The following is a 57,671-nucleotide window of genomic DNA, read 5'->3' as shown; positions in this document are numbered from 1 at the left end:
ACTTCGCTGCCAAAGCGAAGCGAGTCGTGGTCATCTTCTGTTCGGGAGCCTGCAGCCAACTGGATACCTTTGACTATAAGCCTGCTCTGATTGAACGTCACGGACAGGCAATGCCGGGAAGCGACAAACTCATTACGTTCCAGGGAGAGCAGGGCAATCTCACCAAAAGTCCCTGGACTTTCCGGCCTCGCGGCGAGTCAGGCAAAATGATTTCGGACTTGGTTCCACATATCGGAGCAATGGCAGATGACATCTGCTTTCTGCACTCGATTCAGGGAAAGACCAACACCCATGGACCGGGTGAGAACTATATGTCCACCGGCTTTACACTCGATGGCTTTCCTTCCATGGGGGCCTGGTGTTCCTACGCTCTGGGCACGGAAAACGAAAATCTCCCAGCCTATGCGGCAATTCCAGATCCGCGAGGAACCCCGCAATCATCCGTCAACAACTGGGGACCAGGCTTCCTGCCGGCAGCGTTTCAGGGAACAGATTTCAACGCCGCTCACCCCATCCGCAATCTCGCGCGACCATCGTCCATTGACCAGACGACCGACCAGGCGACGATGAGTTTTCTGAAACGCATGAATGAACGCCATCTGGAGCGTTTCCCAGCGGATTCCGAACTGGCGGCTCGCATCAGCAGCTATGAACTGGCTGCCAAAATGCAGCTCAGTATCCCCGAAGTCAGCAACATCGCCGGCGAATCCGAATCGACATTGCGGTATTACGGCGCCGACGATTCGCAAAACCCGTTAAAAGCTGCTTTCGCTCGCAACTGTATTCTGGCACGCAGGCTGCTGGAAAAGGGCGTTCGGTTTGTGCAGCTGTTCAACGGTGCCTACCAAACCGGCGGTGAAGGTGTGAGTAACTGGGACGGACACAAAGCGTTACAACAACAATACAGTATTCACGGGCCTGTTCTGGACCAGCCAACGGCCGCATTGTTAGGTGACCTGAAACAACGAGGGTTGCTCAAAGATACTCTGGTCGTGTGGTGTACAGAATTTGGTCGGATGCCAACCTTCCAGAAAGGCGCGAGTGGCCGCGACCACAACCCCGATGGATTTACATGCTGGCTGGCCGGTGCAGGAGTTAAAGCACCATTCAGCTGGGGAGCCACCGACGAATTCGGCCATAAAGCCGTTCAGGACATTGTGACGGTACACGACTTCCACGCCACGATCCTGCATCTGCTGGGACTCGACCATGAACGTCTAACCTTCTATTACAACGGACTTGAACGAAGGCTCACCGATGTCGAAGGACATGTCGTCCGGGATATCCTCTCGTGATTGAGTCCAGGGTGCGGCGAAACACTTGAGAACAGCGTTCGGCGAAGCCAACCGCAGCAGGATTCACAAGAATCCCCGCGCGACCCGCAGATCCTGAGGCTCCCGCTTCCCGGTATGAAACGACGGTTGACAACAGCGAGCCGTGCCTCGTCCACGACTGAGATTCTCTAAAACAACTGCTTGCTCATTCTTTATGATTTGCCGATAATGATTTGATCAGCGGACAAAACTCCGAAGACCTGAGTGTCAGTGTCTCGGCTGAGCCGTTCTCCTGCAGCTGCATTCAATTGTACGCCAACGCCAACTTAAACGCCGACGGAATGAATTCGCTCTTAAGTAGCCGATTTCATGCGTCATTGCGTTCCCGCATCAATCCTCAAAGTGCGTTGCTCGCTGCCTGCATACTCTTCACCATCGGATTTGCCTGCTTCACGTCGGCAACAATTCGCGGTGGCGAAAGCTCCGACGTCCCTGCTACCGAAAAACTTGAGCAGCCGGACGCCGGCGGCATAGCTTCACGAATCAACGAACGTATCTCTTCGGGTCAGCTGCCACGTGAATGGAGCAGGACAGAAGCGCATTCGGCTGACTTCTGCGGACCTCGTCACCATGTTGACAGAACCGTGGCACGCCCCACTCATCGCTGGGGATACGGCCCGCACGGAGCTCCGGTTTCTGCCGCCCCAACACTGTTTATGCTCGGTGTTCTGCTGCGGCCCTGATTCTTTCTGCCCGGGAACAACATCGTTATTGGTCCCAGGGATCAGATCCCTGCCGGGACCATCGCGTAGTCAAATTGATTCCGGACTTTCCTGCGCGCGGTGAAACCCCTCTCCAAATCCGGCGGGCCGCATTCCATCGTGAATGATTTCCGAAACGGCCCTAACAAGTCTGTGCACCCAACCCTGAAAACCGTTGCAGGATTCCAGACTTGAAGCAGAGCGAATCCGGCAAGAGTTGGTTCTCCGGCAGTCGCGACTTCGTCGTTCGTAAAACGTAATCCAAATGAAAATTGCCACATGGTTTTGAAAGTGCAGTCATGAGCTCATCAAAGAAAACTCAAAAACTTTCCCCTGCAGAGTTTCTACAATTGGTTGTCACAGTTGCAGAATCGGGCAGATACGAAGAGGCCTTACGAATCGCCGCAGACGCGGTGGAACAAAGCCCTGACCTCAGGAACGTGCGCGGCGTCTGCCTGATGCGGATGGGGCGAGCCAGGGAAGCCGTCCAACTCTATCGATCCTACATCCTGGCTCCCAATTGTACCTGGATGAGAACCGATCTTCCGGTGATTCACCGAACGAACTTTGCCACTGCTCTGATGCTTGCCGGGCTGACATTGGGTGGGCGGGATTCGCTTTCAGAAATTCGCGAAGTGGACCATCCATCGGTCGTACGCTTGAAACAGTCGCTGGCTGAATGGCAACGCAAGCTGGCCTGGTGGCAGCGAATTTGGTTCCGGATGGGGATCGCGCCTGAGATTCCGGTCGAGATTCGGTTCATCCCCGGAGATCTGGTGGATGTTGCCACCAGCATTTCGCCTGTCGATGGATCATCCAGACTCCCAGGACCTCCAACCGGTGCGGTGACACTTCGGCAGACTATCTAACGTAGACAGAACGCTGATCATCTGGCCCGAGATTTGTTTTCATTATCGCAATTCCTGGAGTTACTCTGGATGTGGACCGTCTTCATCATCGTTACTGGTTTGGTGGCTCTTGTTGCGGGTGCCGAGCTACTTGTGCGTGGCGCGTCTCATATTGCCGCGTTTTGGGGCGTCTCGCCATTAATCGTCGGATTAACGGTGGTCGCGTTTGGAACAAGCGCGCCCGAAATGGCAGTATCTGTTGCGGCCACACTGGAAGGACGAGCCGACATTGCCGTCGGTAACGTGGTTGGCAGCAACGTGTTCAATGTCCTGTTGATCCTCGGATTATCGGCAGTCGTCATCCCGCTGAAAGTGAACCAGAAGCTGGTACGTTTTGACGTGCCTCTCATGATTGCAGCCTCAATATCTATGAGCCTGATGGGACAGGACGGGACAATCAGTCGAATGGAAGGGGGGCTGCTGTTTTCGGGACTGTTCGCTTACACGGCCTGGTGTATTCTGGTGGGCAATCGCGAATCAGCAGACATCTGCGAAGAATATGGTGAAGCGTTCGGTGAAAAGACCGCCACCAGTTCCAAAGCCGGAACAAAGCGCGGGGGCAACTTGTTCTGTCAATTTCTGTGGATCATTGGAGGCCTGGTATTGCTGGTATTCGGAGCGCGTTGGCTTGTTGACGGCGCCACAACTGTGGCTCGGGGATTAGGAGTCAGCGAACTGGTCATCGGACTTACCATCGTCGCGGGTGGGACATCGCTTCCGGAACTCGCCACTTCCATCATCGCAGCCATCAGGGGCGAGCGCGATATCGCGGTTGGAAACGTTGTCGGCAGCAACCTCTTCAATATTCTGGGGGTTCTGGGACTCGCCGCGCTGACAGGACCGAACGGTGTCCCTGTCGCAGGACAGGCTCTTTCGTTTGATATTCCTGTGATGGTTATCGTCGCAGCAGCGTGCCTGCCAATCTTCTTTACGGGGCATCAAATCTCCCGTTTGGAGGGCAGCTTGTTCCTGGGATACTACTTCGCTTACACGTCCGCATTGATTCTGATGGCAACCAGCAGTAGCCTTCTGCCTCAGTTCGAGCAAGCCATTCTGTTAATCGTGATCCCAATGACTATCGTCATAGTCATGATCGAAAAATATCGGTCGGTGGGATAGTGACAACAAAACGCTGCGAAGAATGGGCTGTGCTGAACGACGGTATTGCACGGATCGACTCGATGTTGCAGATCATTTGCGTAACAACGGGTGCTTTGGCTTGTCCACTCAGACAGGCGTGATCGAATTCCGAACAGGGGTACGACAAGGTTTATTTCTTCAGCGACGTCACGGACCCACCATCAGACCCGTTTGAATTCAACAGGGGACAATCGTGTCAAAAGTCCTGGTATTGTATCACTCGAATACTCAGAACACTCAGTTGATGGCCTCACTGGTTGCTGACGGTGCCCGTCAGCTGACTGGTACGGATGTTCGCTTGAAGAGCATTTCTGAAGCCGATCACACAGATCTGGACTGGTGCGATGGTCTGGCGCTGGGATCGCCTACCAACTACGGCACTGTCAGCTGGCAGATGAAGCAGTGGTGGGACGAGCAACCCATTGAGAACTGGGGCCGGCGTGACGGAAAGATCGGTTGCGTGTTCTCCTCGGCCGGAGCGTGGGGGGGCGGGCAGGAATGGACCTGTCTCACATTGATGTCCATTCTGATCAACTATGGCTTTCTGGTGTTTGGACTTACGGACTACACCGGAATGAAATTCTCAGCTCACTATGGAGCGGTCTGCGCAGGGCCACCTGTGAAAGATGCCGAACAGGAAGCTTGTCGTCGACTGGGACGCCGCCTGGCCGAATGGACCGCACGTATGATCGACGGACGTCACGACGCTCACCCGCTCCAACAGTCCTACGAACGTTTTCAGGACCTCGGAAAGTAGTGGGGGACGGTGACTCAGGATTTCAGAGCCCTTATCCTCGATCAAACCCCAACTTTCGAATTCCGCCTTCGTTTGGACGAATCGTACGATACAGGTTCGACCTGTTCGAAGTCGAAGGGGGCAATCACCGGCCTTCTGGTTCTTCGCAGGAAGTTACGAATTCAGGGCGGGCAAATCGCTGTTTCTGTGCCGGAACGGGGGAAAACACGACGTTTGTCACAGACATCCCGTTCTCAGAAATTCCTGAGATTTCATGGAAAACTGCTGCAAAGTCTGTGGTCGATAGCCACGGCGGAGCGATAGAATTGGGGCGGTTGTGAGATTGAGTCTCACTTTCGCCTTCCCTGAAAGCTCCGGGACCCATTCTTTCACAGAGTGTTGTCTCCCCTCCGCTTTCCTAAATGGTGGATGTCTTGTGGAAACGCTTCGCCTCACCGAACTACAGCCTGGTCAATCCGGAATCGTTACCGGAATGTGCAACTCCTGTCGGCTCGCGACCCGCCTGATGGAATTGGGCGTTGTTCCCGGAGCCACGATTGAGGTACTGCGAAAGGCACCATTCGGCGACCCGATTCAATATCGCATTTGCGGGACCGTGATTTCCATGCGTTCGGTCGAGGCCGCATGTGTCAAGATCTGCCAGGAATCAACATCCGGCATCCAAGCCGCGGTCGTCTCTGCTGGCTAAAAGTCGGTTGAGTCCCCATTCGCACGAAAGACGTCGCCCGCGATGTCGCTTCCGAAAAAACAACACAGCGCTCCTTTACGCGTTGTTCTGATTGGTAATCCGAACACAGGCAAGAGCACATTGTTCAATGCTCTTGCCGGCATGAATGTGCGAACCGGTAACTACCCGGGCGTCACCGTCGAGCAGAAGTCCGCAAGGGTGCTTTGGCAGGCCCTTCCAATTGACCTGGTGGATTTGCCAGGCACCTACAGTCTGTCGCCCCGGTCCGCCGATGAGATGGTTCCGGTCAATGTTCTGACAGGTTGTGATGGAACCGAACCGCCGGACGTCGTTGTCTGTATCTGTAACGCCGCTGCCCTCGAACGAAACCTGTTCCTGTTCACCCAGGTGCGCGAGATAGGGAAGCCCCTGGTCCTGTGCCTGAACATGTGGGACACTGCTGAGCAGTCGGGGATCTCGATCGATCTGTCAGAATTGTCTCGCCTGCTGGACGTGCCCGTTGTCACCACATCCGCCATAAAACGCACCGGATTGATTGAGCTTCAGAATGCTGTTGTCAAAGCGCATCGAGATCATCAGTCGATGTCAGCCGCGCCCGCGAATCCGACGGGCAGTCAACCACTGGCAGAGCCCCAAAATGACGGAGCGGCCGACCCCTCCGTTGCTCGGATCCTTCCATTGCCATTCCGGGAGGCCGTCGATCATCTGTCGAACTGGCTCACAGAAGCCGGGTGCCCGGAAGAACAATGCACGCCTTTCCTGATTAGCCGTAGTTTGCTGGATCCGGACGGATCTGTCGAACAGATGCTGTCGCGTACAACGAGTCACGAATATGCAATTCAGGTTGCACAGGTCCGCGATAAACTGGCCGAGCTTAACATTCCAGTCCCGGAAGTCGAGGCGACTCAGCGATACGCGTTCATCAAAGGATTGCTCGCAACCACAGTGGTTCCGCCGGCAACGGCAAAGCGATCCATCAGCGATTCAATTGATGCCTGGCTGACCCACCGAATCTTCGGTTTTGCGATTTGCCTTGCTGTAATGTTGTTGGTGTTTTCCACGATTTACTGGTTTTCCCAGCCGCTGAGTGAACTTGTTGAGAATGGTGTTGGCTGGGTCGGTGACAGAATCACAGCGTCGATGTCGCCGGGACTGCTTCGCAGTTTGCTGGTGGATGGAATTGTTGCGGGAGTCGGATCGGTACTGGTCTTCCTTCCTCAAATCAGCTTGTTGTTCTTGTTTATTGCACTGCTCGAAGACTGCGGCTACATGGCGCGCGCGGCATTCATGATGGACCGCCTGATGGCTCTGGTTGGTTTAAGCGGCCGATCGTTTGTTCCGCTGATGTCCTCTTTTGCATGTGCAGTACCAGGCGTTATGGCGACGCGAGTGATTGAAGATCGCCGCGATCGATTTGTCACAATTCTCATCGCACCGTTGATGAGCTGCTCTGCAAGACTGCCGGTTTATTTGCTGATGATTGGCATGTTTGTCCCCGACAAACGTTATCTTGGAGGATGGTTGCCACTTCACGCCGTCGTGCTGCTCGCAATCAGCATGCTGGGGCTGGTGATCGCAATCCCAACCGCATTCCTTCTTCGCAGGACATTTTTCCGGGGCGAACCATCCGCATTTCTCATGGAGCTGCCTGACTACCGAATGCCATCATTTCGGGTGACTGCCCACCGTGTCTTTGACAGTTCTCGGTCGTTTATAGAGAACGCTGGCACGCTGATCTTTGCAACGACCGTCATCATCTGGGCTGTCGGATCGTTCCCGGGCTCTCATGAAGAACGATTCGCACTGATGACGCAAATCGAATCGCTCGAATCAACCATTGAAAGCAATCCGCAGCCGGAACAGGTACGTGAAGAGACGGAATCGCAAATCAGTGAACTGACGGAAAAGCTGAACGCAATCAACGCCAGTCTGCTGGAAAACAGTATTCTGGGCAGAATAGGGCACGCCGTTGAACCAACGGTGCGACCACTGGGCTGGGACTGGAGAATCGGAATGGGGGTCATCGCTTCGTTTCCGGCTCGAGAAGTCGTCATTGCAACCCTTGGAACCATTTTCAGCATGGGGGCGGACGTCGATGAAGAACACGAAGGACTCAAAGGCGCATTGCTGCAGGCCAGACACGCAGACGGCACTCCTGTGTTCAATTTGCCTGTAGCCATCGGGATCATGGTATTCTTTGCACTTTGCGCGCAGTGTGTCTCCACGCTGGCAGTCATCAAACGCGAAACGAATTCGTGGCGATGGCCTGTTTTCTCTTTTGCCTATATGACCGCACTTGGCTGGTTTGGAGCATTCCTGTGCTACCAAATCGGATCAAGGCTTTGATGCGGCCTAGCCTTCTGCTATCGACGGCCGTCGATCTTTCAAGAAGTGCCTGAACGATGAACGGACAGGAAATCGGGGCCCTGGCACTGATCCTTGCTTCAGCTGCGGTCCTGTTGCAAAAGCTGGCTCGCTGGTGGAATCCCGATGCAGGCACCCCCAGCCCATGCGGGACATGCGGCGGAATCGGATGTGCGTCCAAATCCACGAACCAACACTGCCACCCCGGCTCCGACTCCCCAGAATCCGGCTCTCCCGAACTTTCAACACCTGAAAATGACCAAATGCCGCCCGAATCCCGGTAAAACAGTGATGTGGACGGTTTGCCGGTGTTGATCGTTGCGACCCGTGACGATACTCTTTCCCGTCCTTCAGCTTAGAGCAAAATTGGCTGTCGGCATTACTCTGTACGTAGTCCCATATCAGCGGGCTACCTGTCGAGTTTTCCCAGGTGCAGAATTCATCCGATTTCTGCCCCGGTCGTTCTGGCGTTCAGAATGCCTTGATGATTCTGAAAGCCACCAGAGCAGCAGGGAAACACGGGTGACGGCACATCGAGCGTTTCGTTGTGCGGTGCAGAGCCACCAGAAAAATGATTGAGGTTTTAGAGCACAATGGGGCGTTACACCGGTCCGAAGGGACGAATCAACAGACGACTCGGCATGAATGTTTACGAGTCAGCAGGTGCCATTAAAGCGACTGAGCGAAAAGAATACCCACCAGGGATGCATCGTCGCCGCAAGAAGCCAACCACATATGGTTCGGCTTTGAATGAAAAGCAGAAGATCAAGTTCTACTACGGACTACGAGACCGTCAGCTTTTCAAGTACTTCGACAAAGCCCGACGTATGAAGGGCAACACCGGTGAACTGCTGCTGGTTCTTTGCGAATGCCGCCTCGACAACGTCGTCCGTCGCGCTGGATTCACTCTGACTCGCCCACAGGCACGACAGGGTATCGTTCACCGCCACTTTCAGGTCAACGGCGTCACCGTTAACAAGCCATCGATTCAGGTTCGGCCTGGCGACGTAATTACCCTGCGAAACCGCCCGAACATCAAGAAGCTGTACGCAAATATTGGCGAATCGGCCAATGCCATTGATACAGAATGGCTGAACATCGACAAAGCCGAAATGCGAGTGGTCGTGACAACACGCCCAACGTTCCAGGACGTGCAGCTTGTCGTCGATGTCGGTCAGGTTGTGGCATTCATGTCACGATAAAACACTCAACACCGGCAAATGAAATTGAAATCGAAGGACGTCGACACTTACGTGTCGGCGTCTTTTTTTTGTGGTATTTGATTCCTTGATGGTATCTGATGCCACCGACATAACCGTGAAAAGCTGAACGGCTTTTCTTTCGTCTCCGGGCGGTTCTACTCGCCCGGACGCGTTCAGGAGATAGGTTTCCAGCAGCAGACGGCTGTCCTCATTCTCAGCTTTCACGGAACTGGGCTCCATGGAACAACTGAACAAACTCATCACGCTGATTCTGTTTGTCGCATTTGCCGGTCTGTTATTCTTTGGAAAGCAACCTGCAACTGCAGTCCATGATCCATGGTTTGAGCAGGCCGTATTGAAATGTGATCGCCCGGTCGTGGTCAAGTTCGGGGCGGAGTGGTGTGGACCCTGCCGAAGTATGGACAGCGCACTCGATTCGCTCGAATCCACCTACTCACAGTCCGCACGCTTTCTGAGAGTCGATATCGACAAGAAGCCGGAAATCTTCAACGCCTACCGAAGCAGCGGTGGAATTCCGCAGATCATGATCTTTCGAAATGGAGAAGTTGTCGCACTGGAACGCGGTTTCGGCGGACAGGACAACCTCAACTCCTGGCTCGCCAGCAATCTGAAGTAGGTGGACCAACTTCTGGTGCACAACGAAAGCTCAGCGACGTTCTTCGGGCAATGATTTGATCTGCACCGACAGATCGGTTCCCGTGATCGTCAGCAGAGCACAAGTGAGTTGATCGGATGGTCTTCTACGAACACTCACGCTACCCGGGTTCAGAAACAGAACTCCGTTTCGCCAGTCTGCTTTGGCAACATGTGTGTGGCCGCTGATGACGCACACACATCCACCAGCCCAGGGATCGAGATCCAGATCGTTCAGATCATGCAGCACGTAGATGTACTGGTTGCCCGTGACAAGGGCATCCGTCTTCGGGATGCCGTCCCAGAGACTTCCTCGATCGCAATTGCCGCGGACAACCGTCAAAGGAGCCAGTTGTCTGAGCTCTTCCAGAATTGCAGGGTCACCAACATCCCCGGCATGAACAATCGCATCAACACTGCTAAAATACTCCGGGATGATCCCGGGCAGCATGCCATGCGTATCTGAAAGAACTCCTATGCGTTTGGGCATCGCAGCATCGACGCTATTCCGATGTATTGCCATCCGCTGATGTCTCCAGCGCATTGGACGATGGCTGCGTCTGCTTTGTGGTTGACTTCACGCTGAAACTGTCCACGGGATCTCCCGTATAGGCCACAATCAGTTCTGCCAGCAGCCCCAGCGAAAGCGCCTGGCCGCCGAGCAGGACGAATGCGATTGAGTAGGCCAGCAAAGGTCGACCGCCGATCGGGACCGCCGCAATAATGTGCAGGACGTTCATCAGGAACCAGAGAAGTCCCAGGTATCCAAGGCCGACGATACCAAGACCGAAGAAGAACAGCCCAACAGCGCCCAGAGCATGTTGAGGACGACGGCCGAAGCTCACCAGAAACGCGACAGTCATCAGATCCAGCAGCCCCCGCAGGAATCGACGAACTCCGTATTTCGAGTGCCCGAATTGTCGTGGACGATGATGAACAATCATCTCTTCAACACGGAAGCCGCGTGCCCACGCCAGCACTGCAATGAATCGATGCAGTTCACCATAGATGCGAATTTCCTGCGCCACTTCTTTGCGAAACATCTTGAGCCCGCAGTTATGGTCATGCAAATGCAATCCCGTCAGCGAACTCACCATCCAGTTGAAGACCCGACTTGGGTAAACTTTGTGCCATGGATCCAGCCGATTCTGCTTCCACCCATTGACGACGTCAGCGCCGGAATGCAGTTTTGCCAGCATGGACGGGATCTCAGCGGGATCATCCTGAAGGTCCGCGTCCATCATGAGAATGAATTCACCTGTTGCCTGACGCATCCCGGCAGTCAGAGCCGCAGCTTTGCCGAAGTTGCGGCGAAACCGAATACCTGAGACATTCATGTGCCGGTATGAGAGTGATTCGATGATCTTCCACGAAGAATCTGTGGAGCCGTCATCTATAAAGATGACTTCAGCGGAAATCAGAGATGCCTGCAGTACGGATACAATCTGACCAAGCAACTCACTTAGACTCTCTTCCTCATTCATCACGGGAATAATGATGGACAGGGAAGGACAGCTGGAATTCTCAGAAACTGAGTCTGATTCCTTCATGATATCGTGGCTTTCATGACATGTTCGCGACAGGGCAGATTCGCTATTCGACCGGATTGCGTTTTCTTGACGTCGGAGTTACCTGTGCCTGCGAGTCTGTTGGCGCTGTACGTTCCCGAAGTGATTCTCCTGAGATCAGATGAACCAGTTCCACACCAAGCTGATCCATTTCAAGAACCAGAGAATCGATTCGGCCCGCAAGATACATGTAGGCCGTTAACGCAGGGATTGCGATAAACAAACCCGTCGCTGTTGTCAGCAGCGCCATCGCAATACCACCTGCCAGCTGCTGAGCTTGTCCCATCGCGTCAGTGGTCGCAATATCATTGAACGCTCGAATCATCCCCGTCACGGTTCCCAGCAAGCCAATCAGGGGAGTCACGGTGGCGACGCCGTTCAGTACTCGTAGTCGCTTCTTCAGAAGGCTCACCTGGCGCTCACCACCATCCATGACTGCCTGTTCAATTTCGGCACTGGGGCGGCCCCACTTGCGAACACCGTGCAGGAAAACATCAGCCACAGGACTCCGATTCTGCTGACAATAGGAAATCGCTTCTGACTTCTCCATTCGTCCTGTTCGCAGATTCATCATGAATCGTTCAACGAACGCGCGTGGAATGACCCGGCGCCGTCGCAACATTGCCAGGCGTTCGATAGCGGACCACACAGCAATGACTGAGCGATCACAAAGACAAGCGTGAAGCCGATGCCCATCGCATCGACAATCTCCATCGGCGATGCGGGAATGGCTGATTTTGCGTTTGTCATGATTGACCGGGGCTGTGGTCCGTCTTCCTCAATTGCCGTTTCAGCCGGAGTTGTTTCTATGGCCGTATCGGATTGAGCCAAAAGTTGCCGGGAAGCGACCAGCAGGCCCAGCAGCAGGACGCTTAAACTGATGATTCGTGCCCGCGACGATCGAGAGGCAGACGCTTGCCCCTTCAACGAATGGTGGAGAATCCGATTCACTTTTTTATTACTTCCTGATGTCCGAAACAGTCCGTACGGTCAAAGAGCGACGATGAATGGTGTCTACTCCGGCAGTGAGGCGAGAGTTTTCTTCACTTCATCCATGAGTGGGGAATTCGGGTAGTCCTGAACGAACCGTTCAAGAGTTTTTCGGGCCTTTTCAACCTCCTTCAATTCAAGATCACAGCGGGCGACCTGGTGCAGGGCTTGTTCATGCCAGTCCCTGTAGTCGGCGTGATTGAATTGAACAGCATAATACTGCACCCTGGCTTCGGTGAAATTCCCCTGAAGAAAGTAGGTATCGGCCAGCAGAAACTGGCACTGAGCAGCCGTCTCGGTTTTTCGTCCGACGGGATCTTTGAGCACCATTTCAAAATATTCCCGAGCCTTTTCGAAATCCGGCGGTGCCTGCGTCTTCCATCGACGGCCCTGGATGGCACGCACTTGAAACAGAAAGGGAGATTCAGGTCGATGAGTCGTCAATTCGTCGGCAATGGTATCGATCACAGCGTAATCTTTCGCCGCAAATGCCGCCTCCGCACTGACGATCCAAACCCGATCGGTCCACGGGGCTTCCGGAATGCTGCCACTGACCAGATCTGCCCGCAGCGCCGTCAGGGTTTGCTGAGCTGCCTGGATGTCGGACAAACCGGCGCCGTTTCTCTTGAAGGATTCTGCGTTGATCAGTTTTATCAGGGGCGCGTACTGGCTCTCTGGAAAGGACATGAGAAACTGTTCCGTCTTCACACGGGCATCTGCCCAGTTGAATTCAGTCTCCAGAATGACACACAACTGATAGAGGGCATTTTCGTGCTCTGTCTTCCCGTAGTCCGGGTTCGCAAGCACGGCCTCAAATTCTGCCCGGGCGACATCACGTCGACCAGCGACCAATTCACTTTCGGCAAGTGACAGGCGAGCATGTCCGGCGTAGGGACTCCTGGGAAAACGATCCAGGAGCTTTCGATAGATCTTATCCGCAGTGGTGTACTGCTCTTCCATGGCATTCAGGTAGGCCCATTCGTTAAGAACACGATCCAGGCTGGCTGCCAGGGGAAACTGCATCACCAAAGATTCCCAGCAGGCATTCGCTTTTTGCAGGTTTCTGAACTCGCCATAAATTCGGGCGGATTCCTGCCCGGCATTGAATGCATAAAGCAGTGGTGGCCGGGTTTCCGCCTCCGCGGAAGCAGGGGACTGATTCTCCGTCAAACGTTGAAAGACAGACTCATACATTGTGGCAGCTCGATCCAGCTCACCAGCATCCTCAACACACTGGGCCTGCATATAAATTGCCTGAGCGAACTCCGGACGTTCCTGCACAGCTGCAGCAAAAGCACCAAATGCTTTTTCAGCATTCGAAAAATCTTTTGAATAGAACAGGCTCCATGCAATTCCACTCAGCCCGGCCTGTCTGACCTCCGAGTCTGTCGTGTTTGCCGCGGCCAGCCGGAAAAATGCTGCGGCTTCAGCGAACGCCTTCTGCTGGCTAGCCTGTTCTGCCGCTCTCAGAACCGCAATCCAGGTGCGAGATTCGTTCTTGTGATGCTCAATCAGAAAGTCCGCGTCTTTACGGGACGCCGCAAACTCTCGCAGCCCCGCTAATGCGACACACCGGGCGGCGGTTGCATCTGCGCGACGAGCAGAATCCCCGGACACTTCAAGGAAGACATCTGCCAGTGCCTTTGTGTCCTCGAAATTCTCAAGCTGCAAACTGCTGATCGCAGCCTGCACAAGTATTCCTGCCAGAGACTGAAATTCCGGCTTACGGAGATGGTTAACAATGGGTTTCACAACGTCAACGACATCGGCATCCATTTTCATACTCGAAAGTGCCTGTGCCACGTAGTAGCGGGCGACCAGATGCGTACGAAAGCCGGCATCCGCAGGGTCGGTGGATGTCGCATTCATCGCATTTCGAAACAATGGCAACGCCTCCTCGGCAGCAGACCTCGCCAGCCGGACCCGACCCTCGAGAATCTGGAAATCCGGCGATGCGGAGTTTTGCGAGTACTCCGCTTTCAATCGCATTAAATCACGCTCAGCCAAAGCTGGCTGGTTCAATTCCAATCGAAGGTCTGCCGCATTCATCAGACATCTTGCTGCGCTGCGGTCTTTGGGCCAACGCTCAACGAGATCTTCAAACAATCTGGCAGCGGTTTCGAGCTGCTTCTCGGATCGTTCAAATTCCGCAAGACTAATCAGAATATCCACGGCCAGTGGGGAATTCGCAGACGCGGCAGCTGCCTCCGCAAATGTTTTTCTTGCCTCATCCGGCTGGCCCGATTCCTTAAGTGCCCGGGCCATCATGAACAAGGCCTGCGTACCATTGGGACCATCACGACGCACCTGCTGGAGTCGGTCGATTGCCGCGTCGTACATCTGCACGTAGAACAAGGCAATTCCACTATTCAGCCTTGCCGAATCGTTCAGCGGTGAACCAGCAAACTGCGAAACAATGCTGTCGTAGGACTTCGAAGCCTCGATGTAATTCTGCTGGCCAAACTGGATCGTGCCGATTCTTGCCATCGCACGCGGTGCGAGTGCTGCTGTTGCATCGCCCGCGACTTCGCTGAAGACCTGAATGGCATCGGCAAATCGTTCCTGCCCTTCGTAAGCCCGCCCCAGCGCGAACTGAGCATCTCGCCGGATCGCTGTCGCCGAGGGCTGAGCAATGAGATCGCGCAGGACTTTTTCGGCTTCGACCCATTCACGTTTTGCGTTGTGGATGTCCGCAACGAACAAACGCGCCCAGGAAGCAAGTGTGTGCTGAGGGTGGAGCTCCAGAAACTGATTGAACTGTTTCAGCGCTGGCTCGTAATTCTTCAGATGGTAATTGCACTCCCCAAGCCTGTAGCGTGCATCCGACGACTGTGGACTATCCGGATCATTCTTCAGGTATTCTTCAAAATGCGGCCTCGCATCTTCGTACCGCTCAAGTGAGCTCAACGCCAGTCCCAGATACAGCTGCGCATAGCCTGCTCGTTCATGCTGCGGATGCTCCTTGAGAAATTTCTGGAGCGTTTCCGCCGCAAGTTCCCACCGCTCACTGCGGTACAATCCAATTCCCAGATTGAACTGGTCAGCGGCGTCGTCCCCGAGCGCCAATGTGCCGGAAGAAAACGCAATAACAGCGAGAAGGAATGCCATTCGCCAAAGCTCTGGCTGACCACGGAAACACAATGCGTACCTTAAGCTGGGCATGTGAAGTCGAATCATGACGAAGACTCACCGAATTGAACCAAACTTACACTGAACCAAAACTGCCATCATTCCGTGAATTCGCATCACCACAGATTGACTGTCACCGTAGCTCTGGCCACGTCGCCCGCACAGCCCTGATTGATTCTATGGCACGCATCTGAAGGTTCGAAGGGTACAGGCAGTCGATTTCCTCAACACTTCACGAATCTCCGCCTCGTTTTCTCAGGGAAAGTACCGGGACGCGGATTCCGCCCGTTCCTGTGATGCGCGCAACAAAAAACCTCGACGAAAGTCGAGGTTGTGAGGCTGGCGATGCGATCAAACCAACTGGCCGCAGACAACGGCCTCCTGTTCGGGTTCACCTGTGAATCAGAACCCCGTGTCTTCTTCTTCCAATTGAGCCTGCAGCTGATCGCGTTCACGACGGGTCGTTTCGAGATCGAACATCAGGTATTTGACATCCAGCCGCAGCTGCGAGAGCGCTTCCTGCACAAGGTTCAGAATACGGCGACGACGCTGGAACGACTCACAAACCCGATTCCATCCTGCTTCCAGTTCGTCCTTTCCGCCTCCCTGCATTCTGGACAAAAGGCGCTCGAATTCCAGCATCTCCGATGGCAGTGCTTCTGTTTCCGTCTCTTTGAATCGTTTAGGGGAAGTCATATCCATCGGCTCCTGCATGGTTTCCGCGGGGGAGATTTAAAATTGGATCGTTTCAGGGAGAGAATAAACGTTTCGTTGCCTGACTCGGGACCTCTCTGGCTCCGTTGATTCTGCATGGCTTCACCACGACGCTCAAGGATTTAACGGCAGACATGAGACTTTTTTTCAACGTTGTCTCGATTGCTTCAATTTGCACGACCCGACGCAAAACAGGCAAAACAGGCATTACAGGAAGGATATCTGACCCATCCGGAACCAATTGGCAATCTGACCTCGGTAAAAACCCGTGGCGAATGGTATGATTACTCCGATTCAGGTGTCAGAAACGGTACGATCGGACCGCCCGGTTCGCGCAAACCAACTGTCCCGGGCAGTCGTTTTAACCTCTGTACTCAGAATACTGGTCACGCGCTCTCAAGTCCCAATTGACTCAGGCATGGCATGAAACACGGATGTTTCACGATCCAAAACGGTTCTGCGCGATGGATATCTGCGCCCGCGCGATTCTTTCTGGTCGCAGTCGCCTGGTTGGCTCTCTTCGGACATTCACTCTCCGGTGAAACAGCGAACACCGAACAGGCCGCGTCTCCCAACAGGAAACTGCCATGGTCGGTCGGACCGCACCGCCGCACACTCGAAGTCACTGTGGAAACCATTACTCACAATGATAGACAAATTCAGCGGTTCCGACTGCAGAACCACGGACAACACGAACCTTTGATCCTTTGGTCTCCGCAAACCGCATCACTTTTGCACGACGAATTCTCAGCCTCTGTGGTACTGCACTCGACGACTGGCGGTATTCAGGTCGGTCTGAACGTCGTATTGCCGAACCAGTCTGACCCTCGAACCCGTCGCCCGCTGGAAACAGTGGTTGGTGGCCAACTGACCCGAAAACGTTCGGAATGGCTGACCCTGACTGTTGCCGGGACATCATCGGCGCTGGAAGGTCAACTTCGTCGTTTGAGGGCGGAACTGAATCGCTCTGACATCGTCGGTCGCGAAGCGTACGCGACGGCCATTGTTCTAATGCTGGAGGCTCCTCCGGGTGAGTCTTTCGTTGATATTGCCGTCGAAGAAACCGCGATCGGCCCGATCGTCAAACCCGTGAATGCTGTCGCCCAAACCATCCAGCCTGTCAGCCAGAAAGAGGATGACGCACAGCCGATGGAATCGGTGGCTGACTTCATTCCAATTCGAGTTGAGCTGAACCGCGTTCTTCTGGCTGACCAGCCTGTGATACTGCGTTTTGCTCCCGACCATGGCGAACCCATTCAGTCCATGACACAAATGGGACTTAATGCCGTCTGGATCCCCGACTGCGGAGCCGCAGAACGTGCTGCAAAGTTGCGGGAAGCGAATCTTGCGGTCCTTGCAACGCCGCCGCACCCTGAGTTTGAACCTGGAGACTTTACCAAACAACTTCAGTCGCTGCCGCCGCTTGAGCAACTCTGCCCCCATGCATCGGCATGGTACACAGGGACACGAGTTTCACCGGATGAGCTTCCGCATCTGCTCGCGTGGTCCCGCGCCATCCGCAGCGCTGATCGGCAGTTTCGCCGACCTCAGATGGCTGATGTCACAGGCGCTGAGGGGGCTGCGTCTCGCGAAGTCGATTTCGTTGGAATTGGGAAGCACGTCGTGGGGCGTGAGGAGAGCTTCGGCCAGTTACGCAACGAACTTTTTCGGCGACAGCGCATTGCTTCGCAGATGACGTTTCCCTGGACCTGGATTCAAACAGAACCATCGGCGTTACAGCAAACCTGGAGGCAAAAACGCGGTGCAACCATGCCTCACGTTGAGCCCGAACAAATCCTGCTGCAGGCACACGCCGCCATTTCATCCGGTTGCAAAGGAATTGGATTCTGGAAAACGCGGCCCCTTGAGATTGACGATGATCTCGATCGCGAGACCGCCATTGCCACAGAACTCGTCAGTCTGGAACTTCAGTTGCTTGAGCCATTCCTCGCAACCGGACGGGTTGATGGTCATCTCATGATTCACCCACCAGCCACCGAATCGTCCACCGTTGATACGGCAAGCGGGCGTTTCGGCCAGAGTCGATCTCTCATCCAGTCTGCCATTTCCAGTTCGCGAGTCACAACCAGCGCAATGGTGGATGAGGAGCCGGCAGGCCCTGACGCCGCAGTGATCACGAGTGGTCGATCGGTACTCATACTCCTGACCCAGTGGGATAAGAAGTCGCAATATGTCCCGCAGGCAATGTTTGACAAACAGATCAATATGATTGTGGCCGCCACAGAAACGGCATCGGCCTGGAGGCTTTCATCAACCGGCCTTCGCGCACTGCCGCGTGAGGTGGTTGCGGGGGGACTGAAGCTGACCGTTCCGGACTTTGACCGGCATGCAGCAATTCTGGTTTCATCCGACACTGATCTGGTTGCATCTCTTGAACGCAGGATCCATGACGTCGCAGCTCGCTCAGCAACGCTAACCGTGGAACTGGCCGATCTGAAACTACGCCGTATTATCAAAACCACCGAAGAGCTCCACGAGTTTGGCGCAGTCCCCACGCAGGTAACGCGATTATTCTCTTTAGCGCGGAACGCACTGGATCGTGGACACCACGAACTCAGTCAACTGGACTATTCCGAAGCAGCAGCACTGGGACAGCAATCTCTTCGCTACCTTCGCACGATTCAGGCAGACTGCTGGCACGAAGCGACATCAGGACTCTGCAGTCCGGCAGCTTCGCCGCACAGCATTTCTTTCGCCACGCTTCCGGATCATTGGCGAATGATGCAGCAGATCATTGACCGAAGCGAGTACCGGACAAAGAACCTGCTGCCGACAGGTAATTTCGAAAACATACAATTGTTATCCGAATCAGGCTGGCAAAAGACTGCCTCAGAAATCGTAAAGTATTCGACCACGGCGGACGTGGTTGTTGAGCAATCCCGATCAAACTCAATGCTGCAGATCGCAGCATGGCATCCCGGACAAACCGGTAAGGCCCCCGCTCGAAGTGACGTCACTCCGGTGGTCGTGACCAGCCCGGCTGTTGCGGTCCAGTCAGGGGACATTATTCGAATTTCAGGACGAATTCGGCGAGGCAGGGTGATCGTTCCCCAGTCCAATCGTCCCGTGCTTCTATTCGACTCGGAAATGGGCCCCGAAGCCGGTTTGCGATTGCCCGTTTCGTGGGAATGGGAACCCTTCGAGTTCTTTCGCGAAATTACGAAGGACACAACGTTCTTTCAGTTCTCAGTGGCTCTGACATGCTCAGCTGAAATCAACATAGACGACGTTTCCATCTCCCGATTCCCGGCCAGCAATGGGACAACCAGTCCACCAATCGCTGTCAAAGAAGCTGAATCGGAGATCCGCCCCGTCAAAATGACCGGAAAAATACGTCGAGTCGAAGACTGATGAATTGCTGCAGTTCCACCAGCAGCCGCACCATTTGCATATGCATGTTCAAATTCCTGACAGGTGACGTCGGCCCCCTTGACGACGGGTGTAACCGAAGATCCACACTAACTTCGCAAAACTAATTAATCTCCATGGTTGAAAGAGAGCTCCCCTCGGGCTTGATTGCAGGCGATCTATTAAGTTATCTATCCTCACGAAAACGCACCCTGTAAGTTCCCATTCCAGAATGAGGATTTAAACGTGAGCAAGAGAGCAAAACGTGGATTTACGCTGATCGAGTTACTTGTCGTGATCGCAATCATTGCCATCTTAATTGCACTGCTGCTTCCTGCAGTGCAACAGGCTCGAGAGGCGGCGCGCCGCACACAATGCAAGAACAATCTCAAACAGATTGGTCTGGCGATGCATAACTATGAAAGCACACATGGGGCATTCCCTCCCGCGGCTGCCACCAATTACGACGCATTTCACGGACCATCAGCATGGGTAATGCTGCTGCCATATACCGAGCAGTCTAATATTTATCAGGAAATCTCCAGCAAAGTCGGCTTTGGAAAGAACGGAGTCAATTTCTGGCTTGGACACGCCACAGACCCTGCGACGCAGGTTCTCCGACAGATTCTTTCTCAGGGTAAATTTGGATTCATGCGATGCCCTTCCAGCGCAATGCCGGAATCACAGGTCGTACAAAGCACTGAAATCCAATGGAGTTCTTATGGCCTGATTGCAGGGAGTGTTCAGAACGGGACTCCCTGGGATTCCAACGCCTTCAATGGGTCAATTGCATCCAGTGGGGGTGTATTCCCCGGGAACGTGGCGACCAGGATTCGCGACCTCACCGATGGCACCTCAAATACCATGATGGTCGGCGAGCAATCTGCATTTTTGAAACAAAACGGAACCATGAATACCACCAACACCACATCGTGCCCTACGAGTGGTCCATGGATGGGGGTTAAGAATCCTCGAATTCCCCGAGGCAGCACCTCGCCCAACTGCTTCTCTTCTAACTGCAGTCATGCGGCCAATCCATCGGACAGGGATGCTCGTTGCTACAACATTACAACGATCCGTGAGTCACCAAATCCGCCATTCGTAACAGGAGCTGCAGGCCGCTATCAACGTCAGCAGGCTTGCAACACACCACTTTCTTCATTCCATACCGGTGGAGTCCAGATTCTGCTTGCGGACGGAAGCGTTCGATTTGTCTCGGACAACATGAATTTGCCAACTCTGTTTGACCTCGCGGACAAGTCAGACGGCCACGTTCTGGGTGAGTTCTGACAGAGCATCCGCTCTTCGGCTCGACAGACACAAATCCCCGCGCTGGATTAGTGAACAAGGATTGCCTGAAAACTCCTTGTCATTCTTCAGGTCCTCCACGAGGTGTGGAAAATGTCTCCCACCTCGTGGAGCTGAATCATTCTCTTATTTTCAATGGTGAACAACAAACTATGATCAACCGATTGCTGCTCGCAGTGCTGCTTGCCACGACTTCAACAGGAATTGCCGGGTGCAGCAGTAGCGATGACCTGGGCACCCGCTACTCAGTGAGCGGAAAGGTGACGTTTTCAGGGTCGCCGGTGAGTGAAGGCGAGATCTCTTTCGTGGACAAATCGACCGGTGGAAGTGACGCAGCAACGCTGGCCTCAGACGGCAGTTTTCAGGTTTCACTACCGGCAGGTTCATTTGCCGTTGTCATTACTCCCCCAACGATCATGGTCGACGAGGAAGAGAACACGGAGCCCTATGAATCCTTCAAGGATGTTCCAAACATTCCTGAGAAATACCGCACATCAAATGAAACGCCCATCGCGATTTCCATCAACGCCGACTCAAGCGATAACTCGTTTGACATGGTGCCCTGAGCAGCAACCGTTTTCACACCACTCACGCTGCAGATCCGCAGGTATAACAGACCCCTAATCTCTGCATTCCAGAATCATCTTCACGGTCAGATCATAACGCCAGTGCTTCATCCAGCCGAGAATGATATTCGCGGGGACTCGATGCCCTTGTCGTGTTGATTCTGACAGTTTCCGCGCCCACGCAGTAAACAGTCGCTCGTCGATGAATTCCCTGTACTTCAGCAACACTCGGAGTTCCTGCCACCATAGAGAATCGGGTTCAGCGAGTTCGATGGAATAACCATGCGCGACAGCCAGAAGTGCAAATTCCCGCGTTTCCGGATTCATACCGTTTCCGCGATCAACAACGACGGGTGAAATGCCAGCCATCAAGGCGTCTCTCATTCGTTCAAGAATCCACTGTCTGGCGGCAGGAAGCAATGCCGCATCAAAATCGTACGATTCAGGGTCTGTTCCGATCTGCGTGTAGAAGTAAGCATCCGTCTCCAGCACTATCCCCGACTCGCCCGCTAATCGCTTCGCGCGATGGCTCTTGCCGCAACCAGGCAGACCACGCATCAAATACACGACTTTGAGATGTTCAGAGTTCTGCATTCGTTCAGTTTAATGCTCTGATACCGGTGTCGACAATCCGTTGCAACCAGTGAATGATGAGTCAATGAAATCTCAGTCCAATGAACAGCAATCTGCCGCAGCGAAGAACTCATTTCCTGATCGAATGATTCTCAACGACACAAGAACCCGCACTGCATGCAATGCGGGTTCCCGAATTCCCTCTCGTGAATGACGACAGCCCGACTGATCGCTGCGATTGATCAGTTCTTTCGCTTGTCGCCGTTTCCGTAGTGCAGGTAATCGTTGCCCTGCTCGCCGAACAGATCATCCTTTTCGTCGTCATCCGTAACGTGCCCGATGTGTTTCAGGGCGGAAGTCAGATCGTCGCTGCTCCATGCGGCCAAAGCCCGATCCAGTGGGGAGAGGTCATCGTCACTCTCTGTCGAGCCACCGACCATCAGGTCATTTCCTCGGTTGCCCCGCAGATTATCCCCTCCCGTGCCGCCAATGAGGATGTCATCGCCGTCGTATCCGACGAGCATGTCATCCCCGCTACAGCCCACCAGGACAACGTTGCCTCTACTTCCGACGATTCGATCGGCACCCGCACCGCCGAAGACAAATTGCGAAGGGAAGTTGTCGTTGGGGCCAGGTAGCCATCCGGCCCCCATTCCATCATAAATATCGTTCCCGTCGCGCAGGTAAGACGAAAGAATTGAACGATGTCTCGACTATTCGTGCCGACGACAAAAAGTGTTCGTGACTCCTTCAACGACAGCAGTGGTCGTCGACGAAGCAGTCCCTCCGTTCCCATCGTCGACAGTGACCGTGATCGTGAAGATGCCGCCACTGAGATATTGGTGACTGCCCGCGAGTGTCTCCGCAAGCTCATCCACAGTCAGCGATTCAACCGTTCCGTCCCCCAGTTGACTGTTGCGGTGCGTGAGTCAGAAGTGTCGATATCACGAAATGATCCGCCGATCGACACCAGGCCGCTTGCCGATGCATCGTCAACGGTGTTGTGATCAGATGTGACACCTGAGATCATCGGAGCGTCATTTTCGCCAGTGATCGTGATGGCAATGAGTTGACTGGCAGTACCGTCGAGCGACACCACGTTGAAGCTGTCAGATGCCGACTCTCCTACCGACAGGGACTGCAGATCGGCAGTTCGCACGCACGACCAGTTGCCTGCAGCATCGATATTGAATGTACCGTAGCTTCCGGCAACGTTAGTCTGAGGCACAAAGGCAGCCTGCCCGTTGTCGACATCGCTGACCGTCAGGGCACCAATGGTGCCAGCGTCGTCCTCGGTCATGCTGCCCGTTGTCTCGCCGGTGATGATTGCCGCATCGTGGAGCCCGTTGATGGTGATGCTCACTGTCTGCGAGGCAGTTCCGTCCAACGACACCGCTGTGAAGCTGTCAGACAGCACGTCGCCGGCATTCATCGCATTCAAGTCGGCAGTTCGCGCGTACGACCAGTTACCTGCAGCATCGATACTGAATGTGCCGTGAACACCAGCAGTGTTGGTCTGCGAATCAACGATCGCATTTTAGAACCAGCGATTGATGACGCTCGTCGAATAGCGCCGTTGACGACTTTCCTGGACAGGAGTACGCACACCGTTCGCCCTTATCGCCCATGCCCTTTACCAGCTCGACGATTCGCTGCCCGCGACCAGAATACATGAACCAACACTGAAGTTTCCTGTCGACTTTGGCAATAACATTCGGGGCGACATTGCCGGACCAGCCAAACCAATGATGACAAATGCCAACATCGCCAGCAGAATCAGTACAAGATGGCTGGAATTTGGAGGCATGAGCGAATTCGCGGCCAGAGTCGGCAGAACATCGAAATACGGTGGACGATAGGTATAAGAGCAACTTAGACTTGTCTCGTTGTCGCAGATGACAACGCCCGCCTTCCCGACAGGAGCTGCGAAACATCCAGCCTGCCGGGGTTTTTCCCACCATCTGGCCTGAGATCCCGCGTCATGGCCTCCAATCAACACCCAAACACCTTCCGCGCAAGTGGTCGACCATTTCTTACTGCCATTGCTTTGGTGACATTCGTCGCCAGAACATTCGCGGATGACGGCTCGACAGTCAGCTTTGTGAACGATGTCGTGCCGGCACTCACAAAGATGGGGTGCAATGCCGGAGTGTGTCATGCCAAGGCTGGCGGAGGTCAAAATGGATTCCAGTTGTCTCTTCTTGGATTCGAAACCCTCGAAGATTACGACTCTGTTGTGAAGGAAGGCCGAGGCCGGCGGATCTTTCCAGCAGCAGCCGAACGCAGCCTGTTACTCATGAAGGCGACAGGTCAGATGCCGCATGGCGGAGGCAAGCGACTGGAAGCAGACTCGCAAACTCACCAGATGATGATCGACTGGATCAGGCAGGGAGCCAAATGGGATGGGGATTCCGCTCCCAGGCTGACCAGCCTTGAAGTAAAGCCGAATCGAAAGACACTCACACCCAGCGCGACGCAACAGCTTTCTGTCGTCGCCCATTATTCAGATAACACGCAGCGTGATGTCACAGAAATGGCGTTGTTTGAATCCAATGACAATGCCATGGCAACAGTGACCTCAACCGGACAAATCAGGATTCAGGACATCCCCGGCAAAGTCGCGATCATGGTTCGCTACCAGGGAGAGATTTCGGTCTGCAATTGTTCCGTGCCGCTGGGAGCACCAGTGGAATCACTTCCGCCCCGCAACAACTTCATTGATGACCTCGTATTCGCCAACCTCAAGGAACTCGGTATCCCACCTTCTGATGTCTGCGACGACGCCACCTTTCTCCGACGTGTCACGCTGGATATAGCCGGACGCCTTCCGACAATTCAGGAGTCTCAGGTATTTCAGGCCAACTCTGAAACAGACAAACGGCAACAAGTCGTTGATCAGCTTCTTCGCAGTCCTGAATATGCAGACTTCTTTGCAAACAAGTGGACCGCTCTTCTGAAAAATCGTCGAGACGAAGCCAGCGACATCACATCCAACTTTGCATTTCATGCCTGGATGCGAGACGGTCTGCTCGCGAATAAACCGTATGATCAAATGGTGCGGGAACTGCTGGCAGCCACAGGCACAATTATCGCCAATCCGCCGGTGGCGTGGTACAAGCGAGTCAAAGAACCCAAAGAACAGATCGAGGACGTCGCGCAGTTGTTTCTTGGGGTTCGTATGCAGTGCGCGCAGTGTCATCACCATCCCTTCGAACGGTGGAGCCAGGATGACTACTACAGCCTTGCCGCATTCTTCAGTCAGGTCGGAAGAAAACCGACCGACACCCGCGGCGAAGACATGATTTTCCACAAACGCGGCATCGCAACGGCAAAAAACATCAAGACAGGAATGGCCCTGAAACCAGCAGCGCTCGGCGATTCGATTCCTCCCATCACAGCAGACGAAGACCCACGTCTGAAGCTCGCTGACTGGATGTCTGATCCGCAGAACCCGTACTTCGCTCGAGCCCTCGTGAATCGCTACTGGAAGCACTTCTTTCGACGAGGTCTGATTGAACCAGAGGATGACATCCGTGATTCAAATCCACCGACAAATCCACAACTGCTGACAGCCCTGGAAAAGCACTTTATCCAGAATGGATTTCATCTGAAAGAGCTGGTGCGCCTGATCACAACTTCCAGTGCCTATCAGCTCAGTTCAACGCCAAATGAATACAATCTTTCGGACCAGCAGAACTACTCGCGTTATTACCCACGGCGTGTTCAGGCAGAGGTGCTGCTGGATTCGATCGATGACCTGACAGAAGCTCGCACAGATTTCCCCAACCTGCCAGCCGGAACGCGCGCCATCGCATTACCGGACAACAGCTACAACAAGGCATCGCCATTCCTGCGTGTCTTTGGTCGTCCGGAAAACGAAAGCGTTTGTGAATGCGAACGCGCTGAATCCCCAAGTCTTGCCCAGAGCCTTCATTTAATGAACGCAAATGATGTGAAGGCAAAACTTGCGACGCCGAACGGTCGAGCAGATCGGCTCTCACAATCGGACGCACCGATCGAAGAACGTATCACGGAAATCTATCAGGCGGCCTTCAGCAGGGCACCAACACCCGAAGAACTCAGGATCGCTGCGGATTATATGGCGGAAGAACGGCAAACCGCAGACGGAAAACCTGTGGATCCCAAAACAGCAGCACGAGAGAACTTCCAGGACCTGATCTGGGCGATGATCAATACGAAAGAGTTCCTGTTCAATCATTAGTCACCCATTTCACCAACTCTTCCACCGACACATCCGGCGGAAAAACGAAACAGCGTCGTGATCCAGATATTCATTTACGAAACGATCACCCTGAAGATCACTTTACTGTAACGAACAGAGCACATGGAGGGCCGACGCCTTGCCGCTCGCCATTGGGACCACGCCATGACTCAATTAAAACTGACCGCCACCTTCATGACCACGGCGCTGGCCCTGCTTTTGGCAATGCCTTCCTCTACCGGCCAGAGCGTCTGCCTTCCACTTCCCCGGCTACTGACGACAAAACCAATGGGCGCTCAGGTCGGCACAACCGTGGAGATTGAGATCACCGGGGACTTCATCGAAGACGCCGGGGACCTGCTTTTCTCTCATCCGGAGATTTCCGCTGTCCCGAAGCTGGCCGAAGACGGTCAAACACAGGCCAACAGGTACCTGGTGACAGTGTCTGAGAATTGCCCGGCGGGACTTTATGAAGCGCGGGTCATGTCAAGACTGGGGCTTTCGGCTGCTCGATTCTTCAGCGTGGGCACACTTCCTGAAGTTGTGCAGTCCTCACCAAATACGTCCCTGAATCAGGCGATGAAAATCTCAGTCGACTGCGTCTGCAACGCCGCAATGAGCAACAAGTCGGTGGACTATTTCAGCTTCAACGCAGTGCAGGGACAGCGTTATATCATCCACTGTGCAGCAAAAGACATTGATTCCAAACTGAACGCAGTGCTGATCGTCGCTGATGAAATGGGACGCGACCTGATTGTCGAGCGACGAGGTGGTGCCATTGATTTCACCGCCCCAAACGACGGTACCTTTGTCATCAAAGTGCACGAACTGACATTTAAGGGAGGTCCCGAGTACTTTTATCGATTGACTCTGCGCAAGTTGCACCCGGACGAGGCGATTCCACAGTTTGCTGCGACAAGGACAGTCAGTTCATTTTCGTGGCCACCGGAGGGATTGCCGGAAAAAGCAGCGATCAGAGAAACAGAACCGAACCCTCCCGCGACTGCTCAGAAGATTGAGCTGCCCTGTGACATCAGCGGCAGTTTTTTCCCGGCGGCGGACGTCGATGCATTTGAATTCACCGCCAGAAAAGATGAGGTGTGGTGGATTGAAGTAGCGTCTGAACGACTTGGCAGGCCAACGGACCCATCTGTTGTTGTCCAGCGAGTAACTGGCGAGGGAGAACAGCAGACAGTATCCGATGTCGCTGAATACTCCGACATCCCGAGCCCGGTCAAAGTGTCGAGCAATGGCTATGCCTACGACGGGCCACCGTATAATGGTGGTTCTGCCGACATCATCGGCAAACTGGAAGTCAAGGAAGACGGGTTGTATCGCCTTCAGATCACCGATTTGTTCGGAGGTACGCGAACGGACGACCGAAATATCTACCGCCTGATCATTCGCAAGGCACAACCGGACTTCGCACTGATCTCATGGGCGATGCATATGGAGCTTCGCAATGGCGACCGCAACGCGCTCAGCAAACCGATTGCCCTTCGAGCCGGGGCAACCATGGCACTCGAAGTTGTGGCTGTCCGCCGCGATGGATTCGATGGGCCAATCGAGCTGAAAATGGAAAACCTGCCGGACGGAGTGACTGCCGAGGGACTGACGATTCCGGCCGGAAAGTCTCGCGGCATCATGCTGATTACAGCCGGTCAAGAGGCCCCTCGCGGGATGGCATTTACTTCGTTTACGGGGAAAGCCATGATCGGTGATAAAGAAGTGACGCACGCCGTAAGCATGGCCGCCATGGCATGGCCCGTGCGAGATGCCTGGCAGGAAATTCCGTCACCCAGACTTGTCACCAGCATCCCGGTTTCGGTCACAGATTCCGAAGTCGCACCGATCTCAATTGCAGCGTCCGAGCAGGATATCTTCGAGGTCAAAGCGGGAGAGAAACTCAACATACCTCTAATGCACACTCGTCGTGACGAATTCTCCGGTTCGACTCTTCAGTTAAGGACGTTCGGTGAAGGGTTTGAAAACGTTCCCCGATTCGACATTAAACTCACCGACGGTGCTTCAAAAGCCGTCATTGATACGGGGGCTCTCAAGACAGCCGCCGGTGATTACACGATCGCATTCTACGGTAGCGCTGTCGCAAAATATCGATTCAATCCGTCCGCCGTCACATCGGCCGAAACGCGGCTGAAACAGGCAGAAGAGCTGCTGGCCGCGCTGGATGCCGAACTGAAAACGCAAACGACACAGACAGCGACTGTTTCATCAGAGTCCGGGCAGCAGGCAGACGAACTTGTCACGGAACTGACCAACAAAATGAAAGCCGCCGAAGCGGTTCGGGATCAGCGAAAAAAAGAACTGGAGGCAGCCACAAAAGCCGCAGCCCCCAAAGACACGGCAGAGATCGTTGTGACCGAACCCATCCATATTCGCGTCCTCCCGGCCGATTGATTCGATTCGTGATCAGAAGAAGATGACTGCATAACCGCTGAACACCAAAACCCGCAACTTCACCAGCAATCAGACATCCACAATTCCAGGACAGGACCGTCATCATGAGCGATCCATTTCATGCTTCGTCAGTTTGTCCGTGCCTCGGGCCACGGGAATTCGGTTCCGCCAGCCGACGCGGATTTCTCCGCCTGGGGCTTGCCGGATTCACAAGTTTGAGTCTTCCCGGACTTCTGCGAATGCAGGCCATCAACGCTGCGCTGTCCTCTTCAAACGGAGTCAAAGAGAAGAAGGCCGTGATTATGGTCTGGAAGCCGGGTGGATGCTCCCACATTGACACGTACGATCCAAAGCCGGACTCCGGCAGCGAATACCGTGGTCCGTTCGGTACCATCGATACAGCGGTGCCGGGACTACAGTTCACAGAACTACTGCCCATGCAGGCGAAAATCGCGGACAAGTTCACAGTGCTGAGATCGATGCGACAAACGGCGGGCGGGCATCCGGCAGGGTCGATGCAGATGCTCTCGGGTGACCCCGATACACGTGACAAGCCAAAGCCGAAGTACCCCGACTGGATGTCGGTTGCAAATTTTCTGCGTGCGCAGGAAGGCCCACGGAATAATCCCCTGCCAGCCTACGTCGGAATCAACCCGCCACTCGAATACAATGGTCCGGCTTATGTCGGAGATGCCTATGCACCCTTCGTCGTCAAAGGCGATCCCAACGCGCCGAACTTTACAGTGCCAAACATCGGGCTTGGCAGCCAGCAGGAAATTCAACGCATCGACCGACGCACCTCCCTGCGTCAGAATCTCGATAAGCTCGAACGCGCTTTCGATCAGCGCCGCGAACTGGAAGCGCTGGATCAGTTTGAAGAACAGGCTCTGACGCTGCTCACCAACCCCGCGACAAAAGACGCATTCGACCTTTCAAAGGAAGACGACAGGACACGCGATCGATATGGCCGAAATACATGGGGACAACAGTTGCTCATGGCAAGGAGGCTGATCGAGGCGGGTGTCGATGTCCTGACTACCAGCCTGAACGGCCCACTTTGCGGGCGGGTCAATAACTGGGACGATCATGCGGTTAACCATCATGTATTTGACGCGATGCGTTTTCGTGCAAATGCTTACGATCAGGCGGTCTCTGCGCTAATCGAAGACATCTACGACCGGGGGCTCGACAAACGCGTGCTGGTCGTCGTCACGGGCGAATTTGGTCGCACTCCGAAAATCAGCTATGCCGCGAGTACGGGAGCGGGCAACGCCAGCGCTCCGGCTGGAACGCAGCAACCGGGTCGCGACCACTGGCCGCGTGCTTTTTCCAATATCTGGGCCGGCGGCGGAATTGAAACCGGTCGATTCATTGGTGCGACGGATAAACGCGGCGAAGATTCCATCGAACGGATCTGCAGCGCTGGTGACTTTCTGGCGACGATCTACCACCACCTTGGTATCGACGCACGAAAGACATTGATCGAAGACTTCAACGGCCGTCCAACACCTATTGTGGACCACGGCGAACCCATCGCCGAACTGATCGGCTGACGGGTTCACAGCAACAGGCCCATCCTCCGATCACCGGTCAGCAGCGAGCACTAACCCAGAATGCTGGACACTTCGTGCATCTCTGCGCGGATGCGTTCACTGAACTCCGCCACGTGGTAAGGCGTAATCTGAAGTTCGTCCAGAATCTCAGGATCAATATCCAGAGATGTGTGGTCCAGACGAAAGCCGTCAGGCATCGCCGCTGCCACAAGGTCAGCAAGGCGAATAACGCACGCAACGTCTCGATGTTCGTCAGGCACCAGGAACGGCTCATGATGCGCGCCGACAAGCGTCGAGATCAATTCAGGAAAGTTCCAGTATTCGCAGACTTCCTGACCGAGTGCAGCATGATCCAGACCAAACCAATGCCTCTCTGCTTCGCGCAGATCTTTCATCGGAACACCAAACTAATCCAGTTCCGTATCACGAACGCTCAGCAATAATTTATTCTGAGCCCAGTAGACTTCGGCCATCAGTCCAATGTCATGTGTGAGTCCTGCAAGGAACAATTCATTGGGATCTCCGATCGTCAGCCGCTCAGAAATAATCCTTGCGGCTGTCGCTGTTGTCGCCGAATGCAGCCACAGTCGGCGCGTATCAAGCCCCCCTGCATCTCCTCGGCTGCCCGAATTAAACAACTTCACCATCGAAGCGGCGACAGCGATATTTCGAACAGCATTACGCCCCAGAACAACGACAGCACGGTCGATGGTGCTGATCTGGCGAGAGAGTCTGTAGAAGACCGAATTCACAACCTTCAGAATGCGAGTGGACATTGCGATGTCCTGACTGATCAACTTCTGAAGATCTGCAGGCGTGGATTCCGGATCCTTTGCCATCGCCAGAATCTTGAAGGTAACTTCGGGCAGAGCAGGGAGGTTGCCGTATTTGGGTCGGGACTTTTCTTCGTCCTGCTGAATTTCCTGCAATGTCGTTGCCATCATATACCTGCTTCCGACTGTCACTCGTTACAGCGATCGCGTGGCGAGTCGCGGGGTTTCCAATATCTTCGTACCAAGCCTAGCACAACTTGTTTGCAAACGCCGGATACACCTCTCAGAGAATGCATGCGGCGGGCAATTCCTACTCACAATCCATCGAATCGGAGAGGAACCTGGTACAGAACCCGATAGGGTTTCCGCGGCGTCATTGGTATTGTTGCCCAGCCTTTGCCCGCAGAATCCAAATTGTGGAATGCGGGAACGTGTCCCCGGCGAATTCTGAGACGTGATGAACAGCGGATACCCACATTGTAACCAAGTATTTACCGAAGCCAGCGTCACCTGAGTTTGCCAAAGTGGCGACTATGGCGATGTCCGATTGCCCGCCGGTAAAACTTCGATGTGGACTTGTATCGATTATCAACTCGACTTTCTGGCATTCACAGCATGCTGCGCAGCCGGATTGTTCGGGCTTCTGCGGATGGGCAAACGCTGTGAAGGTGAGAAAACCGCTTTCCGCGCCTGCCTGCTCACCACCTCGATTCTGCTCTTTTGCGGCCATCGCTACGTCCAGATGGTGGATGCCGATCAACGGTGCAACCTCATCAATCAAATGAGCGCATTTGCAACGACCTACGCCGGAGAAACAGAGAAGCTGGGCCACGCGTCGATCCCCAATGATGTCACAACCGATGATGCGCACTACCAGCGGCTTCTGGAAGCCCAGTTGCGATGGTTGCGTGCCAATACTCTGATCAGCGACATCTACACGATGCGCCGGACCGACGATAACCGGACTCTGTTGTTGATTGATTCAGAAACAGACTATGACCGCGACGGACATATCGACGAAGAACTGGAAGCTCGCACTATCCCAGGCGAAGAATACGATGGGTTCGATTCCGGGACCCCTGCAAAGGCGTTTAACGAAGCACTAAGCGGGCTTCCGGCATTTATTTCCGTGCCGTACAGCGACCAGTGGGGACTCTGGGTGACGGCATTGCACCCAATGCATGACCAGCACGGACGTGTCGAGGCAGTTCTGGGTGTTGATTTCCCCGCGGCGGTCTGGGGCCGTCAGATCTTCAACGCCCGTCTGTCAGTCATTGGCATACTTGCTGTCATTGAATCGATTCTGCTGGCATCGGCGGCATTTGCGACACTCACACGATTCCATCTGAAGCAGCAGCAGTTCGCAGCAAATCGGCTCCAGCAGTTCAAGACCACTCTCGACCAGACTCTGGACAGCGTGTTTATGTTCCGCCCGGGGGATTTCCGATTCATCTATGTGAATGAAGGGGCACGACAGCTGCTGGGCTACAGCGAAGAGCAATACCTGCAGATGACGCCTCTGGATATCGTTCCAGGATTCTCAAACGATGATCTTCAAAAACTCACCAGACCGCTGACTGAAGGGACTCATCAGCTCTTCACGTTTGAAACAACACACCGACACATCAACGGGCACGAGATCCCCGTGGAACTCTCGTTGCAATTCGTCCATCAGTCGACCGATACCCCGCGTTTTGTCGGAATTGTTCGCGACATTTCCGAGCGGAAAAAGATCGAGAAAGAACTGATGATTGCAGCCAGGCTCGACCGCCTGACAGGATTGCCGAACCGCGCTCTGTTTCACGATCGTCTGAAGTTGTACATCGAACGAACTCGTCAGGTGCCCGGATATCAGTTTGCCCTGATGTTCCTCGACTTTGACCGCTTCAAAGTCGTCAACGACAGCCTGGGCCACGATGTTGGAGACGCATTGCTCAGGGAAATTGCAGTTCGACTGCGAGACAACCTCAGTACGACAGATTCCATCAGCACACTCGCAGACGGCACGACCGTGTCGCGGCTGGGAGGAGATGAATTTGTTGTGATCCTGGACGATATCGATGGCCCCGAAGCAGCATGTCAGTCCGCTTCCCACCTGATCAGTGCTCTGGGCGAACAGTATCAACTTGGCGATCACGCAGTTCGTTCGAATGCCAGCATCGGAATTGTGTGCAGCCATGTACGTTACCAGCGTCCGGAGGACATGCTTCGTGATGCCGACACGGCAATGTATGAAGCCAAAGCCCGGGGAAAAGCATGCTACGTCGTTTTTGACGACAGTATGCGTGAAGCCGCCCAGCAGAGACAGCAAACCGAAACAGAACTACGGTCCGCGATTGGCACAGAACAACTCTCTGTCGTCTGGCAGCCCATTGTCTCACTCGAAGACGGAAAGCTGCACGGAGTTGAAGCGATCATCCGCTGGGATCATCCAACTCGCGGCATGATTCCTCCGGAAGAATTCCTGCCCATTGCAGAAGAAACCCGGCTCAGCCTTCCGCTGAGCGACTGGGTCATGCGAACCGCCTGCGCACAATTTGTCGACTGGCATTTGCAGCATGTTGAAGAAGCCCCCCGATATGTGAGCATTAATCTGTCTGAACGACAATTGATGCAGGATCACATGGCCGATCACATTATTCAGATCCTGAATTCCTACGGCATGAAGCCGCAACAGTTGCAAATTGAAGTCACAGAATCAGAAATCATGGCCCATCGGGTCGCAGCGGGTGAAGTCCTGCACGCCCTGTCTCAGGCGGGCATCCGACTGGCAATCGACGATTTTGGTACAGGTTATTCATCCCTCGCCTGCCTTCAGGAATTTCCGTTCACCGTTCTGAAGATGGATCGCACATTTGTCGCCAACCTGAACGACGGACATGATGTCATCGCCGTTGCCCATTCGGTTGTGACGCTTGCAGAAAACATTGGCATCGCCTGCATCGCAGAAGGTATTGAAGATCCCGTGCAACTGGCTGTTCTGCAATCCATGAACTGTGGCTACGGGCAGGGCAACTTTCTGTGCCCACCTGGCACAGCAGAAGAAATCGCCCTCGCACCGTGGAAGCACTGCCATGACCTGGTTGCGGAACTGATCGCGCCGGCAGAACCGGAATGCGAAGTTCCTTCAATGGCCTGGCGCGCCTTTATTGGTCTCGAAGATTAGCCCGGCAGGATGCTCCCAACATCATTTCAAAGCTTTCTTCAACCAGTTGTAGGCTTCCAGCCGCGTTTCCGCAGGAAAGTCGTGCCCACAATTCGGATACACGGCAACCATGCCGCCTGATTTACCGTAGACGTCGTAGATACCATTGACTGCTTCCACAACCTGCTTCACGCCGGGATTATCGAAGTTCGAATCATCAACGGGCGCGCTGATAAACACTGATCGCGGCGCGATCGCAGAAAGCACTCCATCGAAGTCGAACGGCACTCGATCGGGACGATTCTGATACAGATCACGAATGCGGGGCATGTAGCGATCACTGGTCCACCCGGCCAGATTGCCCTCATAATAATTCTGAAATGCGGTGAACCCGCAGCTTGTCACGGCGGCTCGAATTCGAAGATCAAAGGCCGCGGTGAACAACGTGTTGTGACCTCCCAGGGAATGTCCAATACAGCCTATTCGATCCGCATCGACCTCCGGCAGTGACTCCAGCAGATCAATCGCCCGGATATTATTCCAGATCGCTTTCATCGATCCGCTGGCATAGTGACGACCGTTCGTTTTGAAGTCATAGGTGTAGTCACCGAACGAAGGGTAGTCTGGAACCAGACAAACGAAACCCAGATTTGCCAGCTCGTGTGCATAGTGCAGATTTGGCAACCCGCCCAATCCTGCTGGTTCTCCCTTTCCGATGCGCGTTGTCTGATGGAGACACAGCATTGCCGGACCACGCCCGCTTTCAGCCTTTGGAATCAGAAGAAAGGCAGGGACTCGGTCACCGGCTTCCGGAGCGTAACTGATTCGATGTCTGAGATATCCCACGACGTCCTCGGTCGACTCAATCCTGACATCAAGGGGAACGCGCTGATCGGGTTCTGGCAACGGCCCCATCACTTCGGACATCGCCTGAAGAATCCGGGATCGCCGGCGACCTGCGTCGAACGGAGTCTCCAGGACACGCTCTGAGCCGTCCGTTTCGCGCAATGTCGCGATGTTCCTGTTAGCGACCGCGAATGAACTCAGAGGATGCGATTCCTGAGGGATTGCGCCGATGTTTTCAAGAAAAAACAGTCCGTTGCGATCAGCCGTAATGAAGTCGATATCCCCGTCCAGGTCCAGATCCACGGCTTTGGGATCCAGTCCGAATCCAACGCCGGCTGAATCGCCGGAATCAATTGAGTGCCGCCGCCACGTCATCGTACCAGGCTGAAACTCGTACCAATAGCTTACAATCGGGTTGTATTCACCGGGGTCCTTTCCGTCATGCCCCATGAAACGCTTTCCAGCAATCAGGTCTTCCCGACCATCACCATTGACATCCGCCAGCAACAGGCTGTGGGGTTGCGACCAGCTTGTGTCAATGGCATGCCTGACCCAACCACGTCCGGCTTCCGCTTTCACCTGTTGCAGCCAATACAAACCTGTGCGATGGCCACGTCCATAAATCACATCAGCCAATCCATCGCCGTTGACGTCATGTACGACAATCGGGATGCTCGCGTCTCGCTCCAGTTCGAAATCCGCGTGAAAGATCCACCGTTCATTCCGTCGGTCATCCGGGGCCTGAGCCCACCCAAATCGTCCCACGACATCGCCACGACCATCACCGTCAATATCGCCGAATCCTACGCCATGCCCCGCCAGTTCATCCGGAAGCGCATGGCGTTGCCAATGCGGTTCCCTGCCGGCAGCGATACTAAACCATGCAGAAAACTTCACTCCATTGGGAAGCACGTCCGGTAACCCGTCACCATCAACATCCGCGAGCCTTCCTGTTTCCATTGCACCAGGCCGGGCGACTTCATGTTTTTCCCATGCGTCATCCGAATCGGGACCTGGATTCTGAATCCAGTAGATTGATTCGCTGCGGTAGTTCACACTAATGATGTCCTTCAGGCCGTCGGCATTTACGTCGTACGGCAAACAGGAATAATCATCGAAGCGACCCCGAATCTGCTCCACATCCCGCACATGGTGCTTCTTCCACGCACTCAACGCATCCAGAGGCATCTCGTACCATGCCCCGCCTGTGATCACATCGGGACGACCATCGTGATTCACATCCATCGCTGCGCAGGAGTGCATTTCGGAAGCGGAATCAATGACATGTCGACGAAAACCAATCGTTTGTCCGTCCTGCGCCGTCACCTCAGCGGGCACAACAATCAAAAGGCACAGTACACCCACAGAATTCAGGAAGCGTGTCATCGCCGTCTCCAACCAGAGCGTTGTCGAGCAATTACCAACAGCAAATTCGCAGGCGAGTCAGCACAAGTCAATTGAATCGCCGTCAACAGCTGGCGGGCATGAGAATCTGCGGAATGGCTCTCGGGCAGGAGTGACAACAGGAAAATCCATCCACAAACATCACTTTAACAGGGCAGGGCAGGGCGATATCTCTGTCTGACTGGCAACAGGCGGGATCTCTTACACGACAAAAGAAGGCCACTTGCTCATCGTCGTCGTGATTCCCGAATTCAAACTCCTGGGCGCCAAAGAATGGAATCACCAAAGACAATTCAATGGCCGCGTTGTCGTCACTGGCGACCAGTTCATCCTACGTTGGCACAGATTTCTGAATGCCAACGGCGACTCAGGCAATTCCCGAACCAAACATAATCTTCCAAAGACAGTGGCACGATCACCCGACTATGCCTGCTTCTTCCGTGTTGAATTCCTGAATGCAGCCTTCGCGTCCAGGATATAGTCCTGCATTTTGGATTCAATCGTACCGCACGAAACAGATGAAGGACGACTCCTGATGTGGACCGTCAGAGCCTTACCTTCGATCGCATAACACCCACTGATCGTGCCAATGGGTGTGGGAATCGCAAAGTCTCCGGAACCGACCCGGCAACTGCCCCGTGCTCGAACAAGCTCCACTCGCAAAAGCTCAACGATCGCCTCGACATCGGCCCCCACGTAAAGCTGAAATGGAACACAGTCGGCCATTGCCTTTCCTTCACATTCGTTTGGTTCCGAGGTGTAACTGTCAGTCCCATTGAAAACGATTCGAAAGGCAACCCGATGTGACAGCGAGGCGCATTTCCACAAGCGTTCGCGCGACCACAAACCACACATTGTGGGGACGGGCATCCGTCAGGCGTTCGCAGCGGCCTTGCAATCCGAATCTGCAGCTCTCGTCAGTTTGTTGCGCTTATGGAAGTAATACATCGCTGCAATTCCACTCACAAGCAAACCAATACTCATCAGTTGAGAGAAAGTGAGAGTCAGACCCAGACGGCCCGGTTCGTCGTCGCGATAGATTTCGAGCACATAGCGATTGATGGGGTAAATGATCCACGCCATTGCCAAAACGGCACCGTCAAACGGACGACGGCGAAAGAACCACGCCAGCAAGCCCGCCAACAGGAATGCTGAAACAGAACTGTAAATCTGTGTCGGATGCAATGGGATGGTGGAAATGGCGTCCGGTGGAATCGTCCCGCGTTCCACAAGTCGTTGAAACGTGATGCTGTCCGGAGGAAACTGGACAGACCAGGGCAGGGCACACGGTGCTCCGAAACAGCAACCGTACAGGAAACAACCAATACGACCGAACCCTTCGCCAACGAATAGCGATGGAGCAATCACATCGCAAAGTACAAGCGGATCGACATTCCGCCGTCGACAGTAAACCAGTAGCCCGATCACTCCGCCAATGATGCACCCGTAGAAAACAATCCCCCCATCCCACAAGGCGAAGGGCGCAATCAGAAGTGCAAGCCCCGTCTTACCTGCAAAAACCTGCGGTCCATACTGGCTGAGATAAACAGCTCGGGCACCGATCAGGCCGGGGATCAGCAGCCACATCATTAAATCCCAGATGATATCGGGCGGCAAACCGACCGTCTGAATTCGCCGGGCAGCGAGCAGTGTGGCCGTTGAAAAGCCAACAAACATCATAAAGCCGTAACCAAAGACCGGAATGCCGCTGTTGACCAGCGAAAGATTCAGAATCGGGACTGCGAGGATAAACGCGGGTAATACCAGCCAGCTCAGGTTTTCAGAGACGGCTGCTTTCAGATCCCGTTTTATTCGCCAATTCACGAACACCAGCACTACGGTCACGATCAGCATCACGGCCACCAGCCACCCGGCGCCAACAAGAAGTTCGTTGCCAACGGACTGAAAGGTCCAGAACTGGTCGAACACGAATCGTAGAAGCACCTTGCGCATGGCCGAATTGAACCTGATACAAATCACCGGAATCTCAGGACGATGACTCTGACACGAGTCGCCGTTCCTCCGTTTTTCCGAAGCATATCAAACCCAGCCTCGTTGCTCACGATCAGTTTCTCCGCCCAAAACACCTGTCTTGCCAGACTGCGTTCAGAAAACCGGCCACTTTTTGCTGAACAATCAGATCAGCCAGGTCTCTCCGTTAGTATACGGAGCCTTACGAGCCGGTCGCGAGCACAGACACACATCGAAGAACACACTCAACACATGAACTTGAAGGACCCGTCGAACTGTCGGTTCAGACCATGGATCAAACAGGCTGACCCTGATCGATGATCTCGAGGCACAGTTTCGTTCTCTTCGACGCACAAGCAACGATCTGGCGATGATCGACGCTCGGCAGACCTGCACCGATCAGGCGGTTCTAACGGATTCAGGGTAACCGGTCCCCGACCAGATGGTCAGGGACCGGTCATCGATCCAGCAGGACCTGACTATTGCAATACACCGCGTTGAGTGTCTGCAGGCATCGGGGCATATCGACAGAATGCCATCGAAAACACGCCCTGTCCCTGTGTCATACAACGGAGCTCATCGGCGTAGTGAAACATTTCAGCCAGTGGAATGACGGCAGTAATCAGACAAGAGCCATCACGGGTCTCCGAGCCGGTGACGAGTCCTCGCCGACTAGCCAGATGCCCGGTCACTCCTCCCTGAAACCGAGCCGGCACTTCGACCTCAACGGACATGACAGGTTCGAGCAACCGCACATCAGCGTTCGGAAGAATGACGTCTCTCATTGCCGCCTGAGCACAGAGCCGAAACGACAGTTCAGATGAATCGTTTTCATGGTACGCTCCGTCCAGTAAATCGATTCGTACTCCCACAACTTCGAATTCACCGAGCGGTCCGCGGTTGAGTTCATCCAGGAAGCCCTGTTCGACCGCAGGGATGAACTCGCGAGGAATTCGACCACCGCGAACATGATTCACAAACTCAAAGTGCTTTTCACCATCGACACCCAGCGGAATCATTCGGCCTTTGATCTGCGCGAATTGCCCCGGGCCACCCGTCATCTTTCTCAGGACATACTCAAAGTCGACGGCACAGCTCGGGTGCTGACGATAGGCAACCTGTGGTTGACCTGTCGCACATTCACACTGATACAACTGCTTCAGCTTCTGCAGGTAAACGTCCAGATGAAGCTGCCCCATTCCGGCGATCAACGTTTGTCCTGTCCGCGCGTCTGTGAAAACACGAAACGTTGGATCTTCACGCCGAAACGCCTCCAGCGCTTTCGCCAGCTTTCCGAAATCTTCACTACGACAAGCTTCAATTGAGACCCTCATCACTGGTTCCGGCACAAACATACTTTCGAGTGTGCAGTGGATGCCATGGCCCGTGAACGTATCTCCGGATGCGCAATCCAGGCCGACGACTGCCACAATGTCTCCTGCGGAAGCCATTGCGATGTCCTCGCGTTTGTCCGCATGAATACGCAGCAATCGGCTCACCCGCATGCGACGTCCAGTGCGTGCGTTCCGGTAAGTGTCTCCCCGAACAAGTCGCCCCTGGTACAGACGCAGGAACGTTAGCTGTCCGAAAGATTCAACAACGCTCTTGAATGCCATCGCAACCAGCGGAACATCGGCGGCCGCTGAAAGCTCAACGACCGCCTGCTGTTCTGCCATTTCAGAAACGTCCGAGGCAACAGCCTTTTGACTGGTCCGGTGGCCCGGATTCAGATTGATCGCTGTCACGACTCTGTCTGCGGGACTCGGCAAATACCGAGTGATCGCAGTCAGGACCTCCTGCACTCCTTTGTTCCTGTAGGCAGTCCCCATCAGTACTGGTGTCAGCCTGTGGGCAAGCGTCGCCTCACGAATGACTCGATACAGCAGGTGTTCACCAGGATCTTCGCCATTCAGCAGGATCTCCATGAGTGCGTCATCGAACTTCGAAAGCTCCTCCAGCAGTTCGGCCCGAGCTGCTGCGGCAGTTTGCTGCATCTCCAGTGGAACCGCGGATCGCTCAACCTGACGACCATCAGCACCTTCAAAGTAGATCGCCTCCATCGTGATCAGATCAATCACACCTCGAAAGTTCTCTTCGCGCCCGACAGGCAACTGCAGTGCCACAGCGTGACACCGAAGTTTTTCGCGGATCTGCAGAATGACTCGCTGCGGATCTGCCCCCGCACGATCCATCTTGTTGATGAAAGCAATCCGGGGCACGCCGTAACGTTTCATCTGCCTGTCGACGGTCATCGACTGACTCTGGACACCTCCGACAGCGCAGAGGACCAGTACGGCTCCGTCAAGGACTCGAAGGCTCCGTTCAACTTCAATGGTGAAATCCACGTGCCCGGGAGTGTCAATGATATTGATCCGATGTTCATCCCACTGCACCTGCGTAACAGCAGACGAAATGGTAATGCCACGCTGAATTTCAATGGGATCAAAATCCATTGTCGCAGAGCCTTCACGCCCTTTGACATCTCCCATGCGATGTATCCGTCCACAGTAGTACAACATTCGTTCTGTCAATGTCGTCTTGCCAGAATCGATGTGAGCCGAAATGCCGACGTTTCTCAGGTTATGGATGGTGTTCATAGTGAACTCCTTTCAAGGTAAGCCATCACACGCCACAAGCAATGGCGACGCGGAGGCTGTCAGTGCGGATCTAACAACGGAAAGCAGCTCCCGGGAAAACGCATCTCCACATCTCGACACGACATGGAATCATCCCGGAAGCGGACGGGCTCACATTCAGCACGCGGACAACTCTCAAGTGCCCTGAAGCACGAGACTGCCTACGAACACAAACGGCACCATGTACACTCCGGCGAATGCGGGTGCGTCCTGGTGTTGAGCCAACGGAAACCTGATCTGCAGAATCAACGCGAACAAACGCGCGAAGTATGCCGGCCGGAAGGCCTGTCGATTACGCGCAGAATGCCCGCTCTGATGACAATGAAGCTCGATCCTCCGATGAACGGAAGGAGAACTTCAGTATGGTATTGAGACGGATCATAACGTAGTGATCCGGACAGAGTTTCAGGGCGACTGATCTGCTTATCGCCGCTAATGGTTCACATTCGTGAATCCGACACTATGATCGGCGGAAGGTTCACTGGTCCCCGTGAAAATTTCTTCTCGCGAAAATTCAATTGGAGACAGCCCATGAAGGTCGCCACATCCGGAACTTTGCATTCAGGCTGCAGGCTTTTCCTGGCCATGGCCGCGGGAACAATTTGCGTTCTTTCGTTGCAGATCACGGCCTCGGCCGCACCAGCAGACCTGCGCGTGGCGACATTTGACATCGACGTGACTCCACCTCCGGGCTATCGAATGGCGTACGACCCTGTGGTCCGGGTTGACGAACTCACCCTGCGATGCCGTGGGATCGTGCTTCAGGGTGACTCAAAGCCTGTCGTCCTTTGCGCTGTAGACTGGATTGGCATTGCAAACGAATCACACGATGCCTTTCGGGAATCGCTTGCCCGCGCAGCAGGTACAACATTCGACCGAGTTGCCGTACATACGCTGCATCAACATGATGCACCGGTCACGGATTTTACAAACGAGAGCATTCTGCGCGACGCCGGAGCAACCGATACCGGACAATATGACAGCGCTTTCACGCGACAGGTGCTCCAGCGACTGGAAGCTGCTGTCAGCGAAGCTGTGACAAAGGATGTCGCAGTCACGCACGTTGGGTTCGGTGTCGCGGATGTCAAAGAGGTGGCATCGAACCGCCGTATTCTGGGCCCCGACGGAAAAGTTGCGATCACGCGTTACACAGCAACGCGCGACCCCAAAGTGAGAGCTGAACCCGAAGGTACGATTGACCCGCAGGTGTCTGTGATCAGCTTCTGGCAGGACAAGAATCCTGTTGCTGTCCTCAGCTATTACGCCTGCCACCCCCAAAGCTACTATCGGATGGGTATCCCCAGTCCGGACTTCCCCGGCATCGCAAGATTTGTTCGACAACAAGCCGTCCCATCAGCCGTTCATGTTCATTTCAACGGGGCAGGGGGGAACATCGGAGCAGGCAAGTACAACGATGGCAGTCATTCCAACCGCGTCAAACTTGCCATGAAACTGGCCGACGGAATGCAACGCGCGTTCGACAACACACTCAAAATCGACGCGGACAGCGCTCCTCTTTCCTGGCACATCAGGCAGGTGTCACTTCCACCGGCAAAACACCTGGAAGAAACACGACTCCGAACAACAATCTCCGCCAATCCGAACTCAGCGGAAGCACGCGTCGCCGGTGATAAACTGGCGTGGCTATCAAGGTGCAGGAACGGTCACAAGATTGATATTCCAATGCTGTCGCTCGGGGATATCCGCATCCTGCACATGCCCGGAGAACTTTTTGTGGAATATCAGCTGGCCGCTAAAGCAGCCAGACCGGACCTGAATGTAGCGATGGCTGCCTATGGCGACTATGGTCCCGGTTATATCGGTACCGAAATCGCATATTCCCAGGGAGGCTACGAAGCCAGCGAACGCGCATCGGATGTAGCTCCGGATGTCGAAGCAGTCCTGATGACTGCGATTCAGGAACTACTGAAAGAATAACACGGCGCGCCAACGCACGACCTGATCCGGCATTTTCAATGGGTGGTTGGCCACTTTCGCGACTTCGGGCAGAAACGACCCGGCACTGTCAGGAGTGCAACTGACTTTCAATTTCACCAAACAGGCTGTCGATCAGCCTGAGATTGCCGAAACTGACTGTATTCAGAATCGCGCCTGCAGGGGCCTTCAGAACTTTCGCAGCAGGGGCGAACAGCAGCTCCATATTCAGGTAGCAGCTCGAAGATGTCTGCGCGACGAGTGTTCCATTCACGAGCCCTTTTGCTCCCCCACTCCTCCGATCCCATTCGAAGATGCTGCCATCAGGCGTGATGTAAAACCAATAGTTATCCCTGCTTTGGAACCAGCGTTCCTGGCGGAACCCAAAGTCATACCAGTCCTTCGGCACACGCTTGAAACCGTAAGTGAACTGAAGGTCAGTCAACTGTTGCATTGGATCATGGGTTGTGGTGCGTACCCAGTCCACATGAACGGCCTGGCGCACAGTGTATTCGCCTGGCAGAACATTGTTGAAAACGTACCAGCCTCGCTCGCTGGAAGCCTGAATGACCTGATCCGCATTCTTGTCCAGGTCCGTTGAAGTTGCCGTGCCAACCACCCGACCTGCAGCATCAACAAGCTCGACTGCCCATCCATTCAGGTAAGGCTCAACGATGAATGCCGTTTCCAGGATACTCTGGGACGTCAGCTCAAATCCGCCCCACACCTGAGTGACAAATTTCGAACCACTTGATGCCGCCCACTCAAAGATGTTTCCGAACTGGTCGGCATAGTAATAAACGGGACCATTTCCCACCCCGGCAGACTGATACCAGAATACTGCCTTAGCCGGGCCACCAGCAGGAGCGGTCGCCAAAGCATGAACCGTTGGATAATCCTGGCGGCCTGGAAGTCCATCACCATTCTGATCGTGCCAAATCCGTCCGGAAATCTCGATCGCTTCAAAACTCGGCAAGTCAATGGTGTCGATTGTCGTGCCGTCAACCGCCGCAACAACGGGATTGCTGGCAAGATAGATCAATGACGGGTCGCGGAAATAAGAATGATTCAGCTCAACGACCAGAGTTCCTGTCAGGGGTTGCGAGGGCGTAATTGGCTGAGCCTTCCATCGGTACACTTCACCGGTCGGAAGGATGTAATACCAGCCGTTGTCCCCGAGAAACCAACGCTCGCCTTCTCCACCAAAATCTTCAAACAACGATTTGTAAAATCGAAGATTCAGCTGACTGTCCAACTGGTGAACAGTGGTTGCCAATCCGCTGTGGTCACCACTGCTGGCGGTGCGCGTCGTTGGTAATATCTGTCGAACCTGGTAGTCACCAGCAGGGACCTGCTCAAAACGGTACCACCCCGATTCCGTTTCAGGATTGATGAGTCCGTCGTTGTTGACGTCGAAATCTCCTGTCACGGTCGAACGTTGAACAACACCCTGTGAATCCAGCAGTTCAACGGTCACTCCATTCAAATATGCTTCGGGCTGGACTGCGTCCTTCAAAAGCAGGTGCTTGTTCTGTAGTTCCCAGAATCGTCGGGAAATGGTCGATACGGCAGTGCCCGATAATTGGCCGGGAGTCCGGTCCCAGTGGGTCAATGTTCCATCAGGTGTCAGAAAATACCATTCGTTGTTGACCGCCGATCTGTACCAGTATTCCTGGCCCCTGTAGACGTTGAAGAAGTCTTTCTGCTGGTAGAACTGCAGTTGAAGATCGTGAACCACCAGCGGAACGCGCAATCCGTTTCCATCCGAGTCATCCCAGGCTCGTCCCGCAACCAAAGCTGGCAGAATGGGTTCTTCGTAGGTAATTTCCAGAGACGGTCGCAGAGCAGCATTCGACGAATCGTGGCTGTGGAAAGCCTTCACCGAACCGGGAACGGACTCGCTCAAAAGCATCCAGCCGAAGTTCTGAGACGCATCGTCCAGCCACGACTGGACGTCTGAGATCATGCCCAGGTCGTTCCACTGGTACAAACCAGCAGCACCGACACTGGCCGATGCAGATTCTCCAGCAGAAAAATCTCCGCCGGGCGAATTCCACTGTGAGCCATTGTAGAAGCGATATATCCACGTCGCGTCCTGTGCGGCTGCGGCTGCACCATCGAGCTCGTCATCCAGCGCGTCAGACGCACCTTCGCCCCAGGCATTGCTGACTCGATGCAGCGAAATATTCGCTGCCCCTCCTACGCTGTAGGCTGCATTCAGCCGAAGTGTCACATCCAGAATTGTCGCGCCAAACGGAATCGACGAGGTATTCAAATCAAAATGGATCAGACCGCGAATCGCAGTTTCATCGCTGCCTTCTCCGCCGCTCAGGACGTACTCCCCGGCGCCGTTCGAAACGTCACCCTGACCAACATTGAAGATCGATGTATCCTGCGAGGCTCCAACAGCCATCGTGACAGCACTGAGAAGTCGACGTTCCTCAAAACACTCAGTCTGAACCGCCGCGGAATCGGCGCAGTACCCGCGATTTTTACGGCGTCTATTGAATGCCCGATTCAGAAACACGTCGCACCTCTGGCCAACACCCGCGGCACAATGAACACAAACTAATAAACTGCAACACTTTACAGCAAAACAACCCGCGAATTGCGACGCCATGCTCAGGGCTTGCCAGCGCAATTCTCTGCTGTTGAATACGCTCTCCGGCCCATTGCAGACGGATTGAAGTCCCTTTTCAAACAAAATCGCCCGGCATTCAGACACCCGAAGCCGCAAACTGCAACACAGGATCGGCTCTGCTGGATTTGCGTCGCATGGACGTTATCCTGCCGCATTCTCAAAAAACACCTTCAATCCTGCCCGAAGTCATCCCAAAAGCGACAACCATGCAGACTACTCCGTTTCGCCCCGAACAGTTTCGCTCATCCGTTCTTGCTGTCCCACCCCTCGCACGCGGGGCAAACGACGTGATTTGTCCGGATGAAAATACAAAAATTATTCGGCACATCGAAAACGGTGGCGTCTCGATGCTGCTTTATGGCGGAAACGCGAACCTCTACCACGTTCGAATGAGCAAATATGCCAGCCTGCTGGATGTACTTCGCGCGTCTGCTGGCGAAAACACCCTGGTGGTTCCGTCCGTTGGTCCTTCGTATGGCCTGATGATGGATCAGGCCGACGTCATCCGTGACACAGACTTCCCGACAGTGATGGTTCTGCCGACAAAGGCCGTTATGACAGAACCTGGATTGATGAATGGCTTCCGGCGATTCGTCGAAACGATCAATCGCCCAGCTGTCCTGTACATCAAGGAAGAAGGGTACATCAGCCCGGAAGGTGCAGCCGAATTAGTGCGTGACGGACTCGTTTCATTCATCAAGTATGCAATCGTTCGAGAAGACACGTCGGACGATCCTTATCTTGAGCGACTGGTGTCAATGGTCGACCCCAGGATCATCTGCAGCGGAATTGGAGAACAACCCGCTTTGGTCCATCTGACGAAATTCAAACTCAATGGATTTACCTCTGGCTGCGTCTGTATCAATCCGACTCTTTCACAACTGATGCTGAAAGCAATTTGCGACAAGAATTATGACCTTGCTGAGGACATCCGAAAGGTATTCCTGCCCCTGGAAGACCTGAGGAATGAAATTAATCCCATCCGTGTCCTGCATGAGGCTGTTGCACTCGCTGGCATCGGTCAAACGGGTCCACACCTGCCATTGCTTTCCGGTCTGGCTGATTCCGCGGCTGTCCGGGTCAAAGAGGCGGCCATTGAACTGCTGAACGCAGGAATCAGCGTCTGAGAACGGATGATCTCGGGTGGCAAAGTCTTCACAACCAGAACACACGCTCCTACTTAGGCGGATGTTGTGTCGAAGTTGGGCAAGAATCTTTCGTTGTCTTGTAATGCCGGTCGACAGTCACTAACATCCCGCCCGCTCACGATTTCGAGTCATCAAAATCGTGAAACAAAGGCGGTTTGAATGGCGAAAGCCATTCATCTCCAGGGCAGATAGCTCAGTTGGTAGAGCACAGGACTGAAAATCCTGGTGTCGGGGGTTCGATTCCCCCTCTGCCCATTGGAAGAATAGCAGGGTTTCCGAGACATTCGGGAACCCTGTTTTCGTTTACCTCCATCACTTTGAGCGTCTCTGAGTTGCCTGGCCCGTCCCTGAGTTGCCTGAAACCATGATGGCGGTCTACCGGCGGCCAGAATCCGGGCTCTGCCAGTCAGGCATTCCGGGTGCCCTTGTTCGTGTCGCATCTCCCGACAACCGCCTTCTGTTGAATCCACGCGTTCGTGTCGGTTCAAGTCAGAAAGTTCACGCCGCAAAGATTCTAAGTGCGAACGATTTGAGGCGAGTGCACTTTCGATCGCCGGGGCGGTCGATGGTGGCACAGAGCCTCCCCGAATTGCCATTCAGAAATTCATGGTTTGCCCGCTTTCCGAGCAGAATCAGGGGCTCGCAGCCCGGGGCCAGCCGGCGTCTCAGTTCAGGCAGGGAACTCCATAACTTAGCTGTCCATTGAAAAATCGGGACAGGCACGCTGGACGGCTGGAAACCGTCGTGTTCTCAGGTCTCCAGCTCAAGCCAGTCTCGTTTTCCAACAGGCCGTTAGGTTAGTAGGTTAGCCGTCGCTGAACCCATACCGTGATCATGTTCCGGTCTCAGCAGGTTATAAGAGCGGCCATGCTTCGTTGTGAACTCAGGCCAACGCCGTCGCTTCGCTCACTGGACCACCGGGGGCACCGTATCAAGCCGACACGGTGCACCTGCGCCGGTGATTCCAGAGCCCTAACCAATCCCTGGTACAGGGAATGCTTTCGCAAAGTCAGCGATTTCCCGACGGACCGCTGATAGTTCGCCACTGTTGTCAGCGTTCTTCAGTGCCTGCAGAATCCAGCCCCCGACTTTCTTCATTTCGTCAGTCTTCATTCCACGAGTTGTCAGCGCCGCAGTCCCGATGCGAATCCCGCTGGGATCCATCGGCTTGCGTTGGTCGTACGGAATCATATTCTTGTTGACGGTGATGCCTGCTTCATCCAGGGCCTTTTCGGCAACGTTGCCCGACAGGTCGATAGCCGTCACATCGCACATCATCAAATGATTGTCCGTCCCCCCGGAAACGAGTCGCAGACCACCGGCCATCAGTGTTTCAGCCAGGGTCTTTGCATTGTCGACAATCTGCTGAGCGTACGCTTTGAAGGCCGGTTGCAAAGCTTCCGCAAAACAGACAGCTTTGGCCGCGACAATATGCATCAATGGGCCGCCCTGCATCCCCGGAAAGACGCTGCGGTCAAGGTCTTTCGCGTACTGACTCCTGCAAAGAACAAACCCTGAACGCGGACCTCGCAAAGTTTTGTGCGAAGTAGACGTAACAAAGTCAGCGACTGGGACTGGGCTGTTGTGAATGCCGCCGGCAACAAGTCCGGCGTAGTGGGCCATGTCGACCATCAGGACCGCGCCAACTTCTTTGGCAATGTCCGCAAACTTTGCATGATCAATTTCGCGAGGATACGCGCTGGCACCGGCGATGATCATCTTCGGCTTGTGTTCGCGAGCAAGGCTGGCAACCTGATCGAAATCAATGCGATGATCATCCTGCCTGACACCGTAGTGAATTGCATTGTAATGCAGACCGCTGAAGTTCAGTCGCATACCGTGCGTGAGGTGTCCTCCGTGTGCGAGGTCCATGGCGAGCACCGTATCGCCGGGCTTAACGACACTCAGATAAACTGCCATGTTGGCCTGGGATCCGGCGTGAGGCTGCACATTCGCATGTTCTGCCCCGAACAGCTGACATACTCGCTCCCGCGCCAGATTCTCGACAACGTCTACATTTTCACATCCACCGTAGTATCGTTTGCCGGGATAACCTTCTGCGTACTTGTTTGTCAGCACGGTCCCAGCGGCTTCCATAATGGCAGCACTGGTGTAGTTTTCGGAGGCGATAAGTTCCAGACCTTCTGTCTGACGGCTGCGTTCGTGGCAAATGGCTTCCCAGATAGCGGGGTCGGCATTCTGAAGGACTGACATTTGTTGTTCTTTCGGATGTTGTGAGAGCGGTGGTCAGCGGGAATCAGGAACGGCCCGCTTTGGTGGATAACGAAACAATTAACCGACAGACTTTGTGCAGTTTGACGTTCAGAATCATGGCGTGACTGAATTTGTGTGCGAATTTGAACTCTTGCGTCACGAAATGGCCTGAATGCTACCCATCGTAATTTTCCGACGGTATCTTCGCAGCTGACTGATCCGGGGTTGTCAGAAAATCATGGAACAGCCTTCCAGCCTGTCGAATTCTGCTGGAAAAATGACGGGCTGAAAGTCTGTCCCGCCATAAATTCACGGGCTCTCCGGAATTCGACCGTATGTCGGGGCGGAGTTTCAACATTGAGAGAGCATTTGAACTGCAGATCGAGGCGTCTTCAGGCGACCGCATGATGGCTGAGCACGATTCCACAATTCCTGGCCAGACAGGCAGCAAGTCCGGTCAACAGAGTCAGAGCAAGATCAATGAGCCGGGACTCAACCCGACCACCGACAGTTCGCTGCCGCTGGCCGGTGAAACCGTCGCGTTCACTGGGACACTCGCGTCAATGGTGCATCGCGAGGCGGCTTCACTGGTGGAACAATATGGAGGTCGATCGACGCATTCCGTATCCAGTACAACTTCCATGCTTGTTGTCGGCGAAGAGGGCTGGCCTCTTGAAGAAGATGGACATACGTCCCGGAAACTTCAACATGCCATGCAACTGATAGCAGACGGACAAGGGCTGCAGATTGTTGCCGAATCGGACTGGCTGCACCTGCTCGGATTGAATGAACGACGCGATGAAATTCATCGCGCATATACTCCCGCAATGCTGTCACGATTGCTCGATGTCCCGGTCCGTCTGATTCGAAGGTGGGCTCGTCTTGGATTGATACGACCTGTTCGCCGTGTTTGCCGATTGCCCTATTTCGAGTATCGCGAAGTCGCCAGCGCGCGACGGCTGGCCGCACTTCTGGAAGAAGGCATTTCGGCAAAGCGAATTGAACAGAGTCTTGGCGAACTTGGACAGACTCTTGCCGGAACCGACCGCTCCCTTGCTCAGCTGAATTTGCTGGTGCAGGACAAGCACGTGCTGATGCGGGATGCCCATGGAGTCCTGAATCCCCGCACGGGGCAACGGCTACTGGACTTCGAGAATGTCGAACGCCTGAACGTTATCCGCCCTGAGGAAGAGAATCTGGAAACCGTTGAGATCGGCACTCGGGACAGCGTGAATCAGGTTCGGCCAATTGATGGTGGCGTTGCAGGTTCCTCTGACGAATCTCCTGTTTCGTTTTCTATCATGGAAGCCCGGTTGACGCTGGGCGACCGCTCTATGAGCGACTGGACGGCCGATGAATGGTTTCACGAAGGGTGTCGACTGGCAGAAGAGTCTGAGTTTGAATCCGCGGTGAATGCCTTTCGCAACTCCATGAGCCTGCTGGTCTCCGAACAACTGCTGCTTCGAGATGATCTTGTGATGGCAATGCGAGAAAAGGGAGGGGCGTTCCCTGATCCGGCTGATGTCAACTTCCATCTTGCTGATGCGCTTTATCGTTCAGGCCGTCTGGATGCTGCAATCGAACGCTACCACAGTGCGATTGAATTCGCCCCCGATTTCATCGAAGCCTGGACTCAGCTTGGTTGCCTGAACGCAGAACTGAAGCGTCCTGAGGCGGCGGAAGACGCTTTGCTGACGGCCATTTCCATCCATCCGGGGAACCCTGATGCGTTACTGCACTACGCCCAGCTCCTTGATCAGCAGCAACGACCTGAAGAGGCCGCATCGTGGTGGGAGCAGTACCTGCAGCATGACTCCCGAGGTCCATGGGCCGACCATGCTCGACAACGCCTGAGCGACATGGCAGTTCGTATTGATTGACGCCCAAACCAGGGAGCCTGAGGCTTCCACCTGCATTCGTGGTGATCAATGCCTGTCGAATACAAGGGCTGGGTATCTCAACTACCATCCCTCCCTGTGGCAAACAACTGGCGAATTCAATGCTTCGGTGAGTGCTGACCTGTTGATTCGGGTGCATTGGCCAACTGATCCGGATTGCCACGCGTGTCAATGTGGAACGGATTGAAAACAAGCGGTATTGCGATTGTTCACTGCTCGCGGCCTCTGACGCGTTGACATCGCTCACCATTCAGTGGTAGTTTTACCGGTGTGTTCCGTTATTCCAACGTACTTTTCAGGAGTCTGCTATGCGTAAGACGAGGTCACGTGGTTTTACATTGATTGAGTTGCTGGTGGTCATTGCAATCATTGCAATTCTGATTGCTTTGCTCCTTCCCGCTGTACAGCAAGCACGCGAGGCAGCTCGGAGGACGCAGTGCAAGAATAATCTCAAACAGCTTGGACTTGCGTTTCATAACTACCACGACACGTACAACACGTTCCCAATGGGGAATCAACGACAGAACGGTTTTGGAGTCTCGTTCTATCCGGCTCTGCTGCCTTACTTCGAGCAGGCAAACCTGTATTCACAGCTGAATTTCAGTGGCAGTCATCCCGGCTGGACAGGAGCAGGTGGAGGCACGACGGGTAACGCCAATGGTCAGGTTGTCAATGGTATCGTACTGACTTCTCTGGTGTGTCCTTCAAGTCCCCTCGATAATATTATTCAGGACACGAACGGTGGCGCACGCCAAACAGTTCCCTCTTACGTTGGCATCTCAGGTGCTGTTGACGAAGATCGCACTTCAAACGCAACTCCAACAACCAACACCGACAATTTTGTAGAGCTGCGTCAAATAGGGGGTGGTACCTGCTGCGGAACGAATTCGCAAAATGGATACCACTCTGCCGGCGGCATCCTTGTTTGGAACGAATGCATCGGACTAAACAAAGTTACGGACGGCACCTCCAACACGATCATGCTGGGTGAAACATCCGACTGGACCGTTGATGCAAACGGCGTGAAGGTGGATGTACGTGGCGGAGTACCGCACGGCTGGCTGATGGGCACCGACGGAAATGGTCGTACGACAGGCTGGAATGGTCCCACCAACCGAAAATTCAATCTGACCTCGGTACGATATCCACCCGGAACGAAAAACTACGACCTGCCAGGTGTTCATCAGAATCATGGACCAAACAACCCATTGATTTCAGCCCACACCGGCGGTATCCAGGTTGTGTTTGCTGATGGACACGTTTCGTTCCTCAGCAACAATATCAACCTTCCAACATTGAAGTATCTCGCCACCCGGGATGACGGTCAGACCGTTGGTGAATACTAGAATTCCTGGCTGAGCATGGCAGGGAATTGCGGTCAAGCACTCTGCCATGCGTTTGCCGGGCTCTCGGGTATCCAGAATTCAGGTCGAGCCTCACAGAATAAGTTCCAAAGCCTTAGTACTTTCCGAAGTCGAGTTTCGGGATGAGCTTTATGTTTTGTGAGTCACTTACATACTTCGGAGTAGAAAATGCGATTTGCCGGATTAGTACTGTCAATGTCTGTCACCTTGTCTGCTCTGGCAGGTTGCGGTGGAGGTGGTGGCGGTAGTTACAATGGCCCCTGGGCGCAGGTGTCCGGTGTGGTCAACCTAGGCGGTAAGCCTTTGGCTGAGGCTGCCACCGTGACGTTCCTGTCACCAGAGGGATATGCGGCCAGTGGAAAAGTTGATGCATCTGGCAGTTACAAGCTGAAGTACAACGGGGCGAACAATATCCCGGTGGGCACCTACAGCGTTGGAGTGTTGCCATCACTACCGGTGGAACCAACGAATCAGGACCCTGCTTCGTTCTTCAATCCGGATGGCACGACAAAAGAGGTGGAAGTTGTGATCTCGAAGATTCCGGAGAATATGCGTCAGCCGGGGTCCAGTGGTATCCAGATCACGGTTGTTGAAGGCCCTCAGGAGTTGCCGATTGATCTTGATTAAGAACCTCAATAGCCAACGCTTTTGAGGACTGAAACAGACAGAGAAGGCGGTACACTCAGTTGGGTGGACCGCCTTCTTTTCCTGGCTTCAGGCAACAATCGGAATCATACGAAAGCCCCGCCAACAGCCTGTTGAAAAACGGGACTGGCTTGAGTGGAAGACCTTAAAACACGATGGTTTTCAGTCGTCCTGCGTGTCTGTCCCGGCTTTTCAACAGAAAGCTACGGGTTTGAATACAGTTTTTTGCGACCCTGAATGGCAACATAGCGACGATCAGCCGGAATTCCCCGGAACACGTCCTCCGTTCCCCCGGGCCAGCGAATCCTTAGCTCATCAATACTGGTGGCGGTTCCCACGCCGACTGTGATTCCACGATCATTGGATGTCATATATCCATCGCCGGCAGTGAGCTGGATCGATTGGCGGTGACCCGCGGAAACGACTTCCAAAACGGCTCCGATGGCATCTCTCGCTTCACGAACGGATCGCAGGTCCAGGCGAATGGAGTGTCCTGGGATGCTGTCCGTCGCCAGATTTTCCAGCAGAGCAACCGGTGAATAAAGATGAAGCACGGCTAAATCATCACGCAGATCCTGATTGAAATCGATGCGACAGACGGAGCGGCCCAGGTACTTACCATTAAAGTACTCACCAACCTCGCCGGAATCGCAAAGCTGAAGCTGACCATTCTGCTGGTTCATATAAAGTTGCGGCGACATCTCATCCGGATCACCAGTTGCATAAGTCCTGTCAACGTGACCATTAGTGACGAACAAATCAGGAAACCCATCCAGATTGCCATCGATAAACTCTGTACCAAAGCCCAGAGTTTCGATACTGGATTCATACAGATTGGCTGAACGAGTCATATCGATAAACGAGTGTCTCGCTGGTTGAAGATAGAAGGTGTTCGCATCCTTGTAGAAATTAGTCAGGAACAGATCGGGAAGACCATTCCCGTCAATATCGGCGAACGCCGTGCCCATTGTCGCCTGACTCCTGCCTGTTCCGTCAACCGCCAGTCCACTGGTAATCGCCTGGTCTTCATACGCCAGGACATGGCCACTCTGCAAAGTATCAACGAAATAGAAATTGGGAGTCGTGTCGTTTCCGACGAAGATTTCCAGTCCTCCCGCCTGATCGAAGTCGGCGACCAGAATCGCCAGCCCTTTTCCGTCGGGACGCACGATGCCGCATTGCTGCGTCTGATCTGCAAAACTTCCGTCCCCGAGGTTGATGAATAGCCGGTCCTGTTCCGCCGGAAACATCGTTGGAGCACACGTGAGCGGTTCACCATTCTTCTTACAAAGGCGATCGAACACACTTTCCTTCTTCAAATAGTTGACGACATACAAATCTGGCAGTGAGTCTGAATTGAGATCAGCAATCGCAGCACTCAGAGACCAGACGTCGCCCGCCGTCGAAGTTTGAAGGGTGATTTCTGAAAACGTCCCATCGCCATTGTTCAGGTAAAAGGCATTTGATCCCAGGTTACAAAGATAGATATCCGGAAATCCATCATTGTTGATGTCACCTGTCGTCGCCCCCTGACTGAACAACCTGTCGCCAAGACCACTGGCAATCGTCACATCACGAAACTGACCATTGCGATTTGCAAAGAGCTTGTCTTCCGGAGTTTCCTGATCCACCGGACGTGACGAGTCATCCTGCCAGAGTGGTGCCCCCTGGGTGAGATAGAGGTCAGGTTGAGAATCCTGATCCACATCTACAGCAACAATCCCACCGCCAGTGGTTTCGAAGATGTGTTCCATTCCCCGAATCGTTCTGGAACCATTGAAGTAAGCAAAATCCAGGCCTGAAGCAACCGCTGTATTTTCGAATCTTGCCGCCGGAATTAAGGGGATCGGTTTTGAGTTGACTGCTGGTGCGACATGTCGACTCCGCCCTGACAAGTCTGTCGGGTAAGTGGAGACGATGGCCCGGAATTCATCGCTGGCAGACCTCGGAAACAGGCCGTTCGGCTGTTTCATGAGTGCTCTGGCATTTCTCCTGATTGCTTCGACAGCCCACTCCGGTTGGCCGGATGCCATATTGATTGCGAATTGCGCGATGGCCGCTGCTTCAAGATGACGAGACAGCGATTCAAACTGATGTGACAGTGTCTTTGACTGTTCGATGGTGGGATCATCATGAAATTCAGGCATTGCCAACTCAATCTCGGCCAGTATCCTCGCTCGCTCTCCAAAATGCTGAGCAAACTCTTTATGTCCATCCCGGCTGAGAAACTGAGAAAGTGCGTAGTTGGCCTCCACATGATTAGGGGCAATTTGCACAGCCTGAATCAAACAACCGATGGCTGCCTTCAGATCTCCTGTTGCTTCGGCACAGAGTCCTCGATTCATCCAGATGCCCGGGTGTTCATCGGCGCTATCCGGAAGTTCTTCATCCAGCTGAAGGAATTCACTCTGCCGGTTTTCATCGATCAGCAATCGACCAAAATCAACGTAAGGCTGCACGAATGACGGTCGCCGCTGAATAATGCCAACCAGCAATTCCTCGGCTCTGCGGGGATTATTAGTCAGCATCGCCAGCCTTGCTTCGGGAAGCATTCCGTTCACATCTTCCGGATACTGAGCCCTGGCGAGATTAATAAGCTGGCTGTCGTTGATAAACCTGTTTTCCGGTGATCCGACGATGTGAAACTCAGAGGGCCCGAAAATACCCTGTCGAATGCGTCGCAGCATGGGAGCAACAGATTCCCAGCAGCGTCCCTGAACCTGCATCAGATAGGCGAACTCGCGATTTACCATCGGGTGCGATGGCCAGTGCCTGATGACATAGGAAAAATGATTCTCAGCCTCCTTCAGGTTGCCGAGCTTTACCCATCGCTGCCCGGTAATAAACGAAGCCATAACACTTTCGTAAGATCCACTTCCATCATTGGCCAACCTCGCGAGGTAGTCGATTGACTGTTCATGCTGGTAATTTCCGGCCGCAGCATATCCTCCAAACAAAGCCGCCTGCTGATCGTCCGGCGAATCACTCAACACCAAATCTGCAATTCGCCGGGTTTCACGGAAGTCGCGCTGATTGAGGGCTATGGCAGCATCTCGAAGATGCTGAGCCCTCGTGGTGCGAAGCAGCCAAGGCGACACCACAATGGCAACAGAAAAAACAACGGACCAGAGAGCAATCCGGCGCATGCGACTGTCAAATCGATCGGCAGCATCAGTGGATTCGCCCATTTCCTGTTTTCCTGCACAATGAATGACCAAGGGTCCATTGCCGTGACAGCATTGTGTCCACCAAATTGTGTTCAGCACGTTGTGTTCAGCAATTCATCTTCCGGCATTCCGCAAAACGGCCAGTCACTTATCAGGCTTTGTACTGCTGGAAGTAGACGGCTGTCGCTGATCAGACACGATGCCCCATATCAAGAACCCGATGCCAAGCACCGCCAGAACCATGCTGACGGGATAAAGGAATTCCGTCGCGAATACGTTGTTGGGAAACGGCACCAGCAAGGCATGAGCAAACGCCTGCTCGGCTGCCAGAATTAAGAGCGCCCCGGTGATCATTCTCATCGAATTCAGACTATCGAAGTGTTTTGGGCAGAGACATTGCCAGACGGCGTCGATGGTCATCAGGCCGAATTGTTTGGCGCGACCTGTTGACGTAAGGTATCGACACGATCTTAATCATGTACTTCCCGGTCAGCCAGCATTTCTGCGCAAAAGGCGACTGAGTTCGACGGCCCCGCGCTAAGGCGTAGGCAGTTCTTCTGGCAGGGCAGGGCTACCGGCAGAATTCTGCCACCTTCAGGACCGAGTCTATTCGGTGACCTGCATTCGAAGTTTGTCAAACGCAGCTATGAACGATTCTTCGTCCTTTGGCACCCAGAACTCCCCCAGTCGTTCCAGGGACAATTCATTGCGAAGTGACTCGCGGCTTTTAAGCGGCATCAACTTCGCTTCGGAGATAACCAATTGATGAATCAGAGACGAGTTCCTGTCTCCGGTCTGCTCTGCAAAGACAGCAAGCTGAATCAGCCGCGCCACGCTCCGCGCTGACGGAATCTTCTTTGAGCTCACACGTTCCTGAATTCGAGCAACAGAATCAGCCAGTATTTTCGACTGCTGCTCGGAAAGGTCTTCCGGCTCCAGTGAAGTGATCACCTTCAGGGGAAACTTGCCACCGATATCTCCAATGCGGCTGACCGCGCCGCTCCATGCCGGATGATCCGGGTCCTGAGCGACCTGACAGAGCTTCAGGATCGTTTGCGGGTGCCCATGATAAGAGTAGGCGACCAGTGCGGCCTCCCGCACTGCGGCCTCTTCTTCCGGAGAATCGATTACGGTAACGAAATCCTGAAGTCGATCCATCTCTGTTACGCTCGGAAGAAAATAGGAGTGCGCGAGAATAGCCGCAATTCTCACATTTGTGTCGGCATGGCGAATCAGCTTTCGCAGCGATTGTCTGAGATCGCTGTTGTGTCGTCCGCTGACCGGGACACCATTGATTTCGCGGATGAGCTGATGTCTGTAGAGCTCACCCGTCACAGCGGTCTTACGATGCCCAAAGTCGACGACAGGATCGGTACTGTTCAAGTGGGCGAAGACATTGGCTGGCTGCAGAGGGGGCAGATACTTCGATGAATCCTGTCTTGCAAGTTTGTCGGACTTGAATTGTTTGTAGTACGCATCAATAGCCCCGCTCCACACATCGATGTTTTCTTTGTGCCTCGCGAGCCAGTCTTCTGCAAGCCCCGGCTTTGCTGTGAGCAGTGATTGGGCAGCCTGCTCTCCATGCCCAAGGTAGGGGGCTGTGTTGCAATGCCAGGCGGACACTCGAATCCATTGCGGAGCGTCAAGTTCGTACAGAGCCGCGCCGGCGCCGTATGACTTAAACGCATCCGGAATGTAAATCGCCATCCATTCAAGCAATTGAAAT

40 protein-coding genes, 1 tRNA gene and 1 pseudogene (2 of these 42 only partly in view) are annotated in these 57,671 nt (G+C 54.1%); 22 read left to right on the top strand and 20 right to left on the bottom strand.

What is annotated here, in order from left to right; translation table 11 throughout:
* The 9 genes from R3C20_02240 to R3C20_02200 form a co-directional block, all read left to right on the top strand.
* Positions 1–1,295, top strand: the 3' portion of a protein-coding gene (locus R3C20_02240; protein ID MEZ6039295.1) for a DUF1501 domain-containing protein. Its footprint begins 190 nt before the window's first position; 1,295 of the gene's 1,485 nt are visible here — the last part of the coding sequence; its start codon lies off the left edge, out of view; its stop codon occupies positions 1,293–1,295.
* Between the two features lie 320 nt (positions 1,296–1,615).
* Positions 1,616–2,017 (top strand): hypothetical protein, encoded by a 402-nt coding sequence (locus R3C20_02235; GenBank protein MEZ6039294.1) that lies wholly within the window; start codon positions 1,616–1,618, stop codon positions 2,015–2,017.
* Positions 2,018–2,334: 317 nt separating this feature from the next.
* Positions 2,335–2,904 carry a tetratricopeptide repeat protein gene (locus R3C20_02230; GenBank protein MEZ6039293.1) on the top strand — a complete coding sequence of 190 codons (570 nt, stop codon included), beginning with the start codon at positions 2,335–2,337 and terminating at the stop codon, positions 2,902–2,904.
* Between the two features lie 69 nt (positions 2,905–2,973).
* Positions 2,974–4,062 (top strand): calcium/sodium antiporter, encoded by a 1,089-nt coding sequence (locus R3C20_02225; protein MEZ6039292.1) that lies wholly within the window; start codon positions 2,974–2,976, stop codon positions 4,060–4,062.
* A 214-nt stretch (positions 4,063–4,276) separates the two neighbouring features.
* Entirely contained in the window at positions 4,277–4,840 is a 564-nt protein-coding gene (locus tag R3C20_02220; GenBank protein MEZ6039291.1) for a flavodoxin family protein, read from the top strand.
* A gap of 415 nt (positions 4,841–5,255) precedes the next feature.
* Positions 5,256–5,528: a FeoA family protein gene (locus R3C20_02215; protein ID MEZ6039290.1), complete on the top strand. Its 273-nt coding sequence runs from the start codon at positions 5,256–5,258 to the stop codon at positions 5,526–5,528.
* A 42-nt stretch (positions 5,529–5,570) separates the two neighbouring features.
* Positions 5,571–7,874 carry a ferrous iron transport protein B gene (gene feoB / locus R3C20_02210; GenBank protein ID MEZ6039289.1) on the top strand — a complete coding sequence of 768 codons (2,304 nt, stop codon included), beginning with the start codon at positions 5,571–5,573 and terminating at the stop codon, positions 7,872–7,874.
* A gap of 611 nt (positions 7,875–8,485) precedes the next feature.
* The gene (gene rpsD / locus R3C20_02205; protein ID MEZ6039288.1) at positions 8,486–9,094 is read left to right on the top strand and encodes a 30S ribosomal protein S4; all 609 of its coding nucleotides are present in this window, start codon (positions 8,486–8,488) and stop codon (positions 9,092–9,094) included.
* 238 nt (positions 9,095–9,332) lie between these two features.
* Positions 9,333–9,731, top strand: a complete 399-nt coding sequence (locus R3C20_02200) for a thioredoxin domain-containing protein (protein MEZ6039287.1) — start codon at positions 9,333–9,335, stop codon at positions 9,729–9,731.
* A 30-nt stretch (positions 9,732–9,761) separates the two neighbouring features.
* Here the strand turns inward: R3C20_02200 and R3C20_02195 are convergent, their stop codons facing one another.
* From R3C20_02195 to R3C20_02170, 6 genes are all read right to left on the bottom strand, one after another.
* Positions 9,762–10,271: a metallophosphoesterase family protein gene (locus R3C20_02195; protein ID MEZ6039286.1), complete on the bottom strand. Its 510-nt coding sequence runs from the start codon at positions 10,269–10,271 to the stop codon at positions 9,762–9,764.
* Complete coding sequence (locus R3C20_02190) at positions 10,252–11,298, bottom strand: glycosyltransferase family 2 protein (GenBank protein MEZ6039285.1); 1,047 nt, start codon at positions 11,296–11,298, stop codon at positions 10,252–10,254. The genes R3C20_02195 and R3C20_02190 overlap by 20 nt, the downstream gene beginning before the upstream one ends.
* 43 nt (positions 11,299–11,341) lie before the next feature.
* Complete coding sequence (locus R3C20_02185; protein MEZ6039284.1) at positions 11,342–11,887, bottom strand: MotA/TolQ/ExbB proton channel family protein; 546 nt, start codon at positions 11,885–11,887, stop codon at positions 11,342–11,344.
* Positions 11,887–12,267, bottom strand: coding sequence for a hypothetical protein (locus tag R3C20_02180; protein ID MEZ6039283.1), 381 nt, complete (start codon positions 12,265–12,267; stop codon positions 11,887–11,889). The genes R3C20_02185 and R3C20_02180 overlap by 1 nt, the downstream gene beginning before the upstream one ends.
* Positions 12,268–12,330: 63 nt before the next feature.
* A complete protein-coding gene (locus R3C20_02175) occupies positions 12,331–15,483 on the bottom strand; it encodes a tetratricopeptide repeat protein (protein ID MEZ6039282.1) in 3,153 nt (1,050 codons plus the stop codon).
* Between the two features lie 354 nt (positions 15,484–15,837).
* A complete protein-coding gene (locus R3C20_02170; GenBank protein ID MEZ6039281.1) occupies positions 15,838–16,131 on the bottom strand; it encodes a transcriptional regulator in 294 nt (97 codons plus the stop codon).
* Positions 16,132–16,572: 441 nt separating this feature from the next.
* On the opposite strand from R3C20_02170, the gene R3C20_02165 reads away from it, so the two are divergent.
* The 3 genes from R3C20_02165 to R3C20_02155 all read left to right on the top strand — a co-directional run bounded on the left by R3C20_02165 (position 16,573) and on the right by R3C20_02155 (position 21,392).
* Complete coding sequence (locus R3C20_02165) at positions 16,573–19,521, top strand: hypothetical protein (protein MEZ6039280.1); 2,949 nt, start codon at positions 16,573–16,575, stop codon at positions 19,519–19,521.
* A gap of 243 nt (positions 19,522–19,764) precedes the next feature.
* Complete coding sequence (locus tag R3C20_02160) at positions 19,765–20,808, top strand: DUF1559 domain-containing protein (GenBank protein ID MEZ6039279.1); 1,044 nt, start codon at positions 19,765–19,767, stop codon at positions 20,806–20,808.
* Between the two features lie 170 nt (positions 20,809–20,978).
* Positions 20,979–21,392: a carboxypeptidase-like regulatory domain-containing protein gene (locus R3C20_02155; protein MEZ6039278.1), complete on the top strand. Its 414-nt coding sequence runs from the start codon at positions 20,979–20,981 to the stop codon at positions 21,390–21,392.
* Positions 21,393–21,446: 54 nt separating this feature from the next.
* On the opposite strand, the gene R3C20_02150 is transcribed toward R3C20_02155, so the two are convergent.
* The 4 genes from R3C20_02150 to R3C20_02135 form a co-directional block, all read right to left on the bottom strand.
* Positions 21,447–21,986 (bottom strand): ATP-binding protein, encoded by a 540-nt coding sequence (locus tag R3C20_02150; protein ID MEZ6039277.1) that lies wholly within the window; start codon positions 21,984–21,986, stop codon positions 21,447–21,449.
* A 221-nt stretch (positions 21,987–22,207) separates the two neighbouring features.
* Entirely contained in the window at positions 22,208–22,618 is a 411-nt protein-coding gene (locus R3C20_02145; protein ID MEZ6039276.1) for a hypothetical protein, read from the bottom strand.
* 227 nt (positions 22,619–22,845) lie between these two features.
* On the bottom strand, positions 22,846–23,496 hold the full coding sequence (locus tag R3C20_02140; protein ID MEZ6039275.1) for a VCBS domain-containing protein: 651 nt from the start codon (positions 23,494–23,496) through the stop codon (positions 22,846–22,848).
* Between the two features lie 102 nt (positions 23,497–23,598).
* Positions 23,599–23,964, bottom strand: a complete 366-nt coding sequence (locus tag R3C20_02135) for a hypothetical protein (GenBank protein ID MEZ6039274.1) — start codon at positions 23,962–23,964, stop codon at positions 23,599–23,601.
* Between R3C20_02135 and R3C20_02130 the strand changes: the two genes are divergently transcribed.
* The 3 genes from R3C20_02130 to R3C20_02120 all read left to right on the top strand — a co-directional run bounded on the left by R3C20_02130 (position 23,947) and on the right by R3C20_02120 (position 30,158).
* Entirely contained in the window at positions 23,947–26,187 is a 2,241-nt protein-coding gene (locus R3C20_02130; GenBank protein ID MEZ6039273.1) for a DUF1553 domain-containing protein, read from the top strand. The two genes, R3C20_02135 and R3C20_02130, sit on opposite strands and share 18 nt — an antisense overlap.
* 165 nt (positions 26,188–26,352) lie before the next feature.
* Positions 26,353–28,605 carry a serine protease gene (locus R3C20_02125; GenBank protein ID MEZ6039272.1) on the top strand — a complete coding sequence of 751 codons (2,253 nt, stop codon included), beginning with the start codon at positions 26,353–26,355 and terminating at the stop codon, positions 28,603–28,605.
* Positions 28,606–28,709: 104 nt separating this feature from the next.
* Complete coding sequence (locus tag R3C20_02120; protein ID MEZ6039271.1) at positions 28,710–30,158, top strand: DUF1501 domain-containing protein; 1,449 nt, start codon at positions 28,710–28,712, stop codon at positions 30,156–30,158.
* A gap of 50 nt (positions 30,159–30,208) precedes the next feature.
* On the opposite strand, the pseudogene R3C20_02115 reads toward R3C20_02120, so the two are convergent.
* A pseudogene (locus tag R3C20_02115) lies at positions 30,209–31,099 on the bottom strand (HDOD domain-containing protein).
* Positions 31,100–31,499: 400 nt separating this feature from the next.
* Here R3C20_02115 and R3C20_02110 point away from each other — a divergent pair.
* Positions 31,500–34,097: an EAL domain-containing protein gene (locus R3C20_02110; GenBank protein MEZ6039270.1), complete on the top strand. Its 2,598-nt coding sequence runs from the start codon at positions 31,500–31,502 to the stop codon at positions 34,095–34,097.
* Between the two features lie 21 nt (positions 34,098–34,118).
* Here the strand turns inward: R3C20_02110 and R3C20_02105 are convergent, their stop codons facing one another.
* The 4 genes from R3C20_02105 to fusA all read right to left on the bottom strand — a co-directional run bounded on the left by R3C20_02105 (position 34,119) and on the right by fusA (position 40,894).
* Positions 34,119–36,308: an FG-GAP-like repeat-containing protein gene (locus R3C20_02105; protein ID MEZ6039269.1), complete on the bottom strand. Its 2,190-nt coding sequence runs from the start codon at positions 36,306–36,308 to the stop codon at positions 34,119–34,121.
* Between the two features lie 441 nt (positions 36,309–36,749).
* On the bottom strand, positions 36,750–37,052 hold the full coding sequence (locus R3C20_02100) for a hypothetical protein (GenBank protein ID MEZ6039268.1): 303 nt from the start codon (positions 37,050–37,052) through the stop codon (positions 36,750–36,752).
* Positions 37,053–37,199: 147 nt separating this feature from the next.
* Positions 37,200–38,279: a prolipoprotein diacylglyceryl transferase gene (gene lgt / locus R3C20_02095; protein MEZ6039267.1), complete on the bottom strand. Its 1,080-nt coding sequence runs from the start codon at positions 38,277–38,279 to the stop codon at positions 37,200–37,202.
* 497 nt (positions 38,280–38,776) lie between these two features.
* Complete coding sequence (gene fusA, locus R3C20_02090; protein ID MEZ6039266.1) at positions 38,777–40,894, bottom strand: elongation factor G; 2,118 nt, start codon at positions 40,892–40,894, stop codon at positions 38,777–38,779.
* Between the two features lie 570 nt (positions 40,895–41,464).
* Between fusA and R3C20_02085 the strand changes: the two genes are divergently transcribed.
* Positions 41,465–42,871 (top strand): hypothetical protein, encoded by a 1,407-nt coding sequence (locus tag R3C20_02085; protein ID MEZ6039265.1) that lies wholly within the window; start codon positions 41,465–41,467, stop codon positions 42,869–42,871.
* An 88-nt stretch (positions 42,872–42,959) separates the two neighbouring features.
* Here R3C20_02085 and R3C20_02080 read toward each other — a convergent pair whose 3' ends face one another.
* The gene (locus R3C20_02080; GenBank protein MEZ6039264.1) at positions 42,960–45,281 is read right to left on the bottom strand and encodes a DNRLRE domain-containing protein; all 2,322 of its coding nucleotides are present in this window, start codon (positions 45,279–45,281) and stop codon (positions 42,960–42,962) included.
* A gap of 362 nt (positions 45,282–45,643) precedes the next feature.
* Here R3C20_02080 and R3C20_02075 point away from each other — a divergent pair, with 362 nt between their 5' ends.
* Together R3C20_02075 and R3C20_02070 are read left to right on the top strand one after the other, a co-directional pair.
* Positions 45,644–46,636: a hypothetical protein gene (locus R3C20_02075; protein MEZ6039263.1), complete on the top strand. Its 993-nt coding sequence runs from the start codon at positions 45,644–45,646 to the stop codon at positions 46,634–46,636.
* A 203-nt stretch (positions 46,637–46,839) separates the two neighbouring features.
* Positions 46,840–46,912, top strand: a tRNA-Phe gene (locus R3C20_02070).
* A 717-nt stretch (positions 46,913–47,629) separates the two neighbouring features.
* On the opposite strand, the gene glyA is transcribed toward R3C20_02070, so the two are convergent.
* Entirely contained in the window at positions 47,630–48,871 is a 1,242-nt protein-coding gene (gene glyA, locus R3C20_02065; protein MEZ6039262.1) for a serine hydroxymethyltransferase, read from the bottom strand.
* Between the two features lie 335 nt (positions 48,872–49,206).
* Here glyA and R3C20_02060 point away from each other — a divergent pair, with 335 nt between their 5' ends.
* From R3C20_02060 to R3C20_02050, 3 genes are all read left to right on the top strand, one after another.
* Positions 49,207–50,751, top strand: coding sequence for a tetratricopeptide repeat protein (locus R3C20_02060; protein ID MEZ6039261.1), 1,545 nt, complete (start codon positions 49,207–49,209; stop codon positions 50,749–50,751).
* A gap of 326 nt (positions 50,752–51,077) precedes the next feature.
* Entirely contained in the window at positions 51,078–52,115 is a 1,038-nt protein-coding gene (locus tag R3C20_02055; GenBank protein ID MEZ6039260.1) for a DUF1559 domain-containing protein, read from the top strand.
* 213 nt (positions 52,116–52,328) lie between these two features.
* Entirely contained in the window at positions 52,329–52,760 is a 432-nt protein-coding gene (locus R3C20_02050) for a hypothetical protein (GenBank protein ID MEZ6039259.1), read from the top strand.
* Between the two features lie 221 nt (positions 52,761–52,981).
* On the opposite strand, the gene R3C20_02045 is transcribed toward R3C20_02050, so the two are convergent.
* The 3 genes from R3C20_02045 to R3C20_02035 all read right to left on the bottom strand — a co-directional run.
* On the bottom strand, positions 52,982–55,966 hold the full coding sequence (locus R3C20_02045) for an FG-GAP-like repeat-containing protein (GenBank protein ID MEZ6039258.1): 2,985 nt from the start codon (positions 55,964–55,966) through the stop codon (positions 52,982–52,984).
* Positions 55,967–56,089: 123 nt separating this feature from the next.
* Positions 56,090–56,365, bottom strand: a complete 276-nt coding sequence (locus R3C20_02040) for a hypothetical protein (GenBank protein MEZ6039257.1) — start codon at positions 56,363–56,365, stop codon at positions 56,090–56,092.
* Positions 56,366–56,551: 186 nt separating this feature from the next.
* A protein-coding gene (locus R3C20_02035) for a hypothetical protein (GenBank protein ID MEZ6039256.1) crosses the window boundary here: on the bottom strand, positions 56,552–57,671 show its 3' portion. It continues 839 nt past the right edge of the window; the window shows 1,120 of its 1,959 coding nt (coding positions 840–1,959); its start codon lies beyond the right edge, outside the window — the gene reads right to left on this strand; it ends in the stop codon at positions 56,552–56,554.

The sequence above is a fragment of the Planctomycetaceae bacterium genome (genome assembly GCA_041398825.1).
Lineage (GTDB): Bacteria > Planctomycetota > Planctomycetia > Planctomycetales > Planctomycetaceae > F1-80-MAGs062.
The sequence above is the reverse complement of the archived record's forward strand: the minus strand, read 5'-3'. Positions and strand labels throughout refer to the sequence as shown.

Excerpts from the sequence above, each read along its gene's own strand:
- R3C20_02235 (MEZ6039294.1), top strand. The coding sequence starts at position 1,616 with ATGAATTCGCTCTTAAGTAGCCGATTTCATGCGTCATTGCGTTCCCGC.
- R3C20_02230 (MEZ6039293.1), top strand. The coding sequence starts at position 2,335 with ATGAGCTCATCAAAGAAAACTCAAAAACTTTCCCCTGCAGAGTTTCTA.
- R3C20_02225 (MEZ6039292.1), top strand. The coding sequence starts at position 2,974 with ATGTGGACCGTCTTCATCATCGTTACTGGTTTGGTGGCTCTTGTTGCG.
- feoB (MEZ6039289.1), top strand. The coding sequence starts at position 5,571 with ATGTCGCTTCCGAAAAAACAACACAGCGCTCCTTTACGCGTTGTTCTG.
- rpsD (MEZ6039288.1), top strand. The coding sequence starts at position 8,486 with ATGGGGCGTTACACCGGTCCGAAGGGACGAATCAACAGACGACTCGGC.
- R3C20_02200 (MEZ6039287.1), top strand. The coding sequence starts at position 9,333 with ATGGAACAACTGAACAAACTCATCACGCTGATTCTGTTTGTCGCATTT.
- R3C20_02195 (MEZ6039286.1), bottom strand. The coding sequence starts at position 10,271 with ATGGCAATACATCGGAATAGCGTCGATGCTGCGATGCCCAAACGCATA.
- R3C20_02190 (MEZ6039285.1), bottom strand. The coding sequence starts at position 11,298 with ATGAAGGAATCAGACTCAGTTTCTGAGAATTCCAGCTGTCCTTCCCTG.
- R3C20_02185 (MEZ6039284.1), bottom strand. The coding sequence starts at position 11,887 with ATGAATCTGCGAACAGGACGAATGGAGAAGTCAGAAGCGATTTCCTAT.
- R3C20_02175 (MEZ6039282.1), bottom strand. The coding sequence starts at position 15,483 with ATGATTCGACTTCACATGCCCAGCTTAAGGTACGCATTGTGTTTCCGT.
- R3C20_02170 (MEZ6039281.1), bottom strand. The coding sequence starts at position 16,131 with ATGACTTCCCCTAAACGATTCAAAGAGACGGAAACAGAAGCACTGCCA.
- R3C20_02165 (MEZ6039280.1), top strand. The coding sequence starts at position 16,573 with ATGAAACACGGATGTTTCACGATCCAAAACGGTTCTGCGCGATGGATA.
- R3C20_02155 (MEZ6039278.1), top strand. The coding sequence starts at position 20,979 with ATGATCAACCGATTGCTGCTCGCAGTGCTGCTTGCCACGACTTCAACA.
- R3C20_02150 (MEZ6039277.1), bottom strand. The coding sequence starts at position 21,986 with ATGCAGAACTCTGAACATCTCAAAGTCGTGTATTTGATGCGTGGTCTG.
- R3C20_02145 (MEZ6039276.1), bottom strand. The coding sequence starts at position 22,618 with ATGGGGGCCGGATGGCTACCTGGCCCCAACGACAACTTCCCTTCGCAA.
- R3C20_02130 (MEZ6039273.1), top strand. The coding sequence starts at position 23,947 with ATGGCCTCCAATCAACACCCAAACACCTTCCGCGCAAGTGGTCGACCA.
- R3C20_02125 (MEZ6039272.1), top strand. The coding sequence starts at position 26,353 with ATGACTCAATTAAAACTGACCGCCACCTTCATGACCACGGCGCTGGCC.
- R3C20_02120 (MEZ6039271.1), top strand. The coding sequence starts at position 28,710 with ATGAGCGATCCATTTCATGCTTCGTCAGTTTGTCCGTGCCTCGGGCCA.
- R3C20_02110 (MEZ6039270.1), top strand. The coding sequence starts at position 31,500 with ATGTGGACTTGTATCGATTATCAACTCGACTTTCTGGCATTCACAGCA.
- R3C20_02105 (MEZ6039269.1), bottom strand. The coding sequence starts at position 36,308 with ATGACACGCTTCCTGAATTCTGTGGGTGTACTGTGCCTTTTGATTGTT.
- R3C20_02100 (MEZ6039268.1), bottom strand. The coding sequence starts at position 37,052 with ATGGCCGACTGTGTTCCATTTCAGCTTTACGTGGGGGCCGATGTCGAG.
- lgt (MEZ6039267.1), bottom strand. The coding sequence starts at position 38,279 with ATGCGCAAGGTGCTTCTACGATTCGTGTTCGACCAGTTCTGGACCTTT.
- fusA (MEZ6039266.1), bottom strand. The coding sequence starts at position 40,894 with ATGAACACCATCCATAACCTGAGAAACGTCGGCATTTCGGCTCACATC.
- R3C20_02085 (MEZ6039265.1), top strand. The coding sequence starts at position 41,465 with ATGAAGGTCGCCACATCCGGAACTTTGCATTCAGGCTGCAGGCTTTTC.
- R3C20_02080 (MEZ6039264.1), bottom strand. The coding sequence starts at position 45,281 with ATGGCTGTTGGAGCCTCGCAGGATACATCGATCTTCAATGTTGGTCAG.
- R3C20_02075 (MEZ6039263.1), top strand. The coding sequence starts at position 45,644 with ATGGACGTTATCCTGCCGCATTCTCAAAAAACACCTTCAATCCTGCCC.
- glyA (MEZ6039262.1), bottom strand. The coding sequence starts at position 48,871 with ATGTCAGTCCTTCAGAATGCCGACCCCGCTATCTGGGAAGCCATTTGC.
- R3C20_02060 (MEZ6039261.1), top strand. The coding sequence starts at position 49,207 with ATGTCGGGGCGGAGTTTCAACATTGAGAGAGCATTTGAACTGCAGATC.
- R3C20_02055 (MEZ6039260.1), top strand. The coding sequence starts at position 51,078 with ATGCGTAAGACGAGGTCACGTGGTTTTACATTGATTGAGTTGCTGGTG.
- R3C20_02050 (MEZ6039259.1), top strand. The coding sequence starts at position 52,329 with ATGTCTGTCACCTTGTCTGCTCTGGCAGGTTGCGGTGGAGGTGGTGGC.
- R3C20_02045 (MEZ6039258.1), bottom strand. The coding sequence starts at position 55,966 with ATGGGCGAATCCACTGATGCTGCCGATCGATTTGACAGTCGCATGCGC.
- R3C20_02040 (MEZ6039257.1), bottom strand. The coding sequence starts at position 56,365 with ATGACCATCGACGCCGTCTGGCAATGTCTCTGCCCAAAACACTTCGAT.